Genomic DNA, 54666 nt, shown 5'->3' on the forward strand with positions numbered 1-54666 from the left:
GGCCGGTGGCGAACAGCAGCCACCGGCCGGGCGCGGCCGTTGAGCCGACGAGGCGTCAGGCGATCGAGAAGTCGTCGCCGTAGACCGCGCCCTGGCCGTACCAGCCGTGCAGGTAGACCGTGACGGTGCCGCTGGCGCCGGTGGTGAACGGGATGGTCAGCTTGGTCCAGGAGGTGCCGTTGGCCCAGGAGGAGGCGGTGGCGCCGCCGCTGACCCCGGCGTAGGCGTACGGGCCCTGGACCCAGGCGGTCAGGGTGTACGCGTGGTTCGGGGCGAGGGTGACGCTCTGGCCGCACTCGCCGGTGGTGCCGGCGGTCGGGGTGACCTGGAGGGCCTTGGAGCCGCCGTGCACCGGGCTGCCGACGACGGCGGCGCCGCTCTGGCAGGTCCACGGGGTGAGGCTGCCGCTCTCGAAGTCACCGTTGACCAGCCCGGCGGGCGGGGTGACGCCGGTGACGGTCAGCGCGTACGTCGCGGTGTGGGTCCGGCCCGCGCCGGTGCCGGTGACGGTCAGGTTGTAGGTGCCGGGCGCCGCCGAGGCGGTGGTGGTGATGTTCAGCGTGGCGGAGCCGCCGGCGGTGACGCTCGCCGGGCTGACGGTGGCGGTGACGCCGGCCGGGGCGCCGGAGACCGACAGGCCGACGGTCTGGGCGGTGCCGGAGGTGACGGCGGTGCTGACCGTGCTGGTGGCGGAGGAGCCGGCCTGCACGCTGCCCGCGGCGGGGGAGAGCGCGAGCGAGAAGTCGGAGGCGGTGGTGCCGCCGGTGACGGTCAGGGTGTACGTCGCCGAGTGGGTGCCGCTCGCGCCGGTGCCGGTCACGGTCAGCGGGTAACTTCCGTTCGCCAGCGCCGAGGTGGTGGAGATGTTCAGCGTGGCGGAGCCGCCGGCGGTGACGGTGGAGGAGCTCAGCGAGGCGTTGAGGCCGGGCACCGGCTGGGTGGCCACCGTCAGGTTGACGCTCTGCGCGGAGCCGGAGGTGACGGCCGTGTTGACGGTCGCCGAGGTGGCGGAGCCCGCCGTGACCGAGCCGGTGGCCGGGCTCAGCGCCAGCGAGAAGTCGTTCGCGGGGGTGGTGGAGCTGGTGAACTGCGAGAAGATGTGGCTGAAGTCCCACTTGTTCTGCGCGATGCCCGAGCAGTCGTCACGCCCGCCGGTGCCGGGGCAGCCGCCGTTGTCGCGCTGCAGCGCCCAGAAGGACAGCGTGTTGATGCCCTTGGCGACGGCCCAGTTGTAGACCGCGGTGGCGTTGGCGACGGTGAAGGTCTCGGCGGCGCCGAAGTCGTCGATGCCCGGCATCTCGATGATGCCGATCATGCCCCAGATCTGGGCGGCGGTCTTGCTCGGGTACAGCTTGGCCAGTTGGTTGTACAGGCCCTGCGCGGAGGTCTGGGTGTCCGCGGCCATGTCGTGCGGCTGGTTGTCGTAGTAGTCGAAGGTCATCATGTTGACGACGTCGATGCGCGCGTTGTTGGTGACGGCGTTCTTCAGCACCGCGAGGCCGCTGGAGGCCAGGCCGGTGGTGGTGGTCGGCAGGGTGTAACTGAACTGGATGGAACGGCCGTTGGCGGCGGCCCAGTCCTCGACGATCTTGATCGCCTTGTTGCGGCGGTCGATGCCGGCCGTGTTGGTCAGCGAGTTGTCCTCGATGTCCAGGTCGATCCGGGAGACGTCGTAGGTGGTGATGACGTTCTCGAACTGGGCGGCGATCTGGTTGACGTCGGTGCACGAGTCGGCCATCTCGGTGCCCGTGTTGTCGGCGGTGTAGCCGCCGAAGGACGGGATCACGTCGCCGCCGTTCGCACGGATGGTCGCGATGTCGGCGCCGAAGACGGAGCTGGACACCGGCATCGAGGTGTCGCCGTTCCACAGCGCAGTGCAGGAGCCCTTGGTGGCGGCCTGCAGGAACGCCATGGTGAGGTGCTTGGCACCGGACTGGGAGGCCAGCGCGGCCGGGCTCTCGCCCGTCCAGGACTCGAAGTACGGGGCGAAGACGTGCTGCGGCAGCGGGGTGGCGGCCTGCGCGGGGGCGGAGATCAGCCCCAGCGAGGCGGCCGCCATCGCGCCCGTGGCGAGCAGCGCTTGGAGTGGTCGGTGAAGGCGCATCGAGGCTCCATCAGGCATGGGAGGACGGCCTCGTGCCGCAATTCGGGCACGGGGCAAGGGCGTTCGGCCTGGTACAGGGAGTGCCGGGGTGGTGCGGGGCGTACGAAGCCCCGGCCGGTGGTCACACCCCCACGATGCGTTCCGGTCGGGAAGAACAACGCTCCCATGGTTGGTCTGGACCACTCATCTGTCAAGACTCCCAACTGTCCGTCCCACCTGGTGTCCTGACATGCCGCCGGCCCCGCACCCGGCGCTTCGGGGTGCGGGGCCGGCGGGCGGCGCGGTCAGTTCAGGCCGTTGCTCTTCAGCCAGTCCTTGGCGACCGCCGACGGGTCCTCCTTGTCCACCGCGACGCGCTTCATCAGCGCTGTCAGCCCGGCGGTGTCCAGCTTCGCGGAGACGGCGTTGAGCGCCGCTGCCCCGGTGGGGTCGATGCCCGTCTTGCTCACCAGCGGGGTGACGTTCTGCGAGCTGAACAGGTTCTTCGGGTCGCTCAGCGAGACTAGCTTCAGCTGGACGATCTTCGGGTCGGTGGTGAACACGTTGCCGACCTGGACGGTGCCGTCCTTGAGCGCGTTGGCCGTGGTGTCGGCGGTCGGCTTCCACTCCTTGAAGGTGAGCCCGTACACGTCCTTGAACTGCTGCTCCCGCCGCGACTTGAACTCCGGCGGGCCGCCCACCACCAGGTCCTGCGCCTTGCCCGCGAGATCGGCGATCGACTTCACACCCAGCCGGTCGGCGCTCTCCTGGGTGATCGTCAGCGAGTCCTTGTCCTCGGCCGGCGCCGAGTCCAGTATGCCCAGCCCGGCCGGCAGCTTCGAGGCCAGCTCGCTGTTCACCGCCTCCTTGCCGGTCGCCGTCGACTTGGGGTCCAGGTAACCCAGCAGCGCGCCGTTGTACTCCGGCAGCACCGTCAGCGCGCCGGACTGCAACTGCCCGTACAGCACCTCCCGGCTGCCGATGTTGAACTTCTCCTCGACCTTCACCCCCTTGGCCTGCAGCGCCTGCGAGTAGATCGACGCCAGCAGCACGTTCTCCGGGAAGTTCGCCGAACCGACCACCACGGTCTTCCCCGAACCGCCGGGCGCGGCAGGGGACTTCGCGGCCAACGGGTCGCCCCCGCCGGAGGAGGAGCAGGCCGCCGCGCCGAGCAGCAGCACGGCGACGGCGACAGCGGTTCTGACCGGACGGGACGTCATATCGAATCCTTTGCCAGTGCGGGCAGGCCCGCGGGTTCGTCAACATGGGCGGTGCGCGCGCCGCGCGGCGTCGCGTACCGGATGAGCAGGGCGAAGAGGAGCTGGACGGCGACGGCGAGCAGCACCACCAGGAGGGCGCCGCCGACGGTGGTGGGGAAGCTGCGGGTGGCGAGGCCGTCGATGACGTAGCGGCCGAGGCCGCCGAGGCCGACGTAGGCGGCGACGGTGGCGGTGGCGATCACCTGGACGGCGGCGGTGCGGGCACCCGCGAGCAGGGTGGGCAGAGCGGACGGGAGACAGACCTGGAAGAGCGTCTGCGGGTGGGTGAGGCCGATGCCGCGGGCCGCGTCGCGGACGTCCGGGTCGGTGCCGCGGATGCCCTCGGCGGCGGCCACCAGCAGCGGTGGCGCGGCGAGCGCCGTCAGCGGGAGCAGCACCGCGGTGTCGCCGACGCCCGCGAGCAGCACCGCCAGCGTGACCAGGCCCAGGGTGGGCAGCGCGCGGGCGATGCCGGTCAGCGCGGTGACCAGGAACAGGCCGCGCCCGGTGTAGCCGATCAGCAGGCCCAGCGGCACCGCGAGCAGCGTGGCGAGCGCCAGCGCCTCGGCGGAGAACGCCAGATGCTCCAGGACCCGGTTGAGGATCGAGTCCGGCCCGGACCGGTGCGCCGGGTCGGCGAAGAAGTCGTGCAGCCAGCCGAACCAGTTCACCGCGCCACCCCCGTCGCCCACGGCGCGAGCAGGCGGCGGGCCGCGACCAGCAGCAGGTCGCAGACCAGCGCCAGCAGCGCCACCAGCACGATCCCGGCCAGGATCGGGGTCGGGAAGGTCCGCTGGAAGCCGTCCACGAACAGGTAACCGAGCCCGCCCCGGCCGACCAGCGCGCCGACCGCCGCCAGCGAGATCGAGGACACCGCGGCCACCCGCAAGCCCGCTATCAAGTACGGCACGGAGGCCGGGAGCTCGACGGCGGCCAGCCTGCGCCACGGTCCGTAGCCCATCGCGGTGGCGGCCTGCCGCACCGGCTCCGGCACCGCCCGCAGCCCGTCCACCGTGGTCGGCAGCAGCACCGCCAGCGCGTAGAACGTCAGCGGCACCATCACGGTCTCCCGGGTGGCCAGCCCCGTGTACGGGATCAGCACCACGAACACCGCCAGCGAGGGCAGCGCGTACACCACGTTGAACACCGCCGCGAGCGGCTGGTACAGCCGGGGAAAGCGCGTGCAGGCCAGGCCCAGCGGCACCGCCAGCAGCAGTCCGATCAGCACCGGGACGAGCGCGATCACGGCGTGGTCGCCCGTCAGACCGGCCAGGTAGCCCAGGTGGTCGCCGAGCCAGTGCCAGCGCACCAGCGGCTCACCGTCCAGCATGGTTCACCTGCGCCCCCGAATCCTGCGACCCGGAATCCTGCGACCCGGAATCCTGCGACCCGGAATCCGGCGCCCCGGAATCCTGCGCCTCGGAATCGTGCGATCCCGAACCGTGCGCCCCCGACTCGGCGAGCGCGGCCACCACGGCGGCCCGGCTCGCGGTGCCGATCGCCCGGCCGTCGGCGTCCACCGCCACGGCGTGGCCCGAGGGGGCCAGCACCGCCGCGTCCAGCGCCGAGCGCAGATTGTCCCGGTACGGGGCGAACACCGGCACCGGGTGGCGCCGGTCGCCCCGCACCCAGTGCTCCGGACGGCCGTCCCGGTCCAGCGTCAAGGTCCAGTCCTCGTAGGCGGGTTCGAGCTTGGCGAGCGGGACGTCGGCGGCCGGGCGCAGGCCCAGGCCGCGCAGGCCCCGGTCCCGGCCCAGGAAGGCGGCCACCCCGGCGTCCGCCGGTGCGGTCAACAGGGTGTGCGGGTCGGCGAGTTGGGCGATCTCGCCGTGCTCGCGCAGTACCACCACCCGGTCGCCGAGTCGCACCGCCTCCTCGATGTCGTGCGTCACGAACAGCACTGTCTTGCCCAACTCGGCCTGCAGGCGCAGCAGTTCCTCCTGCAGCCCGGCGCGCACCAGCGGATCGACCGCGCTGAACGGCTCGTCCATCAGCAGCACCGGCGGATCCGCCGCCAATGCCCTTGCCACGCCCACCCGTTGCTGCTGGCCGCCGGAGAGCTGCGCCGGGTAGCGGCGGGCGGTCTCCGGCGGCAGGCCGACCAGTTCCAGCAGCTCCGCCGCCCGGGCCCGGGCCCGCTTGCGATCCCAGCCGAGCAGCCGGGGCACGGTGGCCACGTTGTCGATCACCCGGCGGTGCGGGAACAGCCCGGCCTGCTGGATGACGTACCCGATGCCGCGCCGCAGCCGCGCGGCCGGCAGGGTGGCGACGTCGGTGCCCTCCAGCAGGACCCGGCCGCCGGTCGGCACCACCATCCGGTTGACCATCCGCAGGATGGTGGTCTTGCCGCAGCCGGACGGACCGACCAGGACCGTGGTGCGGCCCGCCGGTACGTCGAGGTCCAGGCCTCGGACGGCAACCGTGCCGTCGGGGTGGCGCTTGGCGGCGCCCTCGAATCTGATCACGGAAGGGTCCTAGCGATGGCCGAGCGAATTATCGAACACTGATCTGAATACGTCTGTCCGGCTTCCCGTGCGTCAGTCACCGCAAACCTTGATCCACCGAACGGGTGGGCAGGCCGGCCGCCGCCCAGGCCACGAACCCGCCGTCCAGGTCGGTCGCCCGGAACAGGCCCAACTCGCGTAGCGAGGCTGCCGCGAGAGAGGAGGCGTAGCCCTCCGAGCAGACTACAATCCACCGCACGTCATGTCCGGTTGCTTCGGGAATCCGGTGACTGCCCGTCGGGTCGAGCCGCCACTCCAGCACGTTGCGTTCGATGATCAGCGCTCCCGGAATCTCACCCTCCCGGGCGCGCTGTGCGGCCGGACGGATGTCCACCAGCCGGGCACCGGCCGCCACCGCCGCCCGGGCCTGCTCCGGGCCCGGCCGCTCCAGCCCCACGCGGGCCCGGGCCACCAGCTGATCCACCGTCGTCACCACTGCTCCGGTCCTTCCGTCGCCGTCCGCACCAGGCCGCCGGCCCGCAGCTCGTACCGGGACATCCCGCTCAGCGGCGGCGAGTACGCGTGCAGGGTCACCGCCGGCCCCGGCGAGGTGTTGCGGACATCGTGCAGGTACTGCGGCCCGAACGCCCGCTCGGCGCCCGCCGTGAGGCGACGCGAGGTCAGGCCGTGCTCCGGGCCGGCCAGCGCCAGCTCCTCCAGCTCGCCCAGCGCCACCGCGAACGCCCCGCGCGAGCCGCCGTGGTCGTGGAACCCCGTCGACTGCCCCGGCAGCCAGCTGATCAGCCACACCTCGTGGTCCTGCGCCAGCTCCAGGCGCTCGTACCAGCGGTCCCCGGCGGACAGCCGTACCCGGTGCAGCCATTGATCCGGGCGCTCGGCCAGATCACGGACGATCCGGCGCAGCGCGTTCGGCGACAGCGGGGGGCGGGCGGGGGCATCGAGAACGGGTGCGGCCGGGGCGGTGGGCATGGGTCTCCTCCGGGGAGTGCCGGGGCGGCCGTCGCCGGAGTTCGGCGGACGGCGGACTGCGGGAACGGGACGGCGGGAGTGCAGGTGGGCGTACCGCCGGACGGGCGATACGGGGGTGCCGCGCGGGGTCGCACGACGGCCCTGGCTCGACTCACAGGGCCGCGCGGAAGTCACCCGGGGTTACGCGGGCAAGGTCAACAGGCACACATGTCGCTCGCCTGGCGTCGCAGATCGACGTGCAGGCGGCAGACCAGGAAGGTGCCGGGATTCATGCCGCCGATGCTTCAGGACGCGGTGGCGGCGCGTCAAGTTCCGCCGCGCAGGTGGTCGGATGGTGAGCGGATCCGTCTCACGTGATGGGAAAGGCCCACGGCCCGCACTCCGGGGAGAGCACGGGCCGCAGGGGATCTCAGTTGTCCTGGCCGGCGTCCTCGTCGGCCTGGGCGGCGGCGCTGTCCGCCGCGTCCACCTTCTGCTGCATCTGCTGGACCTGCGAGCTGTCCGGCCCGTCGGCGGGCGCCGAGGTCGGGCCGCAGGCCGTCAGCAGGGCCGCCGAGGCCAGCGCGAGCGCGGCCAGCGCGGCAGCCGCGAAGGTGGGGCGAGGGGTCACTTGGCCGCCGCCGGGGCGTTCTTCGCGCACCAGTCCGCGACCGACTTCAGGTCCGCCTTGCGGGTGTCCAGGGTGGACACCAGGGCGCGGCGGGCCGTCAGCCGGTCGTTCAGGTACTTCTCGATCTCGGTGTGGCCGGCCTTCTTGGCGTTGTCCACCCGCTGCTCCAGGCGGGCGATCGAGCCGTTCACGCTCGCGTCGCCGTGCAGCCGGGTGAGCGCCTGGTCGAGCTTCTCCTCGGTCTTCGGCAGTCGCTTGCAGATCGACTTCGCCCCGTCGCCCTTCGGCGCCGACCCGCTCGCCGCCTGCGCGGGCCCCGCCGCCAGCAGCGCGCCCGCCAGCGCGAGCACCCCGGCCGCGGCGACCGTCCGGTTGATCCGCATGGCATTCCCCTTCCCACGTGCCTTTCACGGCCGGACCGCCCGGCCGCGCCCGCGACCGTACGGGGGCTTCTTGTGGAAACCCTGTGGAACGCCGGCCCGCTCAGGAAGCTTTGCCCGGGGGTTGCTCCGGTGCGGTCAACCAGGCGCGGGGAGCCGGGAGTTCGGGCACGGGGGCGTGGTCGCGGAGCAGCGGGAGGCGGAGCTCCAGGCGGCAGCCCGGGGGGTCGGGGCGGGTGGTGGCGGTGACGGATCCGCGGTGCAGGGCAGCCTGTTGGGCGACCAGGGTGAGGCCGAGGCCGGAACCCGGGCTGTCCGGGCGGCGGTGGAAGCGGTGGAAGACGGCGGCGCGTTCGGCGGGCGGAATGCCCGGGCCGCGGTCGTCTACGGTGAGCCGCGCGGCGGTGCCCTCGATCCGCAGCCGGACGTCCACCTCGGCGGGCCGCTCCTCGGTGCCGCCGTGCACGGCCGCGTTGCCCAGCAGGTTGTCGAGCAGGATGCGCAGGCCTGACTCCCAGCCGAACACCCGCGCCTCCGCCGGGAGTTCGGTGCGGAAGACGGCCTGCGGGTGGCGGCGGCGGGCCTGTTCGACGGCGGCGTCGACCAGTTCGGCGAAGTCCACCGGGGCGAACGCGGACAGCTCCACCAGGTCGCCCCGGGCCAGCGTGGACAGAGCGCTCAGCAGGTCCGCCGTGCGGGCGTGGTCCTGCCGCAACTCGGCCAGGATCTCGGCGCGTTCGGCCTGCGGCAGGTCCGGGTGCGCGGCCAGCACGTCCAGGTTGGTGCGCAGGCTCATCAGCGGGGTGCGCAACTCGTGCGAGGCGGCGGAGGAGAACGACCGCGCGGTGTCCAGGGCCTGCGCGGTGCGGGCCGCCTGCTCGTCGTAGCGGGACAGCAACAGGGCGATCGTGCCGGAGAGTTCGTCCACCTCCGCGGTGCCCGTCCGGGCGTGCGCGAACACCGCGTGCCCGGTCCGCGGGTCCAGCGCGGCCGCCCGGCGGCCCAGGCGGCGCAGCGGCAGGGTGGCGTGTTCGGCCAGGGCGAAGGCGATCAGCCCCGAGAGCGGCGCCGCCAGCAGCGCCACCAGCAGCACCCGCTGCCGCACCGCCCGCAGTTCCTCGGCCGGCTGGCCGGCGGGGGAGAGCACCCACAGCGTGCCGGTGGTGTCCCCGCTGTTCAGCCTCACCGTCAGGACGCGCCAGGCGCTGCCCCGTTCGTGGACCGTCACGGTGCCGCCGGCGGGCAGGAGTTGAGGGTCCTCGGGCTGCGATCCGGCCGCGAGCAGGACGGTGCCGTCGGCGGCGGTGACGCGGACGCCCGCGTCCAGGGCGGCGTCCAGCATCTTGCGCTGCTGGTTCTGCTCGGCCTTCGGTCTGCCCTTGGCGCCGGCGGCCAGCAGGGCGCGGGCGTTCGGGAGCAACGCGGCCGCGCGGTCGCCCAGTTGGGTGTCCTGGCGGCGGTGCAGGTCGGCGTTGACCAGCGGCAGCAGCAGGGCCGCGGCGGCGGCCACCAGCAGCGGAACCAGCAGCGCGGCGCCCAGCGCGATCCGGGTGGAGAGCTTCAACAGGAGCTTCTCTCGGCGGAGTTGGGGGTACGCAGGACGAAGCCGACGCCGCGCACCGTGTGGATCAGGCGGGGCCGCTGTCCGGACGCCTCCAGCTTCCGGCGCAGGTAGGAGACGAAGGTGTCGACGGCGTCGCTGCGGACGTCGAAGTCGTAGCCCCAGACCCTATCCAGCAGCAGCTCGCGGGAGAGCACGATGCCCGGGTTGCGGGCGAACTGGGTGAGCAGCTCGAACTCGCGCCGGGTGAGCCGGAGTTCCTCGTCCTCCCAGAACGCCTCGCGGGTCTCCGGGTGGATCCGCAGCGGGCCCACCCGGAGCAGGTCGGAGGGCTGCGGCGGGCGGCGGCGCAGCAGGGCGTGCAGGCGGAGCACCAGCTCCTCCAGCGCGAACGGCTTGACCAGGTAGTCGTCCGCGCCCGCCTGCAACCCGGCCACCCGGTCGGCGAGTTCGTCGAGCGCGGACAGCATCAGCACCGGGGTGTCGTCGCCGCGGGCCCGCAGCGTCCGGCACACCTCGGTGCCCGCCAGGCCCGGCAGTCCGACGTCGAGCACCATCACGTCCGGCGGCGCGTCCGTGAGCCGGGCGAGCGCGCTGGGCCCGTCCGCCGCGAGGGTCACGGCGAATCCGCTCAGCCGCAACCCCCGTTCCAGACTCCGCCGGATCGCCGCGTCGTCGTCCACCACCAGTACCCGCCCGACCATCCCGCCACCTCCGGGACGACTGTGGCACAGGGGCGGTGCGGCCCCGGACCCGGGTGGCGGCCTGCGGCTGCGCGGCGCCGGTTACGGCTGGTCGTCCCAGGCGAAGGCCGAGATGCGCCAGCCGTCGGGGGTGCGGACGAACTGGATGGTCTTGGTACCGCCGCCTTCGTAGGGTTCGCCGTCGAGCAGGCCGGACTTGCGGTACTCCAGCATGCGGCTGGCGATGGAGCCGGCGATTTCGGTGCGCTCGCTGGTCTCCCACTCGTGGAACTCGGTCAACCGGCCGCTGGAGAGCAGGAGTTCGCGGGGGGCGAGGAACTCTTCGAGGGTGAGGGTCTGGTAGCGGGGCTCGGTGATCACGATGATGCTTTCGGGGAGCATCAGGCGGCGCAGGCGGCCGGCGTCGGCGGGGCGGCCGTCGCGGTTGTCGAAGGCGTCGAAGAACTCGGCGGTGAGGCGGTCGAGTTCGGCCTTCACCTCGGGGAGCGGAAGCGGGAGCGACATGCGCCGAACAGTAACATTTTACTGTCGGCGGTGGGGGAAATGCCGGGGGCGGGCCCGTCGTCGAAGACGGACCCGCCCGGTCGATCAGTCAGAGGTCAGTGGCCGTAGATCAGTTGTCGCAGATCAGTGATCGCAGGTCAGCGGTCGCAGGTCAGCGGTCGGAGGTCAGTGGCGCTGCCCCTTGCGGCGCCACCAGAGCAGTCCGCCGCCGATGAGCAGCAGCAGGCCGGCAGCGGCCGCGGCCGGGACGGTGAGGTCCGAACCGGTCTCGGGCAGGCGCTCGCCCTTCGCGCCCTTCTCGCCCTTGTGGTGGGGCTTGCTGGGCTTGGGCTTCGGGGTGGGCGACGGGCTGACGACCGTCGGCCGCCGAGGTGCAGTGCCCGAAGTGGTCGGGCGCGGCCAGGTTGGTCAGCTTGGCGCCGCTCGGGATGTCCTGGTCGGCCGTGACCGAGTAGGTGAGCGTCACGGTGGCGCCGACCGGCAGGCTCAGGTCCCATGTCGACGCGCCATCGCGGCCGTCCTCCATTCGCTGTTCGGGAATGGCCGGATCGTAGGCTGACGAATTATCAACCAACGGATATTTCAGGCTGAACGGGGGCATGTCGGCGGAGCGTAAATCCCATTGCGTGGCGGCGCGACAGCAGATGAGGATCTCCATATGAGCTCTGTCATTCGTCATGTGACCGTGGACTGCCTCGACCCCTACACCCTCGGCTCCTTCTGGGCGCAGGTACTCGAACTGCCGCTGCAGGCCGAGGACTTCCCCGGAGACCCGGAGGCGCTGATCGCGGGCGCGAACCTGCTGTTCATCAGGGTGCCGGAGGCCAAGGCCGGCAAGAACCGGCTGCACTTCGACCTCCAGCCGCAGGACCGGACGCGGGCCGAGGAGGTCACCCGGCTGCTCGCCCTGGGCGCGACGCTGGTCGACGACCGGCGCAACGCGGACGGGACGGGCTGGGCCGTGCTGGCCGACATCGAGGGGAACGAGTTCTGCGTGGAGCGCAGCAAGGCGGAGCGCGAGAGCTGAGAGCGGCCCGGGCGGGGGCGGGCCGGGGAGCGCCGAATCCTTTTCGGTGCTCGTCCCCTCTTACGGGCACACGTACCGGCGGACGGCCGCCGGACGCGACAGCTCGGAGGGACTCCATGGTGGTGGCCATTGCCATCGGCGCCGGCGCGGTACTGCTCTGCACCTGCGCCCTCGTGCTCAAGTCGAAGCGGGGCAAGCGTGGTTGAGACGTCCTGGCCTCCCGAGGAGGTGATCGCCGCGGCCCGCTGCGGCGACCCGGACTCGATCGACGCGCTGGTGGCGGGCGCCCACCCGAAGGTGCGACGGTTCGCCCACTCGCTGTGCGCCAGCCCCGAGGACGCGGAGGACGCCGCGCAGGAGGCGCTGATCATCCTCTACCGGCGGATCGGCATGCTGCGGGCCACCGGCGCGCTCGCCTCCTGGCTGTTCCGGATCGTCCGCAACGAGTGCCTGCGGCGGATCCGCGTCGCACCGGGCGCACCCGAGGTGCCGGCCGGGTCGGCGGACTCCGCCGAGCAGGAGGCGCTGCGGCGGCTGGACACCGAACGGGTCGCGGCGGCGATCGCCGCGCTGCCCGCCGACCAGCGGCGGGTGCTGATCATGCGCGACCTGCAGGGGTACGGCGGCCGGGCGGTCGCGGAGGCGCTCGGACTGAGCACCGCCGCGATGAAGTCCCGGCTGCACCGCGCCCGGGCGGCCGTCCGGGCCGAACTCGGCGGCCCGCGATGAGCGGCCCGGCCGACTTCGCCAGCGCCACCCTGACGCGTCATCTGCTGCGCGGCGGGCTCGGGTTCGGGGCGATCGGCGCCGGGTTCGCGCTGCTTCCGGCGGCCGGGCCGGTCGCCCTGTTGCTGGCGCCGCTCGGACTGGTCGCGCTGCGCGGCTGCCCGATGTGCTGGGCGATCGGCCTGGCGCAGACACTCTCCCGGGGGCGGCTGCAACGGGAGTGCCGTGACGGGCAGTGCACGCTTCGGCGGAACTGAAACCCCGGCCGGCGGGGGAGGGCCGGGCTCATGATCGGATGAACGGGTGGATCGGCCGGGCGGGGGAACGGCCGCCGGTTCTGCACCGCAACTCGGAGGCGTTCGACCAGACTTCCTCACGTCGAACGCCCCCGAGCGGCGAGGAGCCAGCCGTCATGAGCCCAGCCAGCGCGCACCTCGCTCCCACCGGACCGGCGGCCGAACTGCTCGCCCGGACACCCGAATTGGCGCCGCACCCGCACGCCGCTGCGCTGCGCGACGAGATCGCGCACTGGCTCACCGCCACCGGCGTCCTGGACACGGCCACCGCCGCCCGCCGCCTCGACCGGGGCCACCTGGACCTCGCCGCCCGCAGCTGGGGCGACGTCCCCGCCGGGCCCGGGCTGCGGGCCGCCACCAAGTGGCTGGTGCTGACCCGGATCCTCGACGAGCACATCGAGCTGGGGTGGCCCGGCGAGCCGAGCGACACGGCCCGGCGGACCCTCGGCGCACTCCGGGCACTGACCGCCACCGGCCAGGTACCCGCCGCGCGGAACGAGGACAGCCCGGCGCTGGTGCGGGCGTTCGAGGGGCTCTGGCACGACAGCGCGGCACTCGCCGGACCCGAATGGCAGACCCGCTGCGCCGCCGACTTCCGTTCCCACCTGGACAGTTCACTCGCGCGGCTGGGCACCGGCGGTGCTATTCCGAGCGTCCCGCAGTACCTGACCCAGTACGGCCGCGACGGCGCGGTCCGGTGCGCGGGCCACTGGGTGGAACTCGCCCACGGCCTCGACCTGCCCGACCAGCTGCACCGCCACCCGCAACTCACCGACCTGCTGGCACGCTTCCAGCACCTGGTCTGCTGGGTCGGCGACCTCGCCGACGCCTCCGGGATGGTGCGCGCCCTGGAAGTCCACCGCGGCCTGCCGCCGCACGCCGCCGCCGCCCGGGTCGCCGAACTGTGCGCCGCCGAACTCACCACCCTGGAGTTCCTCGCCGACGGCATCGCCCGCGGCTCCCACTGGCCCACCCAAGTCCGCCGCCACGCCCAGGGGTTGGTCCGTCACGTGCACGCCCTGATCCGCTGCACGGCGACCGGGACGGGGCACGCGCAGGAGAGTTGACGGAAGGCGACCGGCCGGGTCGTCCTGCCCCTGTTCGACACCGGCGCGCTGCGCTTCGATGCCGAGCCGGTCGCCGTCGATCCGCCCGTCAGTGGTTGACGGTTGCGTCAGGATGCCTCGTCGAGGAGGAGGGCGAGCACGCCCACCAGGGTGGCGCTGCTGACGATTTCGCGGCGGGCCGTCATCGCGCGCAGGTCGGCGAGCGGGACCCATGCGATCCGGTCGGACTCGTTCTGTTCGGTGGGTGGGCCGGTGAACTCCGCCGGTTCGGCGCGGAAGACGAAGTGCTCGGAGTCGGTGATGCCCGCGGCCGGCTGGGCGTAGATCAGGGGGCGGACGTGCGACACCCGCCAGCCGGTCTCCTCCAGGGCCTCCCGGGCCGCCGCGGCCGCCGGGTCCTCACCCGGCTCGACCAGGCCCATCGGCAGCTCCCATGCCCAGGTGTCGGTGATGAACCGGTGCCGCCACAGCATCAGCACCTCGCTGCGGTCGTTGACCACCGCCGCCACCGCGAGGTGGCGCAGCTTCACCACGTGGTGCTCGAAGCGCTGCCCGTCCGGCAGTTCGACGTCCGCGACCCACACGTTCAGCCACGGATCCTGGTACACCGGGCGTTCCCCGTACACCTTCCACCGCACCCCGCCACCCCCTTCGTTCCCCGGACGGTACCGCAGCCCGCGTGCGGGTGCGGCCGGAACCGAACGGTTGCGCCAGTCGTCCTTGTGGGGGAGAAGCGCGACGGGATTGGCCCTCGTGGCGAAGGGCAGGAGAACGGCATGGGCATCGTCAGTTGGATCATCCTCGGGCTCCTCGCCGGAGCCATCGCCAAGCTGCTGCTTCCCGGCAAGGACCCGGGCGGCATCGTCATCACCACGCTGATCGGCATCGCCGGTTCGTTCATCGGCGGATGGCTGTCCTCGAAGTTCCTGCACAAGTCGATCAACGTGCACTTCTTCGACCTGCCGACCTGGATCTCCGCGATCGCCGGAGCCCTCGCCCTGCTCATCGTCTATCGGCTGCTGTTCGGCAAGTCACGCGACTGACGGACCGTCAACTCGGCCGATCCGGTGCCCCGATGAGCCTGCCGCTCACCGGGGCACCGCCGTTCCGCGGTCACAGCGGCGGCAGCGGCTCCTGTGCGGCCGACCAGACGGCCGGGACGCCGGACAGCCCGGTGCGGGCCGCGACCACGCCGGCGGCGATGGCGCAGGTGGTGTCCATGTCTCCCCAGCCGGCGACGGTGTGCCAGAGGGTTTCGACGAGGTCGTCCGGGTGGCCTGCGGCGGACCAGAGCGCGAACGGGACGGTGTCCTGCGCCGAGACCTGGTGGCCGGAGCCGAGCACCACCGCCGCGTGCCGGACGCTGCTCCCCGCCGGCAGCCGCGCGGCGATCCGCAGGCCGGAGCGCACCTCGGAGTCCGGCAGCAGCGCCGCCACCTCCTGAAGGAACTCCGCCCGGGGAGCCGCCGCGCCGCCGCGCGAACGCACCGCCAGCGCGGAGGCCAGCGCGACCGCCTGCGCACCGGCCACCGCCTCCGGGTGTGCGTGGGTGGCCCGGGCGGAGCGCCCGGCCTGCTCGGCGACCAGCGCCAGGTCGTCCGCGAACCACGCGCCGAGCGGCGCCACCCGCATCGCCGCACCGTTCCCGTGCGAGCCCTGCCCGCCGAACAGCGCGCCGGTGACCGCGAGATGGTCCTCACCCGCGTGCACCGCGCGCAGCACCTGGTGCATCGACGGCCCGTACTTGCGGTGCGGCACCGCCACGTACTCCTGCGCGAACTCCCGTGCCAGCGCGGCTGGTTCGACCTCGCCCCGGTCGCGCAGGTGGCGCACCAGGACGAGCGCCATCGCCGTGTCGTCCGTCCAGTGCCACGGCGCGGGCCTGGTCAGCCGGCCCGCGACCTCCGCCGACGCCTCGTCCACCGGCGGGTGGAACCAGCGATCGCCGAAGGCATCGCCAAGCGCCAGGCCGTGCAGGCTGTCGAGGGCGGGCGGCGGGACGGGGGACGGCATGGTGACTCCTCGCGGGAACGGGTGGACGCCGCTGATTCTCGCCTCCCGGAGGGCCGTCCGGCGAACCGATTTCGACGCCGGTGGCAGCGCGGGCTCCGGTGTCACCCCTTGGACGGGGGTTCGCTCGATCGTGGGCGATTCGCGCTGCCGATCCGCCCCCGCAGGTCCACAGTGGGAGACGGACGCGCTCGGAGATCGCGTCCCGCTCGCCGTGCCAGGCCCGGGTTTCGCGGCCGTTCCACGGCCTTGACGACGGGTGGAGCGACGAGTGCGCGGACGGTGGGCACCTCGCCGGGAGCTGATCGGATCTTCTAGGCTCGCTTCCCGGTCCCTGCCGCGGCGCCCGTCCGTGCCGAGGAACAGAGACCGACGTCCCCGGACCCCGGGCCGAGCCGGGGTCGCGGACCGAGCGAGGAGGACGCAGTGCTGCCCAGTCCCAGGTCGAATCGCACACCACGGCCCAGCCCGAAGCCGCAACAGATCCCCGCGACGCCCGTCCCGGCCATACCTCCCAGTGCCCCGCGCCCCACCGGGGGTGAACGGTGAGCCGCCATACCGTGGCCCCCGAGCCACATCCCGCCACCCCCTCCGCCATCGACGAACTCCCGGTCACCGCACCGACCTTGGCCACCGCCGCACTACCGGGCCTGCCCCACACCCTGACCAGCAGGGCCCGCACCCTCACCGCCGCCGTCCGCAAGCGCTGCGCAGACCTCGCCCGGATCGAAACCCCGTCCGGCGACGCGCCCCGGCTGAACACCCTCGCCGAAGAGCTCGCCACCGGCTACACCGCCACCGGCGCCACCGCCACCCGCGAGAGCTGCGCCCACGGCGACCACCTGGTCCTCGACTGGCCCGGCCGGCACGAAGAGCTCCCGCACCTGCTGGTGGTCGGCCACCACGACACCGTCTGGCCCGTCGGCACCCTCACCGACTGGCCCGTCGAGGAGAAGGACGGGCGCCTCACCGGCCCCGGCATCCTCGACATGAAAGGCGGACTCGCCCTGCTGGAAGGCGCGTTCGCACTCCTCGCCGACCTCGGCCAACGCCCGCACCGACCCGTGCGGATGCTCGTGGTCTCCGACGAGGAGATCGGCAGCCCCGACGGCCGCCGCCTGTTCGAACGGCACCTGCGCGGCGCCGCCGCCGTCCTCGGACTCGAACCCGGCCACCCCGACGGCCGCCTGAAGACCGCCCGCCGCGGCTCCGCCCGGGTCCGGCTCACCGTCACCGGACGCGAGGCGCACGCCGGCAACGACGCCGCCGAGGGCATCTCCGCGATCGACGAACTCATCGACCAGTTGATCACCGTCCGCGGCCTCGGCCGGCAGCCCGGCACCGAACTCAATGCCGGACGCCTCGACGGCGGCACCCGCGCCAACGTCGTCGCCGGCCGCGCCGAAGCCGAGATCGGGCTGCGCTTCGCCACCACCGAGGCCCAGCGCCGCACCCTCGACACGCTCGCCCACCTGACCGCGAACCGGCCCGGCGCGAACGTCTCCACCGAGGTGCTGTCCTCGCGGCCGACCTGGCCCGAACGCACCGCGAATCCGCTGCTGCGGCACGTCCGCTCGCTCGCCGCCGCGCTCGGCCAGCACCTCGACGGGGCGCCGGCGGGCGGGGCGGGGGACACGAACCTCGCCGGCGCGAGGGGTCTGCCGACGCTGGACGGGCTCGGGGCGGTGGGGGGCGGGCCGCACGCCCGGCACGAGCACCTGCGGATCGACCAACTGGGGTCGCGGATCGCTCTGTTGGCAGCGCTGTTGGCTGTGCCGTTGCCGCGACTTCGCTGAGAGGGGGTGGGGGGCGGGGAGAACTGCGCGACAAGCGCTCACCACGTCCGCAAGGTCGCGATCAAGTGCAGGTCATTGTCCTGCGTCGCGATCTTGCGGACGGGGTGCCTTCCGCTTCGCGCAGTTCCCCCGCGCCCCTGGTGGTGCCTCTCCCTGTTTTCGTGCTCTCGCTGGTTGTGCACTCCCTGGTTGTGCTCTCCATGCTTGTCAGGGGGTCCCCGGTGTGTACAGAATGGAACCGACCGAACGGTCAGTCGGGAGGTGGGTGGTGGAGGCGAGCGCGGAGGCGCAGTCGCGGTTCGATGCGGTGATCGCCAATGAGCAGCGGGTGGAGCCCCGGGACTGGATGCCGGAGGCCTACCGGGCGACGCTGGTGCGGCAGATCGCGCAGCATGCCCACTCGGAGATCATCGGGATGCAGCCGGAGGGCAACTGGCTGACCCGGGCGCCGTCGCTCAGGCGCAAGGCGATCCTGTTGGCGAAGGCGCAGGACGAGGCCGGGCACGGGCTGTACCTGTATGCGGCGGCGGAGACCCTGGGCGTGGACCGGGCCGAGCTGACCGAGAAGCTGATCGACGGGCGGCAGAAGTACTCGTCGATCTTCAACTACCCGACGCTGACGTTCGCGGACGTCGGCGTGATCGGCTGGCTGGTGGACGGCGCGGCGATCTGCAACCAGGTGCCGCTGTGCCGGTGCAGCTACGGGCCGTACGCGCGGGCGATGGTGCGGATCTGCAAGGAGGAGTCCTTCCATCAGCGGCAGGGCTACGAGTTGCTGATGACGCTGATGGCCGGCACCGAGGCGCAGCGGCGGATGGTGCAGGACGCGGTGGACCGCTGGTGGTGGCCGTCGCTGATGATGTTCGGCCCGCCGGACGGGGCCTCGCCGAACAGTGAGCGGTCGATGGCGTGGCGGATCAAGCGGCACAGCAACGACGAGCTGCGCCAGCGCTTCGTGGACATGACCGTCCCGCAGGCCGAGCATCTCGGCGTCACGCTGCCGGACCCGGCGCTCGCCTGGAACGAGGAGCGCGGCGGCTGGGACTTCGGCGAGCCGGACTGGTCGGAGCTGATGCAGGTGATCAAGGGCCGGGGCCCGTGCAACGCGCAGCGGATCGAACGGCGGCGCGCCGCCCACGAGGACGGTGCCTGGGTGCGTGAGGCGGCGTCGGCGTACGCGGCCAAGCACACGGCGCGGAAGGGGAGTTCGGAATGAGCGGGGAGAGGGCGTCCTGGCCGCTGTACGAGGTGTTCGTACGGCCCCGGCGCGGGCTGAACCACGTACATGTGGGGTCGTTGCACGCGGCCGACGACAGGATGGCGCTGTTGGCGGCCCGGGACCTGTACACCCGGCGCAATGAGGGGGTGAGCCTGTGGGTGGTCCGCTCGGACGCGATCACCGCGTCCAGCCCGGACGAGCAGGACCCGTTCTTCGCGCCGAGCGGGGACAAGGTGTACCGGCACCCGACGTTCTATCCGATCCCCGAGGACGTTCCGCACATCTGACGCTCCGTCAATCATTCAGCAGGGAAGGCGACATGACCGACGACCACGTGTACCTCTCACTGGCCGACGCCGCCGGGGAGCCGGACGGCGAGGCCCGCTGGGCCTACGGCACGGGGTTCGCCGATCCGCTGCTGGGCGTGGACGCCGCGCCGCCGCCGGGGATCGACCCGGCGGACCTCGCGGCGTACTGCCTGATGCTGGGCGACGACGTGCTGGTGCTGTCCCAGCGGCTGATCCAATGGGTCACCCGGGCACCGGAGTTGGAGGAGGAGGTGGCGCTCGCCAACCTCGGCCTCGACCTGCTCGGGCAGGCCCGCCGACTGCTCACCCGGGCCGGGCAGCTGGACGGCACCGGCCGCAGCGAGGACGAACTCGCGTACTGGCGCGAGGACTTCGAGTACCGCAACGTGCGCCTGGTGGAGCTGGAGAACGACGACTTCGCGCAGTGCGTGGCCCGGCTGCTGATGTTCGCCACCGCCCGCGAGGAGCTGTACCGCCGGCTGGCCGAGCATCCGGACCCGGTGCTGGCGGCCGTCGCGGCGCTGGGCGTCAAGGAGTTGGCGTACCACCGGGAGTACGCGCAGTCCTGGGTGCTGCGGCTCGGCGACGGGACGGAGTACTCGCGCCGGCGGATGCAGGACGCCTTGACGGCGCTGTGGCCGTGGCTGGACGAGCTGTTCACCCCGCACGAGGTCGAAGTACGGCTCGGCGTAAACCCGTTGGAGCTGCGCGAACCCGTACTGACAAGCCTGGCAAAGGTGTTGGGGGAGGCCACGCTCAGCGTGCCCGAGACCGCGCCGCAGGCGTACGTCAACGGCAGGGCCGGACGGCACGGCGTGCACACCGAGGCGCTCGGCCCGCTGCTGGCGGAGCTCCAGGTGGTGGCCCGGGCGCACCCGGGGGCGACATGGTGACCACCGTCGAACGGGCCCGGGAGGTCGCGGCCGCAGTGCCCGACCCCGAACTGCCCATGCTCACCCTGGCCGACCTCGGCATCCTCGCCGACGTCGAGGAGCACGACGGGACGGTCACCGCCTGGCTCACGCCCACCTACTCCGGCTGCCCCGCCGTCGCCGAAATGGCCGGCGACGTGGCCCGGCGGCTGCGCGCGGCCGGCTTCGAGCAGGTCGAGGTCCGGCTGCGGATCGACCCGCCGTGGTCCAGTGACCGGATCAGCGCGGAGGGCCGCCGCAAGCTGGCAGAGTCGGGCATCGCCCCGCCGACTCCCGGGGGCCTCCTGACGCTCGGCCCGACCCGGCTGGCCGTGCCCTGCCCGCAGTGCGGTTCCACCGACACCGAGGAGCTCTCCCGGTTCGGCTCCACCGCCTGCAAGTCGCTGTGGCGGTGCCGCAGTTGCCGCGAACCCTTCGACCGGATCAAGGAGATCTGATGGCCGCCCGCCGCCCGCAGTTCCACCCGCTGCCGATCGGCAACCTGGAACGGCTCTGCGAGGACGCCGTCGCGGTGACCTTCGACGTACCGCCCGCGCTGGCCGAGGAGTTCACGTTCAAGCCCGGGCAGACGCTGACACTGCGCCGGATCGTCGACGGGGTGGACGAGCGCCGCTCGTACTCGCTGTGCTCGCCGGTCGGCGGGCCGCTGCGGATCGCCGTCCGCGAGGTGCCCGGCGGGCTGTTCTCGCACTGGCTGGTCGGCGAGGCCGCGATCGGCGAGATGATCGAAGTCCTGCCGCCCAGCGGGGCGTTCACCGCCGATCCGGCCGAACCCGGCGAGCACGTGCTGATCGCCGCGGGCTCCGGCATCACCCCGATGCTGTCCATCGCCGGCTCCGTGCTGGCCGGCCACCCCGACTCGCGGGTCACCCTGCTGTACGGCAACCGGCGCAGCGACACGGTGATGTTCGCCGACGAGCTGGCCGATCTGAAGGACCGCTATCTGGGCCGGTTCCAGCTGGTGCACGTGCTGTCCCGGGAGAGCCGGGACGCCGAACTGCTCAGCGGCCGGCTCGACCCCGACCGGGTCAAGGCGCTGCTGGAGGCGCTGGTGGACGTCCCCGCCGTGGACCACTGGTGGTTGTGCGGGCCGTTCGGCCTGGTGGCGGACGCCAAGACCCTGCTGGCCGAACTCGGCGTCCCCGCCGGGCGGGTGCACCAGGAACTGTTCCACGCCGAGGACGAGCGGGCCGAGGAACGCCACCTGGAACCCGTCCCCGACGCCGGAGCCAGCGAGGTCACGCTCGTGCTCGACGGCCGCTCCAGCACCCTCGCCCTGCCGCGCGACCGCTCCATCCTGGACGGTGCCCAACGCGCCCGCCCCGACCTGCCGTTCGCGTGCAAGGGCGGTGTCTGCGGCACCTGCCGCGCCCTGCTGTGCGAGGGCAAGGTCGAGATGCGGCGCAACTTCGCGCTGGAGGAGTCCGAACTGGCCGCCGGCTACGTCCTCACCTGCCAGGCCCGCCCGGTCTCCGACCAGGTCACCGTGGACTACGACCGGTAACTGCCGTCAGACGGCCGCGGGTTGAGTGGCCGGTTGGGCGGCGGGTTGAGTGGCCGGTCGGGCGGCGGGTTGAGCCGCCGCTCGGTCGCGCAGCAGGTGGACGACCTCGTTGACCGCTGCGCGGCCGGCCCGGTTGGCGCCGACGGTGGACGCCGAAGGCCCGTAGCCGAGCAGGTGGATGCGCGGGTCGTCGGTGACGCGGGTGCCGGTCATCCGGATGCCGCCACCCGGGCCGCGCAGGGCGAGCGGCGCAAGATGGGTGAGCTCGGCGCGGAAGCCCGTCGCCCAGATGATCACGTCCACCGCCAACTCCCGGTCGCCCCAAACGACTCCGTGCTCGGTGAGGCGGTCGAACATCGGGCGGCGGTTCAGCACACCCAGCGCCTCGGCCCGGCGGTAGGCGACGCTCGGGCCGAGACCGGTGACCGAGACCACGCTGCGCACCGGCAGGCCCGCAGCCACCCGCTCCGCGACCTTGGCGACCACCTCGCGGCCGAACTCCGGGGTGAACGGCCCCTGGTGGACCACCGGCGGGGTACGCGTCACCCACACCGTCTCCGCGACCTCGCCCACCTCGGACAGCACCTGGATCGCCGAGGCCCCGCCACCGACCACCAGCACCCGCTGCCCGGCGAACTCCGCCGGGCCCCGGTAGTCCGCGTAGTGCAGCTGACGGCCCGCGAAGTGCCCCGGATAGCGCGGCAGGAACGGCCGCGTCCAGGTACCGGTGGCGTTCAGCAGAGCTTGGGTGACCCAGCTGCCGGAGTCGGTCTCCACCAGCAACCGCCCGTCCGGCCGGTCACGCACCGCCAGGACCTTCACCGGGCGCACCACGGGCAGGGCGTGCTGCGCCTCGTACGCGGCGAAGTAGCCGGGTACGGCGACCCGGGCCGGGGTGGCCGGGTCAGTGGCGGGCAGTTCGAAATCCGGCAGGTCGTGGAAGCCGTGCACGGTGGCCATCGTCAGCGACGGGGAGCGGTGCGCCCAGGCGCCGCCCGGGGCGTCGTCCGCGTCCAGCACCACGAAGCCGGTGTACGGGGCGAAGCCGCGACGGTGCAGGTGGTAGGCGGCGGACAGGCCGGCCTGGCCCGCGCCGATCACCAGCGCGTCCACCTCGCGGGGTTCAGCGGCGGGGGGCTCGGTCGTTGCACCTTGAACAGTCACGACCGTGAAACATCGCCCCGCGGCCGGGTGTTCCCGTTCCCGGGCAGCAGGCGCAGGGCGGCGGCGACCAGCGCCTCGGGGCCGTCCGGGCGCAGGTCCAGGAACAGCCGGGGCTCGGTGAGTTCGAGCTCGATCAGCGCGGGCGAGCCGTCCGGCAGGCGCACCACGTCGACCCGGGCGTAGAGCAGCTCCGCGCGCTGCGGAATGGCCGCCAGCACCTGCTCGGCGAGGGCGAGTTGGTCCTCGGCAGGCTCGCGGGCGACATCGGCGAAGCCGCCGCCGAGCATCGGGCCGCGGCGCACCGCGTGGCTGAACTCCCCGCCCAGGTACAGCAGCGAGGTCTCGCCCTCGTCCTCGACCATCGGCAGGTACGGCTGCACCATTGCGGTGCGGCCGACCGCGGTGAGGGCGGCGACGTGCGCGTGCGCCTCGGCGCGGTCGGTGGTGCGCAGGGTGTCGCGGGCGCCGGAGGAGACGGTCGGCTTCACCACCAGCTCCGGCCAGTCGGCGCCGGTGAGTTCCTCGCCCGGGGCGACCCAGACGGTGGGGACGATCGGCACCCCGGCGCCTGCGAGATCGCGCAGGTAGGTCTTGTCGGTGTTGTGCTCCAGCACCGGCACCGGATTGGCCAGCCGGGTCAGCGCGGCCGTCCGGCGGGACCAGGCGAGGAAGGCGTCGCGGTACAGGATGTAGTCCCAGACGCTGCGGATCAGCACCAGTTCGTAGCCGCTCCAGTCGACCGCCGGATCGTCCCAGACCGCCGCCTCCGCGGGCACCCCCGCCCGGGCGAACGCGGCCAGCACGGGAAGCATTTCGACGTCGTCCACGCCCCGGCAGGTGGCGTACGCGACCCTCGCCGGGCCGGGGTGTGCGGGAACGGGAGGCAGAGGGGTGCTCACGGGTGCTCCATGCGGTGCGGGGACGGACCGGCAGCGAGGCTCTTACGCACCCGTGAGCAGTGTCAACCGTATTACCGACTGTCAGGCAATATGACCACTCTGTGGCTGAGTTGGGCCGGTGGTCGAGCGGCTCGACGACCGACTCGGCCCGATGGTCGAGTCGGGTCAGTGGTCGAGTGGCTCGATGACCGCCGCAGTGCCGTACGCGCACACCTCCGTGCCCACGTCGGCAGCCTCCGTGACATCGAAGCGCATCATCAGGACGGCGTTGCCGCCGCGCGCCCTGGTCTGCTCCACCAGCCGCTCCATCGCCTGGTTCCGGGTCTCCACCAGCGTCTTGGTGAGGCCCTTCAACTCGCCGCCCATCAGCGACTTCAGGCCCGCGCCGATCTGCGAGCCGAGGTGCCGCGAACGCACCGTCAGGCCGAACACCTCGCCGATCACCCGGACCACCTTGAAGCCGGGCACATCATTCGTGGTGACCACCAGCACGCCGCCGGACGGGTCCTGCCCGCCGCCGAAATCGTTCAGTTCACTCATGATTCCCACCTTCTGTCACGCTTCGGTCGGAACGCCAGCACGGCACACCGGGAAAACGCTTTCCCCGCCATCTCGGCAGGCCACCAGGCCGCAGGATCGATCGGGATCGGGAGAGCCGATGGACATCGGACCCCCTGGTTTGTCAACCTGGTGCCATGGGCGAGCGAAGCGATCATCCACACGGGCCTGGCGCGGCGGAGGACTCCGGCGCGCAGGAGATCGAGGCCACCGTGGTGCTGGGCATCCGGATCACCGACTGGCCGGCGCTGCGGGCCGCCGCACAAGCGGCCGTCGAGGACCTGGACTTCGCCGGGATCGACCCCGAGGACCAGCGCCGCCAACTGTTGCGGGAAGTCACCGAAGACCCCAACGCGGCCCTCGGCGCCCTGCTCCACCCCGACCGGCTGGTCGCCTCCATCCCCGGCATCGAAGCCCTCGGCGGCACGCTGGAGATCAGCGTCACCGACGACTTCGCGCCCGACTTCGCCGAACTCTTCCCGCTGGACGACGCCGGCGACACCGGCGACTGGACCCTCACCCCGCGCACCGCGTGCCTGCTGCACACCCAGCTGATCGGCCTCTCCGACGCCGCCTACGAAGACCTCGACGAACACGGCGACGACCCCGTCACCGTCGTCGAGGAAGCCGACTGGAGCGTCTTCGGCCGCCTCCAGCAACGCACCTGGAACCTGCACCGCGGCTGGCGGCGCGCCTTCGCCCGGGCCTTCGACGACCTCGCCGACGACCTCGCCCTCGGCGAATGGCCACTGCCCCGCAGCCTCGCGGAGGACGTCGCGCTGCGCCTCGCACTCGCCGAAGCCCGCGCGCTGCTCGGCTCCCAACCGGAGTCCGTGGCCGACATGATGGGCGACCTGCCCGCCGACCTGTACGACTACGATTGGGACGGTTGCACCGACGAACTCTTCGGCGTCTACGGCCCGGAGGAGACCTCCGACGACCTGGACGCCGGGCAGCGGATCGACCAACTCCTCGCCGCCACGCACCCCGAGGGCTGGTTCCTCGGCTACCAGGACGCCGAGGAACGCGACCCCGGGCGGGGCTACCGGCGCTGAACTGGCATGCTGGTGGGGTGAGCTCACCCATCGACGTGCCCGGCGAACTTCCCTCGTCCGCTCCCGCTGTTCTGCCTGCGGTCGGCGGGCACGCGGAGGACCGCGACTCCCACGAGCAGTACGTGCTGCCGCTGGTGGTCCGGCTGGAGAAGGCCGAACCGCCCGGCCGGACGGACGCGCTGGAGACCTCGGCGCGGGCCGTGCTCACCCTGCTGTCCGACCCGCGGGTCACGGCCGGCGACGGCGAGTGGGCGGAGCGGGTCAAGGCCTGGGAGGACGCCCGGATCCGCAAGGTGGTGCGGCGGGCCCGCGGCGGCGAGTGGCGCAAGGCGAACGACCTGCCCGGCATCACCGTCACCGGCGAGAGCGCCGAGGTACGGGTCTTCCCGCCGATCCCGCTGGACGGCTGGCCCAAGGAACTCGCCAAACTCCAGGTCTCCGGCACCGAACTCGACGACACCACCCCGCCCGGCCCCGCACCCGAGGGCGTCCCCGTGCTGTGGCTCAACCCCGAGCTGCAGATGAGCGCCGGCAAGACCATGGCACAGACCGGCCACGCCGCCCAGCTCGCCTGGTGGGAGCTGGACGACGCACAGCGCAAGGAGTGGGCGGAAAGCGGTTTCCCGTTGGCGGTCAGGATCGCCACCCCCGCCGACTGGCCCGCCCTCACGGACGGCCGGCTCCCGGTCGTCCGCGACGCCGGCTTCACCGAGATCGCCCCGGGCAGCTGCACCGTGGCCTTCGAAGGCGGCGAACGCTACTGCCCCACCCCGCGCCTCCGGCGCCCGTGAGCGCACCACGCTGACCCCAACACGGCGCCGTGGCGGGTGAGCCGTGCGTGTTTCCGGAAGTCACGTGTCTCCGGCGGGACTTGAGGGGTCGGGATGAGGTTCCCTACGTCAGGCAAGAGGGGCGGTTGTCCCTACAGCGGCGTGCCGGCAAGCGTCGGCGCCCGGCTGGAGGCGGAGGCTGGTTGTTCCCGTCGCCAAGGTTGTGGCGCCCCATTTGGGACCATCCCCGTGCGCGGGGAGCAGGGAATGTGGACCGGTCGTCTGCCCTGGCGGGGGCCGGGCAGACGGAGCAGCGGGGCCTCAGGTGTCGAGCTCGCGGGTGATCTTCGAGCGGGCGGGGGCCCAGATGCCGTTCGGCAGGAAGCCCTCCTCGCCGACCCGGTCCAGTTGCATCGCGACGTAGTGCGCCGAAGCGTCGCAGTCGTCGTCCGCCTCGTCGAAGAACGTGATGCTGTCGGGAGCCAGGTGGAAGTTCCAGTCCGGGTTGTGGTCCGACTTCTCTGCGACGACTCGTCCCTGGACGTGGACTTTCGATGTCTCGAGTCCCGCCAGGATGGCCCGGGCCTGCTTGATCTTCTGCTCGTCGTCGAGTCGGAACACGAACTCGTCGTCGTTCGGTGCTGCTTGGAGACCGAAGCGGGAAGTCGCCATTGTGTGCCCCTCCGAGAGTTTGAATCAGCCGTCTTTTGCGATGACGGCGGCCGGGACACCGGCCATGTCCGCGCCGATCCGCGGGCTTCGTCGGACGGGCAGGACGTTCCCGGTCCGGTTCGTCCCGGTGGCGGACTGCCGTCGGACCCGGACACTAATGCAGCGGAGGTCCCGGGATCGCTCATTGGCCCAGAACATCACCCGGAAGGCGGCGCCGAGAAACGGGGCCATCGGAATCCGGAATGCCGCCGGTCGGCCCGGCACAGTCACGGGACCGACCGCAACGCCTGGGCGGCTCCCAGGAGTACGGGGTTCAACGCCGCGCAGCGTGCGTCATGTGCCCGGGGCGTGAGCCGAGGCCCATCAGGTCGAGAGGTTGGTTCACCGACCGCACCACGCTGTCACCGGCTTTCGGCAACAGCATGTGCTCAGGTGATTCGAACAGGGCGGCCCCGCGCGTCGGTTGGCGATCCGGCCGGATGAGGCCGGTCAGGATTGACCGGCCTCGTTGCCCGGTCAGCCGGTCTTGGCCGGTCGCGACTCGGCGATTGCGAGGGCGGCGATGGCCACGAGCATCAGCAGTGTGCCGATGACCGTGGCCGTGGTGAGTTGCTCACCGAGGAACAGCACGGCGAGCGCCGCCGCGCTGACCGGCTCGATGAGCATCACCACCGAGGCGGTAGCGGCCCGCACAGCGGCCGCTCCGGCGAAGTACAGCGGGTACGCGAGTGCGGTGGTGACGGTGGCGATGTAGAGCATCAGCAGCACGACGTGGCCCGGGTGGGCGGTGTGCGGCACGAGACCCTCGGCCTGGGCGAACGGCAGCATGGCGGCGGCACCGACGGCGAATGACCCCACCGTGAGGGTGCAGGGGTCCTCGCCACCGCCCTGACGTCCGGTCCACCGGCCCAGGATGGTGGAGACGGCGTACCCGGCGGCGGACAGCAGCGCCATTCCCACGCCGACGGGGTGGACGGCCCCGGCCTGGTTGCCCAGGACCAGGATCGTCAGGCCGGCCAGCGCGCCGGCGACGGCGAGCAGCCCGGCACGTCCGATGCGCTCGCCCAGGAACAGGCGCCCGCCGGCGGTGGTGAACACCGGGGCGGCCCCCAGTGTGACGATGGTGCCCACCGCCAGGCCCGTGTCCTTCACGGCGGCGAAGTAGGCGGTCTGGAAGACGGCCAGGCCGATGCCGGTGCCCACGAACAGCAGGGCGCGGCGGCCCGGCGGTTGCGGGGTCCGCGGTGTCTTGAGCGCAGGACGGAAGGCACGGGCCGCGAGCAGCAGCACCACGCCGGTCAGAAAGCGCCAGAACGAGACGGCCATGGGCCCGAAGTCGCTGGATTGGTAGACGACTTCCACGGCGGCCCCGGTAGTACCCCAGGTGACGCCGGCGAATGCCAGACAGGAAAGGCCGCGGCGCACGGATCGGGGCGCCATCACGGGGGCAGAGGTCGTTGCGACAGCAGTTTTCGACACGAAGGATCTCCGGAGGGAGCGGATGGTCGTGGTCTCGCGTCTGCGGGCACAACCAATCAGCGCGTCGCGGCCGTTGGCCCAGCTACGCGCCGGTGTCGATGGCGACCCGCCTCAGAGGACGGGCGGCGAGAGAACTGCTGCGAAAGACATGGCCTCCACGTTACGGCACCGCAGGTAGGCCTCTGCACCAGTTGCGGCCACACCGCCGTATCACCGCAGTACCGGGCCGGAATCGAAGACAGGGCGGCCGAAATGGTGAGGTCGGTGGTTCACCTCACGAGATCGGCCTGCCTGGCGAGGGACGATGGGGTGTTGCGGTACTGGCCCGGTGCGGTGTCGAACTCGCGCTTGAATGCCTTGGCGAAGGCGTACTCGGAGGTGTAGCCGGCACGTTCGGCGACCGAGCGCAGGGGCAGGGCGGTGTCGCGCAGGGTCCGGGCCGCCGTGGTCAGCCGCCACCAGGTGAGGTAGGCGAGAGGCGGGGAACCTACCGTTGCGGTGAAGCGCTGGGCGAAGGAGGAGCGGGACAGGCCCGCGTGTGCGGCGAGGGACTGGACGGTCCAGGGGTGTGCGGGATCGCGGTGGATGGCGCGCAGCGCGGCGGCGACCGCTGGATCGCGCAGAGCCGCTCCCCAGCCGGTGCCGGTGTGCTGGGTCTGCTCGTCGTGCCAGGTTCGCAGGATCAGCAGGAGCAGGACCTCCAGGAGTGCGGAGACGACCGAGGAGCTTCCCGGCAGCGGTTCGGTGGTGAGTTCGCGGTCCAGGAGGTTGACGGCGCCGCGCAGTGAGGCGTTCGCTCCGGCGTGTGCCCGCAGGTGGACGACGTCGGGCATTTCGGCGAGGAGGGGGTGGATGCGGGACCGGTCGAGGCGGTAGGCGCCGCAGAGCATGGTGGTGCCGATGCCCCGGAGTGCGGGTTCGGTGTCGCGGGTGACGGGTTCGGCCGGGCGTGCTGGGCCGGCGGCGGTCGGGGGCGTGTGCCGAGTGTCCGTGATGGCGTGCCCGAGTTCGCGAGGCAGGAAGGCGATGTCGCCGGAGTCGAGCCGGATCGGTTCGCCTCGTGCCGGGAGCAGCCAGCAGGAGCCCTGGAGAATCGCGTGGAAGCCCGCACCGTCCTGCGGCTGGAAGCGGGTGCCCCAGGGTGGGGTCAGGTGGGTGCGTGATGCGTGGGGGACGCCGGTACGCATAGCGGCCACGGCGTCGCTCAGTACGTCCATCGTCTCAACGTACCGGCCGACTTGGCCGGGTCGGTCCGGCTGGACGATCGGACATCGAGTGCGGATCTTCGAGCATGGGAACGTGCCCCGCGGGTTCCTACCGTGGTCGTCGAGCGGACAGGCCGTCCGCTCGGCATGAACGCGGGAACAGAATGTGGGGCAGGTGGCATGAGGATTGCCGTGTACGGTGCGAGCGGGTTCACCGGAGGACTGGTCGTCGCCGAGCTGTACCGCCGGGGCATCACACCGGTACCGGTGGGCCGCAGTCGGGAACGTCTTGACGCCGCGGTGGTGAAGGCCGGCGCCGAGGGTGCCGAGGTCAGGATCGCCGATCTGGCCGACCACGATGCGCTGGTCGCCGCGTTCGCCGACTGCGACGCCGTGGTCAACTGCGCGGGCCCGTTCACGCCGTGGGGAGAGCCGGTGGTCAGGGCAGCGATCGCCGCCGGGACCGCGTATGTGGACACCACGGGCGAACAGGGCTATCTGAAGCGGGTTTTCGACGAGCTGGGCCCGGTCGCCGAACGTGCCGGGGTGAGCGTGGTCCCCGCGATGGCCGATGACGGTGGTCCCGGCGACCTGATCGCCCGTCTGACGGCGGCCCGCGTGAGCGGCCCGATCGACGGCCTGTTGGTCGCCGACCTGCGCCGGGCCGGCGGCGAGGCCTCGCGCGGGACGGCCCGTTCGATGGCTTCGGTCTTCGCCCAGGGGCCGCTGGAGTATGCCGACGGCGTCTGGCGGCCGGCCGCCGGCTGCCCGGTGGAGTCGGTCGTGCCGCCGGGCGAGACCGTGGCCGTACCCGTGACGGCCTTCGCGCTGCCGGGTGTGGTCACCGTTCCCCGCCATGTGACCGCCCGTCGGGTCCACAGCGCCATCCGGGCCGACGTGGCCGCGCTGTTCGCCTCGCTGACCCCGGAGGTGATCGACAGCGTTCCGGAGATGGTCTCGGACGAGGCCAGGGCGAACGGCCGGTGGCTGATGATGGCCGAGGCCACCGGCCGTGACGGAGAGATCGCCCGGGGATGGGTGACCGGCCCCGACGGGTACGGCCTCACCGCGGTGATCGCCGCCGAGGGTGCCCGCCGTCTCGCCGCGGGAGGTACGCCTCCGGGCGTGCTGGCACCCGCGCAGGCCTACGACGCGGCAGACTTCCTCGACTTCCTGGCGCCTTACGGGGTCGGCTGGCAACTGACCTGAGTGTCGGCGGGGTTTGGTGCCCGGAAGTGGGTGCGGTGTTCGTTCAGGAAGGCATCGAGGGTGCGGGGCGGCCGGCCGAGGATGTCGGTGACGGTGCTTGTGGGGAACTCGGGCCGGGCGATGGCGAGTTGTTGGATCTCCACGACGTGGTCGGCGAGCCAGCCGGGCAGGCCGGCCTGGTGGATGAGATTGTCGCGCAGCTCGTCCGGAGCGAGGTCGATGTACTGGATCCGGCGGCCGGTCAGTTCGGTCAGCCGGGCGGCGAGGCCGGGGTGGGAGACGGCTTCCGGTCCGGTCAGCGTGTAGGTGCCGCCCGCGAGGTGGCGCCGGGTGAGCACGGCGGCCGCGACGTCGCCGATGTCGCGGCAGTCGATGTAGTTGCAGGGCGCGTCCCGCATGGCGCCGAGGACGAATCCCTGGGCCACGGTGGGCGCGAGGCGCAGCAGGTTCTGCATGAACGCGTAGGGGCGCAGCACGGTGCCGGTGAGTCCGGAGGCGTGCAGGTGTTCCTCGACGGCGTGGTGTCCGCGGGATATCGCGACGGGTGACCCGGGCTCGGCGGCGGGGGCGGAGAGCTTGACGATGTGTCCGATTCCGCTGTGGGCGGCGATGTCGATGACGCGGGTTTCGAGTTCGACCTGTGCGGGGCTGTTGGCCATGGCAAGGAAGAGCTGGTCGGCGCCCGAGAAGGCGGTGCGCAGCGAGTCGGGGTCGCCGGCGTCGGCGTACCGGACCTCGACGTGCCGGTCGTGCGGGCCGGCGGCGCCGGGGAGCGGTCGGTGCGGGGTGCGGGTGAGGGCGCGGACGGGGACCTCGAGGGCGCGCAGGCTGTGGAGCAGGGCGGTCCCGGTGGTTCCGGTCGCTCCCATGACAACGATCATCGGGTGTCTCCTCGGTGCTTGGTGGCGTCTGCGGCAGCCGGTGCCGCCGGGGTGGGGTCGGTGCGTCCGGGCGCCGGTGCCCGGGTGCCGGGGCCGGTCACGGCCGGGCTTTCGCGAGGGTGCCGCGCCAGCGCAGGGTGACGATGGTGGTGGCGAGGACGGCGGAGACGGGTAGGTCGATGCGCAGTCGCCGCAGCCAGGGGGCGGCGTGGACCGAGGTGCGGGCCGGCAGCCACTCGGCGGCGAACCATCCCAGCGCTGCCGCCGCACCGGTGGTCGCACCGACGAGCAGCGCGGTCAGGACGACGCGCGGCAGGGTCGTGGTCCAGCGTCGCGGCTGCCCGCCGTGCCGCAGCCAGGCGCCGACCAGGAACGCCACCACCGCGGAAGTGCCGGCGATGGAGGTGCAGGCCGCCACTGTCAGGTCCGCCTGTCCGGTGACGACTCCCGCGGTACCTGCCATCAGGGCGGGGGCGGCGTAGGCGGTCACCACCTCGCGCCACAGCGTGAACGGCCGGGCGGCCGCCCGGCTCGGGCCGGTTCTGTCGTTCGTTGCGGGCATCTTGGCCTCTTCATCTCGTTGGAGTCCGAAAGGCGAAAGGTGTGGCCGGGTCGTTGACGGGCCTTTCGCGGCAGGGTAATTAGTTGGCTAATTACTGCCTCGTGAAAAGGGCTCCCGTCCACGGGACGGGAGCCCGGGCCCGGTGGTCGGCCGGGTCAGTCGGCGGTCAGGGCCGAACTGCCGCGCACGACACGCGCGAGCAGGTCCAGGAACACCGTGCGTTCCTCGACGGTGAGCCCTGCGACCATCGCCTCCAGTCGCCCGAAATGCTCGGGCGCCATGTCGCGCAGGCGCTGCGCACCGCGCGCGGTCAGGACCGCGACCGTGCCGCGCCCGTCCTCGGTGGACGGGCGCCTGGCGATCAGGCCCTCGCGCTCCAGGCCGTCCAGCAGGCCGGTGACCGTGGCCCTGGAGACATCGAGGTCGGCCGCAAGTTGCGAGGGGGACTTCTCTCCGCCGTGGCCTTCGAGGTCCGAGAGCAGCCGGTAGCGGCCCGTCGACAGCCCGAACCTGGCGAAGTGGGCCTCGGCCGCCCGGCCGACCCTCGCACCCGCGGAGATCAGCCGCACCGCGACCAGTACCGCCTGCGGGTCCGTCTCCAGGCCGTAGTGCCGCAGCTGCCATCCGGCCTGCTCCAGTGTGGGCTGCTCGCCGTCGGCCTCGTTCCTCGTCATGCAAGTAATATGGCGGCTAATGACTTGAGGTGTCAAGGCGCTGCGATCCCCAGGCGGATGGTGGGGCGATCGGCAGACGAGGGCGAGGGCCGCGCGCTGCGGGGAGGAGGGGACGTCGACACCGCGGTGCTTCTGGCCCGGAGTGCGCATGGGCGTGGGGAGGGATGCCAACGCCCCATCATCGGGGGCGAGTTGTGTCCCATCGATGGGTGCGGCGCCCGGTGTTCTGGCACTCTGGTGCACGGCATGTCCGAACCGGTCCGGTCAGGAGAGTGTTCGATGGCAGCGAGGGAGCAGGAACCCGCCCAGTACGACGCCATCGGCGAGCGGTACGCCGACTTCAAGCGCAACCACGGCGGCTCGCCCGAGGAGCCCGCGGTACGCGCCCTGCTCGGGGATCTCGCGGGAGCCCGGGTCCTCGACCTGGCCTGCGGGTTCGGCCGCTACACCCGGCTGGCCAAGGAGCTCGGTGCCGCGCACGCCGAGGGGGTGGACGTCTCCGCGGAGATGGTGGCGCTGGCCCGGGGAGAAGAGGCGCGGAGCCCTGTGGGGGTCGTGTACCACCAGTACGACGCGGCCGCGCTGCCGGTGCTGGGCGTTTTTGACGCGGCGGTGGCCGTCTGGCTGTTCAACTACGCCGAGGACCCCGGGCGGATGGCCGACATGTTCAGCGGCATCCGCGCCAACCTCGCCCCCGGCGGCCGCCTGGTCGCGGTGACGGTCCACCCCGGTTACGACCCGGCCGACCCGGACCGGCAGCCCGTCGGGGCGTGTGTGACGGCGGCCCGGCCCGTACCGAGGGGCACCGCTCTCGTCCTGGAGTTCCCTGTCGAGCCGCCGGTCGTGCTGGCGTTCACCCGCTGGGACGCGGACGTCTACGAGAAGTCCGCCCGCCAGGCCGGTTTCACCGACCTGACCTGGCACCCCGTCCGGAATCCGGCGTCGGAGCTGCCGGGACGGGAGGATCCGTTCATCGTCGCCCTGGTCTGCGCCTGACCGGACGGGCGGGCGGCTGCGGCCTGTGCCCAGGGGGACGTGTATGTGCGGGCGCGGGAACGTCCGCATCCGGCGGCTGTGGTGCAGGTGGGCGGTGTCCGGCACCGCGTCCGGAAAGCTGTGGAACAGCGGGGTGTGGTGGCGGTCGGTGCCCAGCAGGTGATCGATCCGGGCGAGCAGCGCCGTTCCGGTCTCGGCCAGCCGCATTCAAAAAGGAGAGAAGGAAGCACGCCGTGGAGCCGCCCGCCGGGGCAGCCTGGCTCAGGCGCCGGACTGCGCCAACGGATTTGATGCGCCCGCGAATCCGGGCGCGGGGCGGGGGCCGGCAGGGGCGGGGCGGGCAGTGGCGGGGCGGGCAGTGGCGGGGCGTCAGATCAGGGGCGGGCGGCCGAGGCGGGTGAGGTGCCACACGGTGTGCCAGCGCATGGGGCGGCGGGGTGGGCAGGAGGTGCGGAGGCCCTCGGCGAAGCCGGCGAACCAGGAGGCGAGGCCGGGGAGGGAGCGGGTGCGGGCGAGGGTGAGCAGCAGCCAGGTGGCGAGGTAGAGGGGGACGAGGGCGGCGGGGAGGCGGCGCTTGGCGAGCCAGACGCGGTTGCGGGCCGTGTAGCGGTAGTAGACGGCGTGCCGGGCCGGGGAGGTCTTCGGGTGCTGGAGGACCACCTGCGGGTCGTAGTGGATGGTCCAGCCGTCGTCCAGGGCGCGCCAGGCGAGGTCGGTCTCCTCGTGGCCGAAGCGGAACTCGCCCGCCCACAGGCCGGTTCGGCGCAGCATCGGCACCGAGAGGGCGTGGCCGCCGCCGAGGAACGCGGTGACCAGGCCGGCCCGCATCGGGTCGGACGCCCGCAGTCGGGGGACGTGGCGGCGCTGGGTCTCGCCGTGCTCGTCCGCGATCCGGAACGCGACGATCCCCAACTGCGGCTGCGCGGCGTACCGTTCGGCGACGCGCCGGAAGACGTCGTCGGCGATCAGCAGCCCGTCGTCGTCCAGCTCGATCACCACGTCGATGTCGCCGGCGTCCAGCAGCGCCTGGAGGCCGACGTTGCGCGCCCCCGGGCAGCCCGGGTTGTCGGTGAGGGGGAGTTTCTCGATCCCCGGCCGCACGACCTCGGTGAGCGGGCAGGCGCTGCCGACCAGCACGACCCGCTGCGCGGGGAGGGTCTGGCGGTCCACCGAGTCGAGCAGGGCGGCGAGTTCGCGCGGGCGGTTGCCCATGGTGACGATCACGACGCCGATCCGTGGTGCGCTCATCAGCTGGACTCCGGTGCGGGGCGGGCAGGTTCGGCCCCGATGGTAGCGCGGTGCGCGAAGGACGATCAGTCGTCGAACGCGCTTGCGGAGGTGAGCTGTTCGAGGAAGGTTCGGAGGTCGGGGGCGAGGGCGAGTTCGGTGCCGTCCTCGGCGTCGAGCCAGGTGACGGAGGGTTCGCCGTGCGGGCCGCAGACGCGGTAGTCGAGGGCGATCCAGTAGTGGCCGTCGCCGCACAGCAGGACCACGGGCGAGGGCAGCTCCCACTCGTCGATCAGGTACGGGGTGTCGAGCAGCGAGAGCGCGTCCGGCCGGTGGCCGATGCCGAGCAGGTGGTCGAACGGGACGTGGTCGGTGCTCCAGGAGGTGGGTCGCCGGGTCGGGAAGGCGGCGAACGCGTCCGCGATGCCGCCGCCGTTGCGATGGCGCAGCAGGGCGAGCAGCTCGGCGGGCAGGGTGACGCCGAGCAGGTGTTGTGCGTCGGCGACGGCGTCCTCGGTGAGCGGGGGCTGGGTGAGGGCGAGGGAGTTGTCCGAGAAGAGGTGCACCGGGGCAGGATCTCAGGCCGGGTACGCGTGGGTCCGGGTGGCCTTGACGGCGGCCCAGACGCGGGTGCCGGGGGTGAGGTCGAGGTCGGCGGCGGCGGTGGGGGTGAGGTCGGCGGCGAGGGGGAGCGGGCCGGTGAGGTCGACGCGGAAGCGGTCGCCGTGGAGGTCGAGGCCGGCGACGGTGCAGGGGTAGAGGTTGCGGGCGCTGGTCTCGGGGCGGTGGCGGTGCAGGGTGACCGCGTCGGGCGGGAAGGCGACGAACGCGGGGCCGGTCAACTCCTCGTCGGTGGTGAGGACTTGGCCCTCGGGGAGGGTGACGTGGCGGCCGTCGGCGGTGCCCTGGTACAGGTTGAGGCCGACCAGGCGGGCGATGTAGTCGGTGCGCGGCCGGCGGGCGACCTCCGCGGGGCGGCCGGTCTGGACGACCTGGCCGGCCTCGATGACGACGAGGCGGTCGGCGAGCACCATCGCGTCCAGTGGGTCGTGCGTGACGAGGACCGCGACGGCGTCGAACTCGGCCAGGTGGCGGCGGAGTTCGGCGCGGACGTCGAGCCTGGTGCGGGCGTCGAGGGCGGCCAGCGGCTCGTCCAGCAGCAGCAGGCGGGGGCGGACGGCGAGAGCGCGGGCGAGGGCGACGCGCTGGGCCTGGCCGCCGGAGAGCTTCGCGGGGCGGCGCCCGGCGTGCTCGGCGAGGCCCATGCGTTCGAGCCAGGGCAGCGCCTCGGCACGGGCGGCGGCGCGGCGAAGTCCCTTGCAGCGCAGGCCGAAGGCGACGTTGTCGAGTGCGGACAGGTGGGGGAAGAGCAGGTAGTCCTGGAAGACCACGCCGATCGGACGCTGCTCGGCGGGAAGGAAGACGCCGGCGGCGGGGGAGTCCCACTCCGAGCCGTCGAGGGCGAGCCGGCCGGAGGTGAGCGGGAGCAGCCCGGCGAGGGCGCGCAGCGCGGTGGACTTGCCGGCGCCGTTCGGGCCGAGCAGGGCGAGGACTTCGCCGGGCTGCGCGGAGAACGCGACGTCGAGGGTGAAGGTGTCACGGGCGACGCACAGGCGGGCGTCCAGAGCGGCGGTCACGGGGTGGACATCCAGCGGTTGCGCAGTCCGGCGAGGACGGCGACGGAAACGGTGAGCAGGATCAGGCTGAGCGCGATCGCCGCCTCCGGATCCGACTCCATGGCGAGGTACACGGCCAGTGGCATGGTCTGGGTGCGGCCCGGGAAGTTGCCGGCGAAGGTGATGGTCGCGCCGAACTCGCCGAGCGCGCGCGCCCAGGCGAGCACCGCGCCCGCGCCGATGCCGGGGGCGACCAGCGGCAGGGTGACCCGGCGGAAGGCGGTGAGCCGGGACGCCCCGAGGGTGGCGGCGGCCTCCTCGTAGCGCGGGTCGGCGGCGCGCAGCGCGCCCTCCACGCTGATCACCAGGAACGGCATGGCGACGAAGGTCTCGGCGACCACCACGCCGGCGGTGGTGAACGGGAGGGTGATGCCGGTCGCCGAGTCCAGCCAGCGGCCGACGATGCCGTTGCGCCCGAGCACCAGCAGCAGCGCAACGCCGCCGACCACCGGCGGCAGCACCAGGGGCAGGGTGACCAGGGCGCGCAGCAGCCGGCGGCCGGGGAACTCGGTGCGGGCCAGCAGCCAGGCCAGCGGGACGCCGAGCAGCAGCGAGACGCCGGTGGCAGCGGTCGCGGAGATCAGCGACAGCCGCAGCGCCTGCCAGACCTCGGGACCGGTGAGCAGCGCGGGCAGCGCGCTCCACGGGGCGCGGATCAGCAGCCCGAGCAGCGGCAGGACGAGGAAGGCGAGGCCGAGCAGCGCGGGCAGCAGCAGCGCGGCGGGGGGACGAGTGGCCCCCCGGGGCCGCCGCCGGCCCCGGGGGTGTGGTGCGGTGGTGGTTCGGGGAGTGCTCACGGCACCTGGAAGCCGGCCTCGGTGAGCACCCGGCGGGCGTCCATGGAGTTCAGGTAGCCGAGGAACGCCGCTGCGCCGTTGGCGTTGGGCGCCTTGCCGAGGGCGACGACCGGGTAGTCGTTGACGGCCTGCGCGGCCTCGGGGAACTCCACGCCGTCGATCTTCGCGGCGTCCGCCTTCACGTCGGTGCGGTACACCAGCGAGGCGTCCACCTCGCCGAGTTCGACCTTGGTGAGCGCGCCCTTGACGTCCTGCTCGTAGGTGGCCGGGGTGAGTTCCACCCCGGCGGCCTTCAGCGCGGTGGCGGCGGCCTCGCCGCACGGCACCTCCTTGGCGCACAGCGCGGTCTTCGCGCCGCCGAGGTCCTTCAGACCGGCGATGTGCTTCGGGTTGCCCTTGGCGACGGCGATCTCCAGCGTGTTGCGCACGAACACCCTCGGGTCCTCGCCGGTCAGCTTGGCGTCCGTGACGGTCTTCATGGTGGCGGGGCTGGCCGCGGCGAACACGTCCGCGGGCGCGCCGGAGACGATGCTCCGGGCGAGAGCCGAGGAGCCGCCGAAGTTGAAGCTCACCTTGGTGCCCGGGTAGGCGGCCTCGAAGCGCTTGCCGAGCTCGGTGAAGGACTCCTTGAGCGAGGCCGCCGCGAACACCGTCACCGTGCCCCCGACCTTGGGGGCGTTCTGCGCCGAGTTGTTCGACGGGGAGTTGTTGGCGGTGCACGCGGTCAGCGCCGCCGCGAGGGCGAGCACGGCGGTGGCGGCGAGGAGACTTCGGGCGCTGCGCATGAGTGGATTCCCCTGCTGGTGAGGCGGTGGCGGCGACGGTCGGGGGCCGATCAGCCGATCATAGTGCCGCAACTGCGGGGCTCAACAGGCGGACCCCCTCGCACCAGCGAGCACAAGCCGAACTCAAGGGCCGCATGTGCCACACCTCATGCGCCATGTCCGGCCAGTGATCACGACTCTCGCCATGTTCCGCCGCCCGGGAGATACTGACGAAGTGTCAGCGAACCCCTGCCGTCCGGGGTTCGCCCGCCGACGGAGGGGGAAATCCATGACCGCGACCACCCGCGTGCCCGGCCCGGCCGGACTGCCGCTGATCGGCTCGTTGCTCGACCTCAAGCGCAACCCGCTCGCCACCTACGTCGCCGCCCAGCGCGACCACGGCGACGTGGTGCGCATCCAGGCCGGCCCGCCCGGGCTGCGCGGCGAGTTCTACCTGGTCACCTCGCCCGAGGGCGCCCAGCAGGTGCTGGCCACCGAAGCGGCCAACTTCCGCAAGGACAACGTCTTCTACGGCGAGATCCGGGCCAGCTTCGGCAACGGCCTGCTCACCTCCCAGGACGAGGACTACCTGCGCCAGCGCCGCCTGGTCCAGCCGCTGTTCACCCGCCGCCGGGTCGATCGGTACGCGGACGCCATCGGCATCGAGGCCGAATCGCTGGTGCGGCGCTGGGCCGCCGCCCCCGGCGCGACGGTGGACGCCGCCGACGAGATGTCCCGGTTCGCGCTGCGCACGGTGGCCCGCATCCTGTTCGGCCAGGACGTCGAGCAGGCCGTGGAGACCGTCCACCACGCCTTCCCGATCCTCGGCGCGTTCGTCCGCGACCGCGGCTTCGCCCCCGTCCGGCTGCCCCGCGAATGGCCACTGCCCGGCCACCGCAGGGCACTTGAGGCCGAACGTGCGCTGTACGCGGTGTGCGACGGGATCATCGCCCGGCGCGCCGCGGAGGGCGACACCGAGGAGCGGGACGGGGAGGACCTGCTCGGCCTGCTCGCCAAGGCCCGCGACGAGGACGGCAACCAGCTCGACGCCACCGAACTGCGCGAACAGGTGCTGATCTTCCTGCTGGCCGGACACGAGACCACCGCCACCTCGCTGACCTTCGCCCTGCACCTGCTCGGCAAGCACCCCCAGCAGCAGCGCCTCGCCCATCAGGAGGCCGCCGAGCTGCTCGCCGACGGGCGCCGCCCCACCGCTGCCGACTACACCCAACTCCCGTACATGACACGGGCGTTGAAGGAGGCGATGCGCCTCTACCCGGCCGCGCCCTCGGTCGGCCGGCGGGCCGTCAAGTCCGCCGTGGTCGGCGGCGTCGAGATCCCGGCCGGCGCGGACGTGCTGATCGCCCCGTACGTGACGCACCGCCACCCCGGCCACTGGGAGGACCCCGAGCGCTTCGACCCCGACCGGTTCACCCCCGAGCGTGAGGCCGCCCGTCACCGCTACGCCTGGTACCCGTTCGGCGGCGGCCCGCGGGCCTGCATCGGCCAGCACTTCTCGATGCTGGAGTCGGTGCTCGCGCTGGCCGTGCTGCTGCGGGAGTTCGAGATCACCGCCGTGGACACCGAGGTTCCGCTCGGCCAGGGCATCACCCTGGAGGCGCGCGGCCCGGTGCGGCTGAAGCTGACGCCGCGCGGCTGACCGACGCGGGACCGCCCGCCCCCGGCAAGACGCGGGGGCGGGCGGTCCGAAGGCCGGGTGGGGTCAGACGGAGTTGTGCAGCGCCACCAGGCAGAGGGTGACGGGGTGGGCGCCGCTGTCCCGGACGAGCCGGTTGTCGCTCTCGGGGTAGGCGTCGCAGGCGTCATCAGCGGTCGAGGTGGATCGGCCGACCACCTTGGAGTCCGCGTTCGCGGCACGGCAGTCGACCACGACGATGAAGGCGCGGGTGGAACTGCCGGCCTGGTGCAGGCAGTCGCCGACCTTCACGTTCGCCGGGTCGGCGGCGCTGGAGGTGGGGGCCGGGTAGGGGCTGACGTTCACCCGGGTCGGGGCGGGGCCGGAGCCCGTGTCGCGCCAGGAGTGGCCGCCGTTCCAGACCAGCGCGGAGACCAGCAGCACCGGCAGCAGCAGGCCGAGGATCTCCACCCGCTGCCACAGCGGACGGCCCACCGGCATCGGGGTGCGCGGCGCGCCCGGCAGCGGCGCGGGCAGCCGGCGGACCGCGGACCAGGCCCCCAGGTTGCTCAGCATGGTGATCGGGTTGATCAGCAGCGAGCCGATGCCCCACCAGCCCTGCCACAGGCTCTTCGAGGTCATCCGACGCACCGTCGCCAGTCCGCAGTCGCGGCAGAACGGGCCCCGCAGCTTGAGGAAGCGCATGAGCACCACGAAGCCCTGGTGGCCACGGACCGTGGTCTCCACGGCCGGGACCGAGCCACAGAAGCAGCAGAACGGGCCGTGGAGCTGCGCCAGCGGGGCGGAAGCGGTCTCGGCACCCGGAGCGGCGAACGCGGGAGCGGCGAACGCGTCGGTCGGCGGGGGCGGGACGGGATTGGACACGTAGATCCTCGAATTGATGTTCCAACTGGAAAGTACGCGGAGAGTAGCGGGTCGGGCCGACAGCCCGCACCTCGGAAAGGTTTCGGCGCCGCCGGACCGTGCTGCGGGCATAGGCCGCGGGCCCATTCGAGCACATCGCACCCACGGCGCGTGGTGCTTTTCAGATCTTCTGGTGACCATCTATCAACTCTGGGTAGCGTCCAGCGTCCCCGGATCAACAAGAGCCCTGGCACCCAGGAGCCCCGGACCAACAAGAGCGCGGGCGAGCGCCGCCGGGCACTCGCGGGAGGCAACCCATGGGATCGATGGACCACTTCAGTGTCGGCTGGCTCACCCCAGTCCTCTCCTACGCGATGGCCTGCGTCGGCGCGGCCCTCGGCCTGCGCTGCACCCTGCGCGCGCTGTCCGCCACCGGCACCTCCCGCCGCAACTGGCTGCTCACCGCCGCTGCCGCGATCGGCTCCGGCATCTGGACCATGCACTTCGTCGCCATGTTCGGCTTCGCCGTGGACGGCACCGAACTGCGCTACGACGTACCGCTGACGGTGCTCAGCCTGCTGGTCGCGATCGCCGTGGTCGGCCTCGGCGTGTTCCTCGTCGGCCACGGCCGCCACCGCGGCCGCAGCCTGCTGCTCGGCGGCCTCACCACCGGCCTCGGCGTCGCCGCCATGCACTACCTCGGCATGGCCGCCGTCCGCATCCACGGCGAACTGCGCTACCAGTTCGGCACCGTGGCGCTCTCCGTGCTGATCGCCGTCGCCGCCGCCACCGCCGCGCTCTGGGCCGCCGTCACCATCCGCAACATGTACGCCGCCGCCGCTGCCTCGATGGTCATGGGCATCGCCGTCAGCTGCATGCACTACACCGGCATGGCCGCCGTGCACGTCCACATGGAACCCGCGCGCACCGGCCTCGGCGGCGCCACCCCGATGCAGTTCGTCTTCCCGCTGGCCGTCGGACTCGGCTCGTTCCTGTTCCTCACCGCTGCCTTCGTCGCACTCTCCCCGACCGCCCAGGAACGCGCCGCCTACCGCGAGGCCGGCGAACTCGCCGTCGAGGAACTCGGCGCCGACGAACTCGGCCGCGCCGCCTGATCGGCCGCCAGCGCCACCCCTCAGCCCAACGCGACGTCCCCGGACCCCGAAAGGCCGCCCCATCCATGCGCCCACCCCGAGGCACCTCCCGCAGCGGACCACCCGCCCCCGGCGCCCCCCGCCGGCCCGCCCGCAACCGTTCCGGTGCGCCCCGGCGCGGCGCCCACGCCGGACCGCCCGCCGACGAAACGCCGCTGCCCGCCGCCCCGTTCACTCGCCCCGGCCTGCGCCCGCGCACCGTCCGGGCCAGGATCGTCGCCGTCCTGATGCTCCCCGTGGTCGCGCTGATGGCCCTGTGGTCGTTCGCCACCGTCAGCACCGCGGGCGACGTCTGGGACCTGCTGCGGATCAAGAACATCGAGACCACCCTGCGCGCCCCCCTCGACCGCACCGTCACCGCCCTGCAGGCCGAACGCGCCGCCGCCGGCCAACTCCTTGCCACCCCGGGCCCCGACGCCGTCCGTGACAGCGAACTGCGGGCCGCCGCCCAGAACACCGACAACGCCGCCGCCCCGCTCACCCTCGCCCCCGGCTACAACCGCGCCGACGCCGAAGGGCTCGGCAGCGAAACCGCCGACCGCCTCGACACCCTGGCCCGCGCCGTCGCCGCCCTCCCCGCGCTGCGCCGGCAAATCCTCGGCCACGGCGCCCGCTGGGACGACACGTACAGCACCTACACCACCGCCGTGGACAACGCCCTCGCGGTGGCCGGCTCGCTCACCGCCCTGCAGGACCACCGGGTCGCCGCCGACGCCCGCGCGCTGCTCGAATTCGCCCGCTCCCGCGAACAACTCGCCCGCGAGGACGCCCTGTTGCGCGCCGCCACCCGGGCCGGGCGACTCGAGGACACCCAGTACCGCACGGTGCTGCAGGCCGCCTACGCCCGCGCCCAGTTCGAGCAGGCCGCCGCGCCCGACCTGCGCCCCGCCGACCGGGCCGCCCTGGCCACCGTCACCAACGGCACCGACTACCAGGAACTGCGCCGCTACGAGGAAGCCGTCACCGCCGCCGGCGATCCGCGCGCCGCGCTCGCCGCCGTCCCCGCCGAGCGCTGGAGCACCGTCGCCGCCACCACCGCGCACGAACTCGCCGCCGTCGAACAGCAGGCCGGGGAGACCGCCGCCGGACGCTCCGACCCCTACGCCCTCGGCCTGTTCACCACCTCCGGCGCCACCGTGCTGCTCGGCCTGCTCGCCGTCCTCGCCTCACTGCTGATCTCCGTCCAGATCGGCCGCGGCCTGGTCGCCGAACTGCACGCCCTGCGCAACTCCGCCCTCGAACTCGCCGGACGCAAACTCCCCGCCACCATGCGGAGGCTGAGGTCCGGCGACGAGGTCGACGTGGACACCGAGGCGCCGCTGCGGGAACACGGCGGCGACGAGATCGGCCAGGTCCACCAGGCCCTCGACACCGTCCAGCGGGCCGCCGTCACCGCCGCCGTCGAACGCGCCGAAGTGCTCTCCGGCGTCTCCGGCGTCTTCGTGAACCTCGCCCGCCGCAGCCAGGTCCTGGTGCACCGCCAACTCACCCTGCTGGACGCCATGGAGCGCCGCACCGAGGACCCCGCCGAACTCGACGACCTGTTCCGGCTCGACCACCTCACCACCCGGATGCGCCGCCACGCCGAAGGCCTGATCATCCTCTCCGGCGCCACCCCCGGCCGCGCCTGGCGCAAACCCGTCCCGCTCACCGACGTGGTCCGCGCCGCCGTCGCCGAAGTCGAGGAGTACGCCCGGATCGACGTCCACCGCCTCCCGCACGCCGCCGTCACCGGCCCCGCCGTCGCCGACCTCACCCACCTGCTCGCCGAACTCGTCGAGAACGCCACCGGATTCTCGCCCCCGCACACCAAAATCCACATCCGCGGCGAACAGGTCGGCACCGGCTACGTGGTGGAGATCGAGGACCGCGGCCTCGGCATGGGCCCCGAAGCCCTCGCCGACGCCAACCGGCGGATCGCCGCCAGCGACCAGGTCGACCTGTTCGACAGCGACCGGCTCGGCCTGTTCGTGGTCAGCCGGCTCGCCAAGCGGCACGGCGTCAAGGTCGCGCTCCGGCCGTCCGCGTACGGCGGCACCACCGCCGTTGTGCTGCTGCCGACCGAGCTGCTCGACCTGCGCGCCGCCGAAGCGGACCACCTCGCGCCCGACGGATTCGCCGAAGTGGCGTATCCCGCACGGCCGTTGATCCCGCCGTCGGTGCCCGTGCCCGTGCCCGGGCGGGCCGCCGCCACCGCGCTCGCCGAACCGCCCACGCCCGCGCCGTCGTTGCCGCCCGCGCCGTCGTTGCCGCCCGCGCCACAGCTGCCGTCCGCGCCGTCGCCGGCGCTGTCCGCCGACGGGGACGACCAACTCCCGCGCCGGGTACGGCAGGCCAGCCTCGCACCCCAACTGCGCGAGGCCCCCGAAGCGGCCCGGCCCGGGCTGCGCCCCGCCGCGCCCGCCGAACGTGACCCCGAGCAGGCCCGCACCGCGATGGCCGCGTTCCAGCGCGGCTGGGCCCGCGGCAGCGCCCCCGACCCCCGTCCCTTTGAGCGAGGAGACCGTTCCCGATGATCGGCACCGCCCACCACACCGGCGAACTCAACTGGCTGCTCGACGAGTTGGTCACCCGAACCGCCCAGGTCAAGTTCGCCGTGATGCTCTCCGCCGACGGCCTGTCGATGGGCAACTCCACCGGCCTGGCCCGCGAGGACACCGAGCACCTCGCCGCCGTCGCCTCCGGCTTCCACAGCCTCGCCAAGGGCGCCGGCCGACACTTCGACGCCGGTCAAGTCCGGCAGACCATGGTCGAGTTGGAACGCGGCTACCTGCTCGTCGCCGCCGCCGGCCAGTCCTCCTGCCTCGCCGTCTTCGCCGGCCCGGACGCCGATCTCGGCCTGGTCGCCTACGAGATGGCCCGCCTGGTGCGCCGGGTCGGCGAACACCTGCACGCCGCCCCACGTGAACTCCGGGAAGGGTGAACCGAGTTGGCCTACCCCCCGCGCCACTACCTGCCCGGCTCCCGGTTCGGCTACCCGCCGCCGCCCGACCGCCCCGTCCAGTGGTACGACGAGGCCGCCGGTCCGATGGTCCGCCCCTACGCGCTCACCAAAGGCCGCACCCGCCCCGGCCAGCCCTTCGACCTGATCGCCCTGGTCGTCACCGACGTCCCCGACCCGGCCGCCTTGCCGATCGGACCCGAACAGACCGCCATCCTCCACCTGTGCCGGGGCAACGCGCTGTCCGTCGCCGAGATCGCCGCCGACCTCGACCTGCCGCTCGGCGTGGTCAGGGTCCTGCTCGGCGACCTCCTCGACGCCGAACACATCCGGGTCAGCCGCCCCGTCCCCCCGGCCCTGCTCCCGCACGAGCACATCCTTCAGGAGGTCATCCATGGACTTCGCGCGCTCTGACACCGACCTCGCCCTGAAGATCCTGGTCGCGGGCGGTTTCGGTGTGGGCAAGACCACCCTGGTCGGCGCCGTCAGCGAGATCAAACCGCTGCGCACCGAAGAACAGCTGACCGCCGCCGGCACCCACATCGACGACCTCGGCGGCGTCGAGGGCAAGACCACCACCACCGTCGCCATGGACTTCGGCCGGATCACCATCCGCGAGGGCCTGTCCGTCTACCTCTTCGGCACCCCCGGCCAGGACCGCTTCTGGTTCCTCTGGGACGAACTCGCCCAGGGTGCGCTCGGCGCCGTGGTCCTCGCCGACACCCGCCGCCTCACCGACTGCTTCCCCGCCGTCGACTTCTTCGAGCACCGGGGCATCCCGTTCGTGGTCGCCGTCAACCACTTCGACGGCACCCGCGCCTTCCACCCCGAGGAGGTCGCGCGGGCGCTCGATCTCGATTCCGGCACCCCGGTGGTGCTGTGCGACGCGCGCGAGCGGGGATCCGGAAAGACGGTGCTGATCAACCTCGTTGAGCACGCCGGGAAGGTGCACGCGGCCAGAGTGCTGGCGCAGACCGGTAGTTGAGACCCCGGTCGGCCGGGTGGGTGTCGCACCGGGGCCGGTTCGATTCGCGGGGACCTCGCCGCGGGGCCACCCTGGACGAGGGGCACAACGCCGTAGCGCGGGCCGCGACTTCCGCGGACGTGCACCGAATAACCGGCTGTAACCAGGAGGACGGCATGACCAAGGCCAAGGACATCATGCATCCGGGTGCTCACTGGATCACCAAGAGCGACAATCTCCTGCACGCCGCCCAGCTGATGCGCCAGCTGAACGTGGGTGCGCTGCCCGTGGGCGACGAGACGAACAGCGAACGGCTGTGCGGGATCATCACCGACCGTGACATCGTGGTGAAATGCGTCTCGCAGGGCCTCAACCCGGCCGACTGCAAGGCGTCCGAGATCATCGAGGGCACCCCGCGCTGGATCGACGCGGACGCGGGAATCGACGAGGTCCTGCGCGAGATGGAGAGCCACCGCATCCGCCGGCTCCCCGTGATCGACAACAAGCGGATGGTCGGCATGATCAGCGAGGCGGACCTGGCCAGGCACCTTCCGGAGAACCAACTCGCCGAGTTCGCCGAGCGCATCTACGCGGCGAGCGCGGGGTAGCGGCTGCGGCGACCCATGCGGCGGCGGGGCGCCGGTGACACGGCGCTCGCCGCCGCTGGGTGGTTCCTCGGACTTCGGGGGCGGGCCGGGTGCTCCCGCCCCCGTGGACTGCCTGAGCGTGAGGTAATTCGTGGACGGCGGCCGGGGCCTGTGGGCTAGCATGACCGCCATGTTCCTCATCCGTGACTAGGACCCCGCGCGGCGACCGCCCACCACGATCGGTGGCGCGGTGCCTTCGGCGTCCCTGTTCACCGGCGTGCTTCTGCGGTGCGCCAGGCTCTTTCGAGGAACTTCACGATGTCTTCGTCCTATGGGGCTGTTTTGCGCACCCCCGGCGCGGCCCGGCTGTTCGGCGCGGCCCTGATCGGCCGGCTCTCCTACGGCACCGTTTCGCTGTCCCTGCTGCTCGCCGTCGCCGCCACCACCGGCTCGTACGCGCGGGCCGGTTGGGTGATGGCGGTGTTCTCCACCGTCAGCGTCCTGCTGTTCCCGGCCCGGGCGGGAATGGTCGACCGGTACGGGCCGCGTCGTGTGCTGCCGCCGATGGCCGCCGGGTACGCGCTCACCCTGCTCGGACTGGCCGCCGCGACGTGGCAGTCCGGCACCCCGTACCCCGTCCTGCTGGTACTGGCCGCGGCGGCGGGCGTGTTCGCGCCGCCGCTCGGGCCGGTCACCCGCGCGCAGTGGAGCCGGTTGGTGACCGACCCCGAACTGCGGCGCCGGGCCTACAGTTTGGACACCGTCGCGGAGGAACTCCTGTACGTCACCGGCCCGTTGCTGGCCGGTGTGCTCGCGACGGCAGCACGCCCGGCCGTCGGCGTGCTGCTCAGCGCGGCGCTCGTCCTCGGCGGGACGCTCGCGCTGGCGGTGTCCGTCCCGCGTGAGACGGCGGCCGCCGGTGATGCCAACTCGACGGCTGTGGAGGGGAGTTCGCACACCCGTGGCCTGCTGTCCCGGGCCCGCCAGCCGCTGGCGGCCGCCGCCGGGGCCGGGGCGGGGCTCGGGGCGTTCGGCCTGCTGGCCGTGGTCTTCGCCGGCCGGCACGGGCGGGACGCGGACGTCGCGTGGGTGGAGGCCGCGCTCGCTGCGGGAAGCGCGGTCGGCGGTCTCGCCCTGGGCGCCGTCAACTGGCGTGCGACGTCCGGGAACCGACTGACCATCCTGACCGCCGTCCTCGGCACCGCGCTCGCCCTCGCCGCGCTCGCCCCCTCCGTCCCCGTCCTGGCGGTCATTGCCGCGATCGCCGGACTGGCCGTCGCCCCCACCCTCACCACCGCCTACCTGCTCACCGACGAGATCGCCCCGCCCGAGCAGCGCACCCGGGCCGGCGCCTGGGTCAACACCGCATTCAACGCGGGCGGTTCGGCGTCCACCGCACTGGTCGGCCTGCTCACCGAGCGGCTCCCGCTGTCCGTCTGCCTGCTGCTCGCAGCCGCGCCCGTGCTGGCCGCACTGGTCGCGGCCCCGTCCTGGCGGGTGTTCGGCAGCGGGCGCACGGTGCCGGTGGAGGGTTGACCGTCCGGCAGTGCCCGAGGGGGCAGTACCGGAGGGGGCGGTACCGGAGGCGGCAGGGGCGGAGTTCGGCACAGCCGGTCCCGGCCGTGAGGCGTTCGCCGGTCTCGTGGCTCTCGCCCGGCCTCTGCTGCCTGACCAGCAGGGCCGTCTCCCCGGGTTCGCACCCTCGGAGACGGCCCTTGCGGTGGGTCCGGCCGGTCGAGCAACTGCGATCGGGCCGCAGGATGGTCCGGCCCGGCACGGGTTTCGGGGAAGTGACAAGTAGCAGGCGGGGCCGGGGACTTCGCCACGGCTTGGCGGGCGGCGAAGTCGGCGGGGGCCTTCTCGGCAGCTTCGGGGTGCGCCTCGCGTTCGGCGTGCTCGGCCAGTGCCCGGTGGATGCTGGCCACCGAGGGGTTGCGCCGCTTGCGCTTGCCGGTGGGGATGATCAGGGCGGGCTGGACCTGCTCGACGGACTCGCCGTTCGCGCGGCGCCGCAGCACAGTGTGCAGCATGTCGTCGGTGATGACCGGCGGTCGGCCGCCGTGATTGCCCTTGCGAGAGGTGGTGTCGAGCCCTTCCAGTGTGGACTCGCGGATGTTCTTCCGCTCGGCGCCCTGCGGGGAAAGGCAGTTCAGCCGGCGCGCGGAGTCCACTCCGGTGGCGTCCACAACCGGGCCTTGGCGCTGCCGACCTGGATCAGCGTTCCGGTGTGTCGATCCTGACGCGTCGGGCGGAATCCGTCGATCGTGAACACCTGCTGTCCGCTGGTGATGTCGACGGCCTGCAGGCCGGTCTCGTCGGCGATCAGCAGGTGCTCTCCGTCGGTGAAGAAGCCGAAATCGCCGACCGGCCAGGGGAACGTCGCGGCCGCCTTGATCCATCGGACGTCCGGCGAGCGCGGTTCGATCGAGGTGGGGTCGAGGACGTGGACGGTACCGCGGCCGGCGTCGTCCCGGTCATACACCGCGATCCGCCCGTTGTTGATCCACACCATCGGCCAGTTCCACTCCGAGACCTCGGGATACACCGCGTAGCTGGGCCCGTCCTCGCACTCATACGGGTTGTCGTGCAGCCAGGCGGTCAGGCTCCACACCGCCGGCATCCCCCAGGGCTGCCACACCCAGCCGCCGTCGTAGACACGAGTCCCGTCAGGACTCAGCGACAGCGCGCCGTGGAAGTAATCGTGGTCGTACTCCGCATCTTCCTCATCCCTGTCCGGGCTGTCCCGTGCCGTAAGCACCTCGCCGGACGCGAGATCGGTGACATCCAACCGGTTCCAGTCAGTGCGATGGACGACAACCGACCGGCCACCGTGTTCGGCGAACGCCAACGCGAACGGGACGGTTTCACAGCCGTAATCCCCGCCGTCCAACGCCAACGCCGGCGCACCGGTGGTGAGATCGACGACGGTGCCGTACCGGCCGCGGTCCTGAACCACCGCCGCCCAACGGCCACATCGAGACACATGAAGCCGCAGTCGAACGCCGCCACCGTATGCGGACGCCGGCCTCTCCTCCCGACACCGGGCCACGTCCTGCACCTCGCCGGTCGCCGGCGTCCACCGCGCCAGCCGTCCATCCTCGGACAGCACCAGCCACGCCGACCCCGCGTCACCGAGGGCCGCCGGCAGCGCCGCCACATCCACGACCGGCCGCAGCGCGTCAGGAACTGCCACGTCCACCGTGATCGTCGCCATACTGATCCCCTCCGTGCGCCCGTGCGACCCCCCGCGGCAACGTGAACAGCAGTGATACGGCACCGTATTGGCAAAGTCGGTGAGCGCCGCGATGCCGGTCACGGCGGTGACGTCGGCACGGATCTGGTCCATGTCGGGCTCATTCTCGCGCAGGTCCGCCTCGGTGCCGTCCAGCGGGAAGCCCCTTCCGGTCCTCAAGAGTCCGCCCTGGCGTCCTTTCTCGGCAAGGGCCGCACGTGCCGCAGGAAGGCGTCAGCCGTTCTCATCTGCGACCTGCCGCAACGATCACGACAGCCGCGGACATGCGGGGAGGAACCCCAGGTCACCCGGTGCGATTCATCGTCACACCACACTCGCTGACGCCCGGGAGAACGACAGAAGTGCACGCCGCTCAGGTGAACGTCCGTCCTCCCAGGCAAAGGCCCTTTGGCGCCGCACTGGCGGGAGGCCGAGGCATCGCACCTGACAAACCCGGCGACGCCGGCGGTCGTCGCCGGGATACTGGGCGCCCATGGATGAGGTCGAAGTCGTCGTCGCCCATTCCGAGCGGGCGACTCTGCGCGTCGGTGAGGTGTTCCTGAAGGTGGACGCCGATCAGGCGCGCATCGACGCCGAGGTCGAGGCGATGTCTCTCGCGCCCGTCCCGACCCCGGAGATCCTGTGGCGCAGGCCGCCCGTGCTCGCGCTGGCTGCTCTTCCGGGGAGGACGCTCGGGCGTCTCGGCGGGCCGTCCACCGGGTCGCGGGCGGCGTGGGCCGCGGCGGGTGCCGCCATCCGGACGCTGCACGACGCGCCGCTGCCGCCGAGACCGGGGCGGGCCGGGCGGAGCGTCGTCGCGCTGGCGGCGGAACTCGACGCCGAGTGCGAGTCGCTTGTGACGAACGGCGTTCTGCCCGCCGACCTGGTCACCCGCAACCGCCGGGTCGCCGAGGCCGCGCTCCGGCCGTGGACTCCGGCGTTCACGCACGGCGACCTGCAGATCGCGCACGTCTTCGTCGAGGGCGAGGAGGTCACGGGCATCATCGACTGGTCCGAGGCGGGCCGGGGCGATGCCCTGTACGACCTCGCGACCTTCACGCTCGGACACGAGGAACACCTCGACGACGTCCTCGCCGGCTACGGCACCGACGTCAATCGCGAAGTGATCCACGCGTGGTGGTCGTTGCGGAGCCTGCTGGTGGTCCGCTGGCTGATCGAGCACGGCTTCGACCCCTTCGCGCCGGGCTGCGAGGTCGACGTACTGAGATCCCGGATGTGAGACCGTGCCGTACCGCCTCCACGCTCGATCCGTGTGCCGAAACGCTCGATTCGATCGTCCCGGCCCGCACTTCCCGTACCGCGCGCATCACCCCGGCCGAGGCCGAACTTCTCGCCGCCACGCAGCTCGGCACAGCCGGGTGTGCCGAGCCACTGGGCAGCCAGCAGGACGCCAACTTCCTTCTGCGCGACCCGCGCGACCCGCGCGACCCGCGCGACCCGCGCGACCCGCGCGACCCGCGCGACCCGCGCGACCCGCGCGACCCGCGCGACCCGCGCGACCCGCGCAACCCGCATGACCCGCGCGACCCGCACGGAGCCGTCCTCGGCGTTCTGAAGATCGCCAACCCGGCCTTCGGCACCGTCGAGGTCGAGGCCCAGGACGCCGCCGCCGACCTGATAGCCGAGGCGCACCCCGAGCTGCGCGTGGCCACCGTGCTGCGCCACCCCGACGGCGCCCCGCGCCGCGCCGTGGTGGACGCCGCGGGCGGGACGGTCACGGCCCGGGTGCTGCGGCATCTGCCGGGCGGGGCGATGTCCGGCCCGCGGCACCTGTCGGCGGCGACCGTCGCGGCGATGGGTGCGATCGCCGGGAACGTCAGCACCACGCTGCGGGACTTCCGGCACCCCGGCCTCGACCGCGTTCTGCAGTGGGACCTGCGGCATGCCGACCGGGTGGTGGACCGGCTCGCCGGGCACATCGCGGAGCCGGAGCGGCGGGCCGCCGTGCTGGCGGCGACTGCCGAGGCGTGGTCGCGCGTCGAGGCGGTGGCCGCCGAACTGCCGGTGCAGGCCGTGCACCTGGACCTCACCGACGACAACCTGATCCGCCGCCCCGACAGCCGCCTGCCGATGCCCGACGGGATCATCGACTTCGGTGACCTGACCACGAGTTGGGCGGTCGGCGAACTCGCCGTCCAGCTCTCCTCGATGCTCCACCACGACGGCGTCGAACCCCACCAGGTGCTGCCCGCCGTCCGGGCCTTCCACGCGGTCCGGCCGCTGTCCGCCGCCGAGGCCGGGGCGCTGTGGCCGCTGGTGGTGCTGCGCACGGCCGTTCTGGTGGTGAGTGGGCGGCAGCAGGCGGCCGTTGACGCGGACAACGCCTACGCCACGGCCGCGCTCGACCGGGAGTGGCGGATGTTCGAGCAGGCCACCAGCCTGCCGCCGGCCGTGATGACCAACCTGGTGCAGGACGCGACGGGCTTCGCCCACCGGCCGGTCCCGGTGGCCCCGCCGACGCACCAACTGCTGGGCGGAATCGACGACTTCACCGTCCTCGACCTGTCCACCGACGCCGACGCGATGGACGGCGGCGCCTGGCTCGAAGCCGGGGCCGGGGACCGGGCGGCAGCCGCCGCGCTGACCCGGGGTGCGGCGGCCGTCCGCACTCCGTGGGGCGGCGCACGGCTCTCCCGGACGCCCGCGCTGTCCGCCGCCTCCCCGGCCACCGTGTCCACCGGCGTGGACCTGTGGCTCGGCCGGACCGCCGTCGCGCAGGCGCCCGAGGCCGGTCGGGTGCTGGAAGCCGGGCCGGGCAGGCTCGAACTCGCCTACGGGCAGCGGGTGTTGGCGCTGTCCTTCGCCGCAGGCGTCCATCCGCTGGTGACCGCGGGTGCGGAGGTCGGCGCGGGTGAGGAGCTCGTCCAGCTGCCGGCCCGCGCCGCCGTCCACCTCGCGCTGTCCGAGGCGGAAGGACCGGCCGTTCCGCCGCTGGTGCGCCCCGAGTACGCTGCGGGCTGGTTGCCGCTCACCGCCGACCCCGCCCCGCTGCTGGGCCTGGCCCCCGAGCCGACAGCCGAGCGGAGCGACCTGTTGGAGCGGCGCGGCGAGGTGTTCGCGACGGTGCAGGAGCACTACTACGCCGCGCCGCCCCGGATCGAACGCGGCTGGCGCCACCACCTGCTGTCCACCGACGGCCGCTCGTACCTCGACATCGTCAACAACGTCACCCCGCTGGGCCATGCGCACCCCCGGGTCGAGCAGGCGGTGGCCCGGCAGTTGCGGCGGCTGAACACCAACTCGCGGTTCCACTACGCCTCGGTGGTGGAGTTCACCGAGCGTCTCGCCGCTCTGCTGCCCGCGCCGCTGGACACGGTGTTCCTGGTCAACTCCGGCTCCGAAGCGGTCGATCTGGGGCCTGCGACTGGCCATCGGCGCCACCGGGCAGCCGGATGTGGTCGCTCTCCGCGAGGCCTACCACGGCTGGACGTACGCCTCCGACGCGGTGTCCACCTCCCTCCAGGACAACCCGAACGCCCTTGCCACCCGGCCGAGTTGGGTCCACACGGTGGACTCGCCGAACCCCTACCGGGGCCGTCACCGAGGGGCCGACGCGGCCCGCTACGCCCCCGGGGCGGCGGCGGTGATCGACGGCCTGGCTGCTGCCGGGCGCCCGGCCGGGGCGTTCGTCAGCGAGACCTTCTACGGCAACGCCGGGGGAGTGGCGCTGCCGGACGGCTACCTCGCCGAGGTGTACGCGGCGGTCCGCCGGCACGGCGGCCTGGCCGTCGCCGACGAGGTGCAGGCCGGGTACGGCCGGCTCGGGCACTGGTTCTGGGGGTTCGAGCAGCAGCAGGTCGTTCCCGACATCGTCTGCGTCGCCAAGGCGATGGGCAACGGGCACCCGCTCGGCGCGGTCGTCACCAGCCGGGCGATCGCCGAACGGTACCGCGAGCAGGGCTACTTCTTCTCCTCCACCGGTGGCAGCCCGGTCTCCAGCGTCGTCGGACTGACCGTCCTGGACGCGCTGCGCGACGAGGGCCTCCAGGGCAACGCCGTCCGCGTCGGAGGCCACCTGAAGCGCCGGCTCCAGGCGCTGGCCGACCGTCACGGGATCGTCGGCGCGGTGCACGGCTCGGGCCTCTACCTCGGTCTCGAACTGGTCCGCGACCGTGGCACCTTGGAGCCCGCCACCGAGGAGACCGCCGAGCTCTGCGAGCGCATGCTCGACCTCGGCGTCGTCGTCCAACCCACCGGCGACCACCTCAACATCCTGAAGATCAAGCCTCCGTTGTGCCTGGACACCGCCGCCGCGGACTTCTTCGCCGACGCCCTGGACCTGGCCCTCACCCAACTCGGCCACGCGGGCTGACCCCCACCCTCAACCCCCGCCCTCCCCGAACTCCCTGGAACGGTACAGATGTTGGACACGATCGTCGTCGGCGCGGGAATCGCCGGCCTCACCGCCGCCCGGCTGCTGCACGCCGCAGGACAGCGGGTGGTCGTGCTCGAAGCCCGGGACGATCGCGTTCACGCCCGCCCTGCCGGACGCCGTCGCCGGACCGATCGCCCGGCTCGGCATGGGCGCGTTCAACAAGGTCTTCCTCCGCTTCCCGGAGCGGTTCTGGCCGGAGGGCGTGCACGCGATCCGGCAGCACGGCCGGGCCGGCGTCCCCTGGCACTCCTGGTACGACGTCTCCGCGGTGAGCGGCGAGCCGATGCTGCTGACCTTCGCCGGCGGCGACTGGGCCCGGGAGATCGAGCAGCGGACCGACGAGGAGATCGTCGCCTCGGTGCTCGACGCCCTGCGCGGGATCCACGGCGACGGCGTCCCCGACCCCGTCGGGCACTGGATCACCCGCTGGGCCTCCGACCCGCTCGCCCTCGGCTCGTACTCCTACGTGGCCGTCGGCTCCCGCCACGAGGACCACGACGCGATGGCCGAACCCGTCGACGGTGTCCTCCACTTCGCCGGAGAGGCCACCTACGGCCACGAACCGGCCACCGTCCACGGCGCCCTGCTCTCGGGCCACCGCGCCGCCGAACGCATCCTCGGCACCGAGCTCCCGCTGACCGGCCTCACCCGCGCCCTCCGTCCCGTTCCACCTGGCGACCCGGCGGCCGTCGCTGCCCGCCGCGAAGGACGATCGGCCCGCCCGACCACCGAGCCGGGCCCGGCGTGACGCTCCGTCACCGTCGCGTCGGCGGGCCGGGCTCCGGGAGCGGTCGTACATTGAGCGGATGATTGTCGACAACGGGACGGGGCCGGTGCGGCCGGCGCGGTACGGGTGGGGGCCGTCCGGGCAGTGGCTGGCCGCG

Annotated in this window: 58 protein-coding genes and 2 pseudogenes (1 of these 60 only partly in view); 29 read left to right on the plus strand and 31 right to left on the minus strand. The window is 72.8% G+C overall.

Features of this window, described 5'->3' with window-relative positions; translation table 11 throughout:
- Positions 1-55: 55 nt before the first annotated feature.
- The 13 genes from ACFV18_RS18785 to ACFV18_RS18845 form a co-directional block, all read right to left on the minus strand.
- On the minus strand, positions 56-2104 hold the full coding sequence (locus ACFV18_RS18785; RefSeq protein WP_380484507.1) for a glycosyl hydrolase family 18 protein: 2049 nt from the start codon (positions 2102-2104) through the stop codon (positions 56-58).
- Positions 2105-2388: 284 nt separating this feature from the next.
- On the minus strand, positions 2389-3303 hold the full coding sequence (locus ACFV18_RS18790; protein ID WP_380484509.1) for an ABC transporter substrate-binding protein: 915 nt from the start codon (positions 3301-3303) through the stop codon (positions 2389-2391).
- Entirely contained in the window at positions 3300-4034 is a 735-nt protein-coding gene (locus tag ACFV18_RS18795; RefSeq protein WP_380484511.1) for an ABC transporter permease, read from the minus strand. The genes ACFV18_RS18790 and ACFV18_RS18795 overlap by 4 nt, the downstream gene beginning before the upstream one ends.
- Complete coding sequence (locus tag ACFV18_RS18800; RefSeq protein ID WP_380484513.1) at positions 4010-4672, minus strand: ABC transporter permease; 663 nt, start codon at positions 4670-4672, stop codon at positions 4010-4012. The genes ACFV18_RS18795 and ACFV18_RS18800 overlap by 25 nt, the downstream gene beginning before the upstream one ends.
- Positions 4659-5807, minus strand: coding sequence for an ABC transporter ATP-binding protein (locus ACFV18_RS18805; RefSeq protein WP_380484515.1), 1149 nt, complete (start codon positions 5805-5807; stop codon positions 4659-4661). Before ACFV18_RS18805 ends, ACFV18_RS18800 begins: the two co-directional genes overlap by 14 nt.
- A 76-nt stretch (positions 5808-5883) precedes the next feature.
- The gene (locus ACFV18_RS18810; protein WP_380484517.1) at positions 5884-6282 is read right to left on the minus strand and encodes a rhodanese-like domain-containing protein; all 399 of its coding nucleotides are present in this window, start codon (positions 6280-6282) and stop codon (positions 5884-5886) included.
- Entirely contained in the window at positions 6276-6776 is a 501-nt protein-coding gene (locus tag ACFV18_RS18815; RefSeq protein WP_380484519.1) for a cysteine dioxygenase, read from the minus strand. The genes ACFV18_RS18810 and ACFV18_RS18815 overlap by 7 nt, the downstream gene beginning before the upstream one ends.
- A 409-nt stretch (positions 6777-7185) precedes the next feature.
- A complete protein-coding gene (locus tag ACFV18_RS18820; protein ID WP_380484521.1) occupies positions 7186-7386 on the minus strand; it encodes a hypothetical protein in 201 nt (66 codons plus the stop codon).
- Complete coding sequence (locus ACFV18_RS18825) at positions 7383-7769, minus strand: hypothetical protein (protein WP_380484523.1); 387 nt, start codon at positions 7767-7769, stop codon at positions 7383-7385. The genes ACFV18_RS18820 and ACFV18_RS18825 overlap by 4 nt, the downstream gene beginning before the upstream one ends.
- A 100-nt stretch (positions 7770-7869) precedes the next feature.
- Entirely contained in the window at positions 7870-9330 is a 1461-nt protein-coding gene (locus tag ACFV18_RS18830) for a sensor histidine kinase (protein ID WP_380484524.1), read from the minus strand.
- On the minus strand, positions 9327-10031 hold the full coding sequence (locus ACFV18_RS18835; RefSeq protein ID WP_380484526.1) for a response regulator transcription factor: 705 nt from the start codon (positions 10029-10031) through the stop codon (positions 9327-9329). The genes ACFV18_RS18830 and ACFV18_RS18835 overlap by 4 nt, the downstream gene beginning before the upstream one ends.
- Positions 10032-10112: 81 nt before the next feature.
- A complete protein-coding gene (locus tag ACFV18_RS18840) occupies positions 10113-10535 on the minus strand; it encodes a DUF4440 domain-containing protein (RefSeq protein WP_380484528.1) in 423 nt (140 codons plus the stop codon).
- A gap of 165 nt (positions 10536-10700) precedes the next feature.
- A complete protein-coding gene (locus ACFV18_RS18845) occupies positions 10701-10811 on the minus strand; it encodes an LPXTG cell wall anchor domain-containing protein (RefSeq protein ID WP_380484831.1) in 111 nt (36 codons plus the stop codon).
- A 382-nt stretch (positions 10812-11193) separates the two neighbouring features.
- Between ACFV18_RS18845 and ACFV18_RS18850 the strand changes: the two genes are divergently transcribed.
- The 4 genes from ACFV18_RS18850 to ACFV18_RS18865 all read left to right on the plus strand — a co-directional run bounded on the left by ACFV18_RS18850 (position 11194) and on the right by ACFV18_RS18865 (position 13651).
- Positions 11194-11562 carry a VOC family protein gene (locus ACFV18_RS18850; RefSeq protein ID WP_380484530.1) on the plus strand — a complete coding sequence of 123 codons (369 nt, stop codon included), beginning with the start codon at positions 11194-11196 and terminating at the stop codon, positions 11560-11562.
- A 198-nt stretch (positions 11563-11760) separates the two neighbouring features.
- On the plus strand, positions 11761-12291 hold the full coding sequence (locus tag ACFV18_RS18855; RefSeq protein WP_380484533.1) for an RNA polymerase sigma factor: 531 nt from the start codon (positions 11761-11763) through the stop codon (positions 12289-12291).
- The gene (locus tag ACFV18_RS18860) at positions 12288-12545 is read left to right on the plus strand and encodes a hypothetical protein (RefSeq protein WP_380484535.1); all 258 of its coding nucleotides are present in this window, start codon (positions 12288-12290) and stop codon (positions 12543-12545) included. The genes ACFV18_RS18855 and ACFV18_RS18860 overlap by 4 nt, the downstream gene beginning before the upstream one ends.
- A 155-nt stretch (positions 12546-12700) precedes the next feature.
- The gene (locus tag ACFV18_RS18865) at positions 12701-13651 is read left to right on the plus strand and encodes a terpene synthase family protein (RefSeq protein ID WP_380484537.1); all 951 of its coding nucleotides are present in this window, start codon (positions 12701-12703) and stop codon (positions 13649-13651) included.
- Between the two features lie 107 nt (positions 13652-13758).
- On the opposite strand, the gene ACFV18_RS18870 is transcribed toward ACFV18_RS18865, so the two are convergent.
- On the minus strand, positions 13759-14289 hold the full coding sequence (locus tag ACFV18_RS18870; protein WP_380484540.1) for an NUDIX domain-containing protein: 531 nt from the start codon (positions 14287-14289) through the stop codon (positions 13759-13761).
- A gap of 138 nt (positions 14290-14427) precedes the next feature.
- On the opposite strand from ACFV18_RS18870, the gene ACFV18_RS18875 reads away from it, so the two are divergent.
- Positions 14428-14694 (plus strand): GlsB/YeaQ/YmgE family stress response membrane protein, encoded by a 267-nt coding sequence (locus tag ACFV18_RS18875; RefSeq protein WP_380484542.1) that lies wholly within the window; start codon positions 14428-14430, stop codon positions 14692-14694.
- A gap of 70 nt (positions 14695-14764) precedes the next feature.
- Here the strand turns inward: ACFV18_RS18875 and ACFV18_RS18880 are convergent, their stop codons facing one another.
- Positions 14765-15664 (minus strand): ADP-ribosylglycohydrolase family protein, encoded by a 900-nt coding sequence (locus ACFV18_RS18880; protein WP_380484544.1) that lies wholly within the window; start codon positions 15662-15664, stop codon positions 14765-14767.
- 557 nt (positions 15665-16221) lie between these two features.
- Between ACFV18_RS18880 and ACFV18_RS18885 the strand changes: the two genes are divergently transcribed.
- The 6 genes from ACFV18_RS18885 to paaE all read left to right on the plus strand — a co-directional run bounded on the left by ACFV18_RS18885 (position 16222) and on the right by paaE (position 21420).
- A complete protein-coding gene (locus ACFV18_RS18885) occupies positions 16222-17457 on the plus strand; it encodes a M20 family metallopeptidase (RefSeq protein WP_380484545.1) in 1236 nt (411 codons plus the stop codon).
- A 232-nt stretch (positions 17458-17689) separates the two neighbouring features.
- Entirely contained in the window at positions 17690-18673 is a 984-nt protein-coding gene (gene paaA, locus ACFV18_RS18890) for a 1,2-phenylacetyl-CoA epoxidase subunit PaaA (protein ID WP_380484547.1), read from the plus strand.
- The gene (gene paaB / locus ACFV18_RS18895; RefSeq protein WP_033257582.1) at positions 18670-18963 is read left to right on the plus strand and encodes a 1,2-phenylacetyl-CoA epoxidase subunit PaaB; all 294 of its coding nucleotides are present in this window, start codon (positions 18670-18672) and stop codon (positions 18961-18963) included. The genes paaA and paaB overlap by 4 nt, the downstream gene beginning before the upstream one ends.
- Before the next feature lie 32 nt (positions 18964-18995).
- Complete coding sequence (gene paaC, locus ACFV18_RS18900; protein ID WP_380484549.1) at positions 18996-19877, plus strand: 1,2-phenylacetyl-CoA epoxidase subunit PaaC; 882 nt, start codon at positions 18996-18998, stop codon at positions 19875-19877.
- Positions 19871-20353 (plus strand): 1,2-phenylacetyl-CoA epoxidase subunit PaaD, encoded by a 483-nt coding sequence (paaD, locus tag ACFV18_RS18905; RefSeq protein ID WP_380484551.1) that lies wholly within the window; start codon positions 19871-19873, stop codon positions 20351-20353. The genes paaC and paaD overlap by 7 nt, the downstream gene beginning before the upstream one ends.
- A complete protein-coding gene (gene paaE, locus ACFV18_RS18910) occupies positions 20353-21420 on the plus strand; it encodes a 1,2-phenylacetyl-CoA epoxidase subunit PaaE (RefSeq protein ID WP_380484553.1) in 1068 nt (355 codons plus the stop codon). The genes paaD and paaE overlap by 1 nt, the downstream gene beginning before the upstream one ends.
- Positions 21421-21426: 6 nt before the next feature.
- Here paaE and ACFV18_RS18915 read toward each other — a convergent pair whose 3' ends face one another.
- The 3 genes from ACFV18_RS18915 to ACFV18_RS18925 form a co-directional block, all read right to left on the minus strand.
- The gene (locus tag ACFV18_RS18915) at positions 21427-22533 is read right to left on the minus strand and encodes an NAD(P)-binding domain-containing protein (RefSeq protein ID WP_380484555.1); all 1107 of its coding nucleotides are present in this window, start codon (positions 22531-22533) and stop codon (positions 21427-21429) included.
- Between the two features lie 47 nt (positions 22534-22580).
- Positions 22581-23483 (minus strand): RimK family alpha-L-glutamate ligase, encoded by a 903-nt coding sequence (locus ACFV18_RS18920; protein ID WP_380484557.1) that lies wholly within the window; start codon positions 23481-23483, stop codon positions 22581-22583.
- Between the two features lie 165 nt (positions 23484-23648).
- The gene (locus ACFV18_RS18925) at positions 23649-24023 is read right to left on the minus strand and encodes a YbjQ family protein (RefSeq protein ID WP_380484559.1); all 375 of its coding nucleotides are present in this window, start codon (positions 24021-24023) and stop codon (positions 23649-23651) included.
- Between the two features lie 155 nt (positions 24024-24178).
- Here ACFV18_RS18925 and ACFV18_RS18930 point away from each other — a divergent pair, with 155 nt between their 5' ends.
- Positions 24179-25096 carry a hypothetical protein gene (locus ACFV18_RS18930; protein WP_380484561.1) on the plus strand — a complete coding sequence of 306 codons (918 nt, stop codon included), beginning with the start codon at positions 24179-24181 and terminating at the stop codon, positions 25094-25096.
- A gap of 17 nt (positions 25097-25113) precedes the next feature.
- Positions 25114-25887, plus strand: a complete 774-nt coding sequence (locus ACFV18_RS18935; RefSeq protein WP_380484563.1) for a peptidyl-tRNA hydrolase — start codon at positions 25114-25116, stop codon at positions 25885-25887.
- A 300-nt stretch (positions 25888-26187) separates the two neighbouring features.
- Here ACFV18_RS18935 and ACFV18_RS18940 read toward each other — a convergent pair whose 3' ends face one another.
- From ACFV18_RS18940 to ACFV18_RS18950, 3 genes are all read right to left on the minus strand, one after another.
- Positions 26188-26538, minus strand: a complete 351-nt coding sequence (locus tag ACFV18_RS18940; protein ID WP_380484565.1) for a calmodulin — start codon at positions 26536-26538, stop codon at positions 26188-26190.
- Positions 26539-27054: 516 nt separating this feature from the next.
- Positions 27055-27978, minus strand: a complete 924-nt coding sequence (locus ACFV18_RS18945) for a DMT family transporter (RefSeq protein ID WP_380484567.1) — start codon at positions 27976-27978, stop codon at positions 27055-27057.
- Between the two features lie 308 nt (positions 27979-28286).
- Positions 28287-29234 (minus strand): AraC family transcriptional regulator, encoded by a 948-nt coding sequence (locus ACFV18_RS18950; RefSeq protein ID WP_380484569.1) that lies wholly within the window; start codon positions 29232-29234, stop codon positions 28287-28289.
- A 168-nt stretch (positions 29235-29402) separates the two neighbouring features.
- On the opposite strand from ACFV18_RS18950, the gene ACFV18_RS18955 reads away from it, so the two are divergent.
- Positions 29403-30431, plus strand: a complete 1029-nt coding sequence (locus tag ACFV18_RS18955; protein WP_380484571.1) for a saccharopine dehydrogenase family protein — start codon at positions 29403-29405, stop codon at positions 30429-30431.
- On the opposite strand, the gene ACFV18_RS18960 is transcribed toward ACFV18_RS18955, so the two are convergent.
- From ACFV18_RS18960 to ACFV18_RS18970, 3 genes are all read right to left on the minus strand, one after another.
- The gene (locus ACFV18_RS18960) at positions 30404-31300 is read right to left on the minus strand and encodes an NmrA family NAD(P)-binding protein (protein WP_380484572.1); all 897 of its coding nucleotides are present in this window, start codon (positions 31298-31300) and stop codon (positions 30404-30406) included. The genes ACFV18_RS18955 and ACFV18_RS18960 overlap by 28 nt on opposite strands.
- 109 nt (positions 31301-31409) lie before the next feature.
- Positions 31410-31874 (minus strand): hypothetical protein, encoded by a 465-nt coding sequence (locus ACFV18_RS18965; protein ID WP_380484574.1) that lies wholly within the window; start codon positions 31872-31874, stop codon positions 31410-31412.
- Positions 31875-32029: 155 nt separating this feature from the next.
- A complete protein-coding gene (locus tag ACFV18_RS18970) occupies positions 32030-32548 on the minus strand; it encodes a MarR family winged helix-turn-helix transcriptional regulator (RefSeq protein ID WP_380484576.1) in 519 nt (172 codons plus the stop codon).
- Positions 32549-32827: 279 nt separating this feature from the next.
- Here ACFV18_RS18970 and ACFV18_RS18975 point away from each other — a divergent pair, with 279 nt between their 5' ends.
- Complete coding sequence (locus tag ACFV18_RS18975) at positions 32828-33544, plus strand: class I SAM-dependent methyltransferase (RefSeq protein ID WP_380484578.1); 717 nt, start codon at positions 32828-32830, stop codon at positions 33542-33544.
- A 369-nt stretch (positions 33545-33913) separates the two neighbouring features.
- On the opposite strand, the gene ACFV18_RS18980 is transcribed toward ACFV18_RS18975, so the two are convergent.
- From ACFV18_RS18980 to modA, 5 genes are all read right to left on the minus strand, one after another.
- Positions 33914-34792: a glycosyltransferase family 2 protein gene (locus tag ACFV18_RS18980; protein ID WP_380484580.1), complete on the minus strand. Its 879-nt coding sequence runs from the start codon at positions 34790-34792 to the stop codon at positions 33914-33916.
- 65 nt (positions 34793-34857) lie between these two features.
- Positions 34858-35337, minus strand: a complete 480-nt coding sequence (locus ACFV18_RS18985; protein WP_380484582.1) for an SMI1/KNR4 family protein — start codon at positions 35335-35337, stop codon at positions 34858-34860.
- A 12-nt stretch (positions 35338-35349) separates the two neighbouring features.
- Complete coding sequence (locus tag ACFV18_RS18990) at positions 35350-36423, minus strand: ABC transporter ATP-binding protein (RefSeq protein ID WP_380484832.1); 1074 nt, start codon at positions 36421-36423, stop codon at positions 35350-35352.
- Positions 36405-37244, minus strand: coding sequence for an ABC transporter permease (locus tag ACFV18_RS18995; RefSeq protein WP_380484583.1), 840 nt, complete (start codon positions 37242-37244; stop codon positions 36405-36407). Before ACFV18_RS18995 ends, ACFV18_RS18990 begins: the two co-directional genes overlap by 19 nt.
- Positions 37241-38029: a molybdate ABC transporter substrate-binding protein gene (modA, locus tag ACFV18_RS19000; RefSeq protein ID WP_380484585.1), complete on the minus strand. Its 789-nt coding sequence runs from the start codon at positions 38027-38029 to the stop codon at positions 37241-37243. The genes ACFV18_RS18995 and modA overlap by 4 nt, the downstream gene beginning before the upstream one ends.
- Before the next feature lie 268 nt (positions 38030-38297).
- Here modA and ACFV18_RS19005 point away from each other — a divergent pair, with 268 nt between their 5' ends.
- Entirely contained in the window at positions 38298-39668 is a 1371-nt protein-coding gene (locus ACFV18_RS19005; protein WP_380484587.1) for a cytochrome P450, read from the plus strand.
- Between the two features lie 63 nt (positions 39669-39731).
- Here the strand turns inward: ACFV18_RS19005 and ACFV18_RS19010 are convergent, their stop codons facing one another.
- Positions 39732-40529 carry a hypothetical protein gene (locus tag ACFV18_RS19010; protein ID WP_380484589.1) on the minus strand — a complete coding sequence of 266 codons (798 nt, stop codon included), beginning with the start codon at positions 40527-40529 and terminating at the stop codon, positions 39732-39734.
- A gap of 296 nt (positions 40530-40825) precedes the next feature.
- Between ACFV18_RS19010 and ACFV18_RS19015 the strand changes: the two genes are divergently transcribed.
- The 7 genes from ACFV18_RS19015 (at position 40826) to ACFV18_RS19045 (ending at position 47690) form a co-directional block, all read left to right on the plus strand.
- Complete coding sequence (locus ACFV18_RS19015; protein ID WP_380484591.1) at positions 40826-41623, plus strand: MHYT domain-containing protein; 798 nt, start codon at positions 40826-40828, stop codon at positions 41621-41623.
- 65 nt (positions 41624-41688) lie between these two features.
- Positions 41689-44178, plus strand: coding sequence for a nitrate- and nitrite sensing domain-containing protein (locus ACFV18_RS19020; RefSeq protein ID WP_380484592.1), 2490 nt, complete (start codon positions 41689-41691; stop codon positions 44176-44178).
- Positions 44175-44585 carry a roadblock/LC7 domain-containing protein gene (locus ACFV18_RS19025; RefSeq protein ID WP_380484594.1) on the plus strand — a complete coding sequence of 137 codons (411 nt, stop codon included), beginning with the start codon at positions 44175-44177 and terminating at the stop codon, positions 44583-44585. Before ACFV18_RS19020 ends, ACFV18_RS19025 begins: the two co-directional genes overlap by 4 nt.
- A gap of 105 nt (positions 44586-44690) precedes the next feature.
- Positions 44691-45017 carry a DUF742 domain-containing protein gene (locus ACFV18_RS19030; RefSeq protein ID WP_380484834.1) on the plus strand — a complete coding sequence of 109 codons (327 nt, stop codon included), beginning with the start codon at positions 44691-44693 and terminating at the stop codon, positions 45015-45017.
- Complete coding sequence (locus ACFV18_RS19035; RefSeq protein ID WP_380484596.1) at positions 44998-45588, plus strand: ATP/GTP-binding protein; 591 nt, start codon at positions 44998-45000, stop codon at positions 45586-45588. The genes ACFV18_RS19030 and ACFV18_RS19035 overlap by 20 nt, the downstream gene beginning before the upstream one ends.
- Before the next feature lie 155 nt (positions 45589-45743).
- Positions 45744-46175: a CBS domain-containing protein gene (locus tag ACFV18_RS19040; protein WP_380484598.1), complete on the plus strand. Its 432-nt coding sequence runs from the start codon at positions 45744-45746 to the stop codon at positions 46173-46175.
- A 321-nt stretch (positions 46176-46496) separates the two neighbouring features.
- Complete coding sequence (locus tag ACFV18_RS19045; protein WP_380484600.1) at positions 46497-47690, plus strand: MFS transporter; 1194 nt, start codon at positions 46497-46499, stop codon at positions 47688-47690.
- A 613-nt stretch (positions 47691-48303) separates the two neighbouring features.
- On the opposite strand, the gene ACFV18_RS19050 is transcribed toward ACFV18_RS19045, so the two are convergent.
- Complete coding sequence (locus tag ACFV18_RS19050) at positions 48304-49500, minus strand: hypothetical protein (RefSeq protein WP_380484602.1); 1197 nt, start codon at positions 49498-49500, stop codon at positions 48304-48306.
- 379 nt (positions 49501-49879) lie between these two features.
- Between ACFV18_RS19050 and ACFV18_RS19055 the strand changes: the two genes are divergently transcribed.
- The 6 genes and pseudogenes from ACFV18_RS19055 to ACFV18_RS19080 form a co-directional block, all read left to right on the plus strand.
- Entirely contained in the window at positions 49880-50626 is a 747-nt protein-coding gene (locus ACFV18_RS19055) for a phosphotransferase family protein (protein WP_380484603.1), read from the plus strand.
- Between the two features lie 1304 nt (positions 50627-51930).
- A pseudogene (locus ACFV18_RS19060) lies at positions 51931-52698 on the plus strand (aminotransferase); the annotation flags it as partial.
- Positions 52699-52801: 103 nt separating this feature from the next.
- Positions 52802-53719 carry an aminotransferase class III-fold pyridoxal phosphate-dependent enzyme gene (locus tag ACFV18_RS19065; protein ID WP_380484605.1) on the plus strand — a complete coding sequence of 306 codons (918 nt, stop codon included), beginning with the start codon at positions 52802-52804 and terminating at the stop codon, positions 53717-53719.
- 48 nt (positions 53720-53767) lie between these two features.
- Positions 53768-53837, plus strand: a pseudogene (locus ACFV18_RS19070) (hypothetical protein); the annotation flags it as partial.
- A gap of 90 nt (positions 53838-53927) precedes the next feature.
- Entirely contained in the window at positions 53928-54530 is a 603-nt protein-coding gene (locus tag ACFV18_RS19075; RefSeq protein ID WP_380484607.1) for a flavin monoamine oxidase family protein, read from the plus strand.
- Between the two features lie 58 nt (positions 54531-54588).
- Positions 54589-54666, plus strand: the start of a protein-coding gene (locus ACFV18_RS19080; protein ID WP_380484609.1) for a hypothetical protein. Its footprint extends 873 nt past the window's final position; only the first 78 of its 951 coding nucleotides appear in the window; it begins with the start codon at positions 54589-54591; its stop codon lies off the right edge, out of view.

This window comes from Kitasatospora sp. NPDC059673, assembly GCF_042734215.1.
Classification (GTDB): Bacteria; Actinomycetota; Actinomycetes; order Streptomycetales; family Streptomycetaceae; genus Kitasatospora.

What these genes read in the sequence shown, in the direction of transcription:
- ACFV18_RS18785 (WP_380484507.1), bottom strand. Translation starts at nt 2,104, where the DNA reads ATGCGCCTTCACCGACCACTCCAAGCGCTGCTCGCCACGGGCGCGATG.
- ACFV18_RS18790 (WP_380484509.1), bottom strand. Translation starts at nt 3,303, where the DNA reads ATGACGTCCCGTCCGGTCAGAACCGCTGTCGCCGTCGCCGTGCTGCTG.
- ACFV18_RS18800 (WP_380484513.1), bottom strand. Translation starts at nt 4,672, where the DNA reads ATGCTGGACGGTGAGCCGCTGGTGCGCTGGCACTGGCTCGGCGACCAC.
- ACFV18_RS18815 (WP_380484519.1), bottom strand. Translation starts at nt 6,776, where the DNA reads ATGCCCACCGCCCCGGCCGCACCCGTTCTCGATGCCCCCGCCCGCCCC.
- ACFV18_RS18825 (WP_380484523.1), bottom strand. Translation starts at nt 7,769, where the DNA reads ATGCGGATCAACCGGACGGTCGCCGCGGCCGGGGTGCTCGCGCTGGCG.
- ACFV18_RS18835 (WP_380484526.1), bottom strand. Translation starts at nt 10,031, where the DNA reads ATGGTCGGGCGGGTACTGGTGGTGGACGACGACGCGGCGATCCGGCGG.
- ACFV18_RS18840 (WP_380484528.1), bottom strand. Translation starts at nt 10,535, where the DNA reads ATGTCGCTCCCGCTTCCGCTCCCCGAGGTGAAGGCCGAACTCGACCGC.
- ACFV18_RS18850 (WP_380484530.1), top strand. Translation starts at nt 11,194, where the DNA reads ATGAGCTCTGTCATTCGTCATGTGACCGTGGACTGCCTCGACCCCTAC.
- ACFV18_RS18860 (WP_380484535.1), top strand. Translation starts at nt 12,288, where the DNA reads ATGAGCGGCCCGGCCGACTTCGCCAGCGCCACCCTGACGCGTCATCTG.
- ACFV18_RS18865 (WP_380484537.1), top strand. Translation starts at nt 12,701, where the DNA reads ATGAGCCCAGCCAGCGCGCACCTCGCTCCCACCGGACCGGCGGCCGAA.
- ACFV18_RS18875 (WP_380484542.1), top strand. Translation starts at nt 14,428, where the DNA reads ATGGGCATCGTCAGTTGGATCATCCTCGGGCTCCTCGCCGGAGCCATC.
- ACFV18_RS18880 (WP_380484544.1), bottom strand. Translation starts at nt 15,664, where the DNA reads ATGCCGTCCCCCGTCCCGCCGCCCGCCCTCGACAGCCTGCACGGCCTG.
- paaA (WP_380484547.1), top strand. Translation starts at nt 17,690, where the DNA reads ATGGAACCGACCGAACGGTCAGTCGGGAGGTGGGTGGTGGAGGCGAGC.
- paaB (WP_033257582.1), top strand. Translation starts at nt 18,670, where the DNA reads ATGAGCGGGGAGAGGGCGTCCTGGCCGCTGTACGAGGTGTTCGTACGG.
- paaC (WP_380484549.1), top strand. Translation starts at nt 18,996, where the DNA reads ATGACCGACGACCACGTGTACCTCTCACTGGCCGACGCCGCCGGGGAG.
- paaD (WP_380484551.1), top strand. Translation starts at nt 19,871, where the DNA reads ATGGTGACCACCGTCGAACGGGCCCGGGAGGTCGCGGCCGCAGTGCCC.
- paaE (WP_380484553.1), top strand. Translation starts at nt 20,353, where the DNA reads ATGGCCGCCCGCCGCCCGCAGTTCCACCCGCTGCCGATCGGCAACCTG.
- ACFV18_RS18925 (WP_380484559.1), bottom strand. Translation starts at nt 24,023, where the DNA reads ATGAGTGAACTGAACGATTTCGGCGGCGGGCAGGACCCGTCCGGCGGC.
- ACFV18_RS18930 (WP_380484561.1), top strand. Translation starts at nt 24,179, where the DNA reads ATGGGCGAGCGAAGCGATCATCCACACGGGCCTGGCGCGGCGGAGGAC.
- ACFV18_RS18940 (WP_380484565.1), bottom strand. Translation starts at nt 26,538, where the DNA reads ATGGCGACTTCCCGCTTCGGTCTCCAAGCAGCACCGAACGACGACGAG.
- ACFV18_RS18945 (WP_380484567.1), bottom strand. Translation starts at nt 27,978, where the DNA reads ATGGCGCCCCGATCCGTGCGCCGCGGCCTTTCCTGTCTGGCATTCGCC.
- ACFV18_RS18950 (WP_380484569.1), bottom strand. Translation starts at nt 29,234, where the DNA reads ATGGACGTACTGAGCGACGCCGTGGCCGCTATGCGTACCGGCGTCCCC.
- ACFV18_RS18955 (WP_380484571.1), top strand. Translation starts at nt 29,403, where the DNA reads ATGAGGATTGCCGTGTACGGTGCGAGCGGGTTCACCGGAGGACTGGTC.
- ACFV18_RS18960 (WP_380484572.1), bottom strand. Translation starts at nt 31,300, where the DNA reads ATGGGAGCGACCGGAACCACCGGGACCGCCCTGCTCCACAGCCTGCGC.
- ACFV18_RS18965 (WP_380484574.1), bottom strand. Translation starts at nt 31,874, where the DNA reads ATGCCCGCAACGAACGACAGAACCGGCCCGAGCCGGGCGGCCGCCCGG.
- ACFV18_RS18970 (WP_380484576.1), bottom strand. Translation starts at nt 32,548, where the DNA reads ATGACGAGGAACGAGGCCGACGGCGAGCAGCCCACACTGGAGCAGGCC.
- ACFV18_RS18975 (WP_380484578.1), top strand. Translation starts at nt 32,828, where the DNA reads ATGGCAGCGAGGGAGCAGGAACCCGCCCAGTACGACGCCATCGGCGAG.
- ACFV18_RS18980 (WP_380484580.1), bottom strand. Translation starts at nt 34,792, where the DNA reads ATGAGCGCACCACGGATCGGCGTCGTGATCGTCACCATGGGCAACCGC.
- modA (WP_380484585.1), bottom strand. Translation starts at nt 38,029, where the DNA reads ATGCGCAGCGCCCGAAGTCTCCTCGCCGCCACCGCCGTGCTCGCCCTC.
- ACFV18_RS19005 (WP_380484587.1), top strand. Translation starts at nt 38,298, where the DNA reads ATGACCGCGACCACCCGCGTGCCCGGCCCGGCCGGACTGCCGCTGATC.
- ACFV18_RS19015 (WP_380484591.1), top strand. Translation starts at nt 40,826, where the DNA reads ATGGGATCGATGGACCACTTCAGTGTCGGCTGGCTCACCCCAGTCCTC.
- ACFV18_RS19020 (WP_380484592.1), top strand. Translation starts at nt 41,689, where the DNA reads ATGCGCCCACCCCGAGGCACCTCCCGCAGCGGACCACCCGCCCCCGGC.
- ACFV18_RS19025 (WP_380484594.1), top strand. Translation starts at nt 44,175, where the DNA reads ATGATCGGCACCGCCCACCACACCGGCGAACTCAACTGGCTGCTCGAC.
- ACFV18_RS19030 (WP_380484834.1), top strand. Translation starts at nt 44,691, where the DNA reads ATGGTCCGCCCCTACGCGCTCACCAAAGGCCGCACCCGCCCCGGCCAG.
- ACFV18_RS19035 (WP_380484596.1), top strand. Translation starts at nt 44,998, where the DNA reads ATGGACTTCGCGCGCTCTGACACCGACCTCGCCCTGAAGATCCTGGTC.
- ACFV18_RS19040 (WP_380484598.1), top strand. Translation starts at nt 45,744, where the DNA reads ATGACCAAGGCCAAGGACATCATGCATCCGGGTGCTCACTGGATCACC.
- ACFV18_RS19050 (WP_380484602.1), bottom strand. Translation starts at nt 49,500, where the DNA reads ATGGACCAGATCCGTGCCGACGTCACCGCCGTGACCGGCATCGCGGCG.
- ACFV18_RS19055 (WP_380484603.1), top strand. Translation starts at nt 49,880, where the DNA reads ATGGATGAGGTCGAAGTCGTCGTCGCCCATTCCGAGCGGGCGACTCTG.
- ACFV18_RS19075 (WP_380484607.1), top strand. Translation starts at nt 53,928, where the DNA reads ATGGGCGCGTTCAACAAGGTCTTCCTCCGCTTCCCGGAGCGGTTCTGG.